The 57,671-nt window shown below is 54.1% G+C and carries 53 protein-coding genes (2 of these 53 cut by a window edge); 24 read left to right on the forward strand and 29 right to left on the reverse strand.

Annotation, left to right across the window (positions count from 1 at the left end; all coding sequences use genetic code 11):
* Positions 1-369, forward strand: partial view of an NAD(P)/FAD-dependent oxidoreductase gene (locus M1E16_RS13595; RefSeq protein WP_434568417.1) — the 3' end only. 933 nt of this gene lie to the left of the window's left edge; 369 of the gene's 1,302 nt are visible here — the last part of the coding sequence; the start codon falls outside the window, past its left edge; it ends in the stop codon at positions 367-369.
* Between the two features lie 77 nt (positions 370-446).
* Positions 447-1,763: a hypothetical protein gene (locus M1E16_RS13600; protein WP_458130240.1), complete on the forward strand. Its 1,317-nt coding sequence runs from the start codon at positions 447-449 to the stop codon at positions 1,761-1,763.
* 21 nt (positions 1,764-1,784) lie between these two features.
* Here M1E16_RS13600 and M1E16_RS13605 read toward each other — a convergent pair whose 3' ends face one another.
* Positions 1,785-2,957 carry a zinc-dependent alcohol dehydrogenase gene (locus M1E16_RS13605; protein WP_458130241.1) on the reverse strand — a complete coding sequence of 391 codons (1,173 nt, stop codon included), beginning with the start codon at positions 2,955-2,957 and terminating at the stop codon, positions 1,785-1,787.
* 310 nt (positions 2,958-3,267) lie between these two features.
* On the opposite strand from M1E16_RS13605, the gene M1E16_RS13610 reads away from it, so the two are divergent.
* The 3 genes from M1E16_RS13610 (at position 3,268) to M1E16_RS13620 (ending at position 7,783) form a co-directional block, all read left to right on the forward strand.
* On the forward strand, positions 3,268-5,274 hold the full coding sequence (locus tag M1E16_RS13610) for a M10 family metallopeptidase C-terminal domain-containing protein (RefSeq protein ID WP_458130242.1): 2,007 nt from the start codon (positions 3,268-3,270) through the stop codon (positions 5,272-5,274).
* A gap of 123 nt (positions 5,275-5,397) precedes the next feature.
* Entirely contained in the window at positions 5,398-5,853 is a 456-nt protein-coding gene (locus tag M1E16_RS13615) for a GNAT family N-acetyltransferase (protein ID WP_458130243.1), read from the forward strand.
* A 76-nt stretch (positions 5,854-5,929) separates the two neighbouring features.
* Positions 5,930-7,783, forward strand: coding sequence for an ABC transporter ATP-binding protein (locus M1E16_RS13620; protein WP_458130244.1), 1,854 nt, complete (start codon positions 5,930-5,932; stop codon positions 7,781-7,783).
* Between the two features lie 37 nt (positions 7,784-7,820).
* Here the strand turns inward: M1E16_RS13620 and M1E16_RS13625 are convergent, their stop codons facing one another.
* The 7 genes from M1E16_RS13625 to argH all read right to left on the reverse strand — a co-directional run bounded on the left by M1E16_RS13625 (position 7,821) and on the right by argH (position 14,990).
* Positions 7,821-8,993 (reverse strand): MFS transporter, encoded by a 1,173-nt coding sequence (locus tag M1E16_RS13625; RefSeq protein ID WP_434574170.1) that lies wholly within the window; start codon positions 8,991-8,993, stop codon positions 7,821-7,823.
* 25 nt (positions 8,994-9,018) lie between these two features.
* Entirely contained in the window at positions 9,019-9,903 is an 885-nt protein-coding gene (locus M1E16_RS13630; RefSeq protein WP_458130245.1) for a polysaccharide deacetylase family protein, read from the reverse strand.
* Entirely contained in the window at positions 9,896-10,744 is an 849-nt protein-coding gene (locus M1E16_RS13635; RefSeq protein WP_458130246.1) for a polysaccharide deacetylase family protein, read from the reverse strand. The genes M1E16_RS13630 and M1E16_RS13635 overlap by 8 nt, the downstream gene beginning before the upstream one ends.
* Positions 10,745-10,897: 153 nt before the next feature.
* Complete coding sequence (locus M1E16_RS13640) at positions 10,898-11,722, reverse strand: ABC transporter substrate-binding protein (RefSeq protein ID WP_434657910.1); 825 nt, start codon at positions 11,720-11,722, stop codon at positions 10,898-10,900.
* 39 nt (positions 11,723-11,761) lie between these two features.
* A complete protein-coding gene (locus M1E16_RS13645) occupies positions 11,762-12,526 on the reverse strand; it encodes an amino acid ABC transporter ATP-binding protein (protein WP_434568409.1) in 765 nt (254 codons plus the stop codon).
* Positions 12,527-12,536: 10 nt separating this feature from the next.
* Positions 12,537-13,415: an amino acid ABC transporter permease gene (locus M1E16_RS13650; RefSeq protein ID WP_434568408.1), complete on the reverse strand. Its 879-nt coding sequence runs from the start codon at positions 13,413-13,415 to the stop codon at positions 12,537-12,539.
* A 147-nt stretch (positions 13,416-13,562) separates the two neighbouring features.
* Positions 13,563-14,990: an argininosuccinate lyase gene (argH, locus tag M1E16_RS13655; RefSeq protein ID WP_458130247.1), complete on the reverse strand. Its 1,428-nt coding sequence runs from the start codon at positions 14,988-14,990 to the stop codon at positions 13,563-13,565.
* 293 nt (positions 14,991-15,283) lie between these two features.
* On the opposite strand from argH, the gene M1E16_RS13660 reads away from it, so the two are divergent.
* A complete protein-coding gene (locus M1E16_RS13660; protein WP_458130248.1) occupies positions 15,284-16,249 on the forward strand; it encodes a LysR family transcriptional regulator in 966 nt (321 codons plus the stop codon).
* A gap of 5 nt (positions 16,250-16,254) precedes the next feature.
* Here the strand turns inward: M1E16_RS13660 and M1E16_RS13665 are convergent, their stop codons facing one another.
* The gene (locus M1E16_RS13665) at positions 16,255-17,505 is read right to left on the reverse strand and encodes an MFS transporter (RefSeq protein WP_458130249.1); all 1,251 of its coding nucleotides are present in this window, start codon (positions 17,503-17,505) and stop codon (positions 16,255-16,257) included.
* A 475-nt stretch (positions 17,506-17,980) separates the two neighbouring features.
* Between M1E16_RS13665 and M1E16_RS13670 the strand changes: the two genes are divergently transcribed.
* From M1E16_RS13670 to M1E16_RS13695, 6 genes are all read left to right on the forward strand, one after another.
* Complete coding sequence (locus M1E16_RS13670; protein WP_458130250.1) at positions 17,981-18,607, forward strand: hypothetical protein; 627 nt, start codon at positions 17,981-17,983, stop codon at positions 18,605-18,607.
* A 173-nt stretch (positions 18,608-18,780) separates the two neighbouring features.
* Positions 18,781-20,607 carry a Mu transposase C-terminal domain-containing protein gene (locus tag M1E16_RS13675; RefSeq protein WP_458130251.1) on the forward strand — a complete coding sequence of 609 codons (1,827 nt, stop codon included), beginning with the start codon at positions 18,781-18,783 and terminating at the stop codon, positions 20,605-20,607.
* 2 nt (positions 20,608-20,609) lie between these two features.
* Positions 20,610-21,473, forward strand: coding sequence for a TniB family NTP-binding protein (locus tag M1E16_RS13680; RefSeq protein WP_458130252.1), 864 nt, complete (start codon positions 20,610-20,612; stop codon positions 21,471-21,473).
* A gap of 207 nt (positions 21,474-21,680) precedes the next feature.
* Positions 21,681-24,122 carry a TniQ family protein gene (locus M1E16_RS13685; protein ID WP_458130253.1) on the forward strand — a complete coding sequence of 814 codons (2,442 nt, stop codon included), beginning with the start codon at positions 21,681-21,683 and terminating at the stop codon, positions 24,120-24,122.
* 989 nt (positions 24,123-25,111) lie between these two features.
* Positions 25,112-25,489, forward strand: a complete 378-nt coding sequence (locus M1E16_RS13690; RefSeq protein WP_458130254.1) for a hypothetical protein — start codon at positions 25,112-25,114, stop codon at positions 25,487-25,489.
* A 105-nt stretch (positions 25,490-25,594) separates the two neighbouring features.
* The gene (locus tag M1E16_RS13695; protein ID WP_458130255.1) at positions 25,595-25,978 is read left to right on the forward strand and encodes a histone-like nucleoid-structuring protein, MvaT/MvaU family; all 384 of its coding nucleotides are present in this window, start codon (positions 25,595-25,597) and stop codon (positions 25,976-25,978) included.
* A 507-nt stretch (positions 25,979-26,485) separates the two neighbouring features.
* On the opposite strand, the gene M1E16_RS13700 is transcribed toward M1E16_RS13695, so the two are convergent.
* Positions 26,486-28,240 (reverse strand): hypothetical protein, encoded by a 1,755-nt coding sequence (locus M1E16_RS13700; protein WP_458130256.1) that lies wholly within the window; start codon positions 28,238-28,240, stop codon positions 26,486-26,488.
* A gap of 327 nt (positions 28,241-28,567) precedes the next feature.
* Here M1E16_RS13700 and M1E16_RS13705 point away from each other — a divergent pair, with 327 nt between their 5' ends.
* On the forward strand, positions 28,568-30,706 hold the full coding sequence (locus tag M1E16_RS13705; RefSeq protein ID WP_458130257.1) for a KAP family P-loop NTPase fold protein: 2,139 nt from the start codon (positions 28,568-28,570) through the stop codon (positions 30,704-30,706).
* A gap of 490 nt (positions 30,707-31,196) precedes the next feature.
* Here the strand turns inward: M1E16_RS13705 and M1E16_RS13710 are convergent, their stop codons facing one another.
* The 4 genes from M1E16_RS13710 to M1E16_RS13725 form a co-directional block, all read right to left on the reverse strand.
* On the reverse strand, positions 31,197-32,024 hold the full coding sequence (locus M1E16_RS13710; RefSeq protein ID WP_458130258.1) for a DUF6216 family protein: 828 nt from the start codon (positions 32,022-32,024) through the stop codon (positions 31,197-31,199).
* Between the two features lie 56 nt (positions 32,025-32,080).
* Positions 32,081-32,416 (reverse strand): hypothetical protein, encoded by a 336-nt coding sequence (locus tag M1E16_RS13715; RefSeq protein ID WP_458130259.1) that lies wholly within the window; start codon positions 32,414-32,416, stop codon positions 32,081-32,083.
* 426 nt (positions 32,417-32,842) lie between these two features.
* A complete protein-coding gene (locus M1E16_RS13720) occupies positions 32,843-33,139 on the reverse strand; it encodes a hypothetical protein (RefSeq protein ID WP_458130260.1) in 297 nt (98 codons plus the stop codon).
* A 117-nt stretch (positions 33,140-33,256) separates the two neighbouring features.
* Positions 33,257-33,712: a helix-turn-helix domain-containing protein gene (locus M1E16_RS13725; RefSeq protein WP_458130261.1), complete on the reverse strand. Its 456-nt coding sequence runs from the start codon at positions 33,710-33,712 to the stop codon at positions 33,257-33,259.
* 222 nt (positions 33,713-33,934) lie between these two features.
* On the opposite strand from M1E16_RS13725, the gene M1E16_RS13730 reads away from it, so the two are divergent.
* The 6 genes from M1E16_RS13730 (at position 33,935) to M1E16_RS13755 (ending at position 37,343) form a co-directional block, all read left to right on the forward strand.
* Positions 33,935-34,666: a metallophosphoesterase gene (locus M1E16_RS13730; RefSeq protein ID WP_458130262.1), complete on the forward strand. Its 732-nt coding sequence runs from the start codon at positions 33,935-33,937 to the stop codon at positions 34,664-34,666.
* A 259-nt stretch (positions 34,667-34,925) separates the two neighbouring features.
* Positions 34,926-35,423 (forward strand): hypothetical protein, encoded by a 498-nt coding sequence (locus tag M1E16_RS13735; RefSeq protein WP_458130263.1) that lies wholly within the window; start codon positions 34,926-34,928, stop codon positions 35,421-35,423.
* 71 nt (positions 35,424-35,494) lie between these two features.
* Positions 35,495-35,851 (forward strand): hypothetical protein, encoded by a 357-nt coding sequence (locus tag M1E16_RS13740; protein WP_458130264.1) that lies wholly within the window; start codon positions 35,495-35,497, stop codon positions 35,849-35,851.
* Positions 35,835-36,161 carry a hypothetical protein gene (locus M1E16_RS13745; protein ID WP_458130265.1) on the forward strand — a complete coding sequence of 109 codons (327 nt, stop codon included), beginning with the start codon at positions 35,835-35,837 and terminating at the stop codon, positions 36,159-36,161. The genes M1E16_RS13740 and M1E16_RS13745 overlap by 17 nt, the downstream gene beginning before the upstream one ends.
* 33 nt (positions 36,162-36,194) lie before the next feature.
* Positions 36,195-36,653: a DUF6957 family protein gene (locus tag M1E16_RS13750; protein ID WP_458130266.1), complete on the forward strand. Its 459-nt coding sequence runs from the start codon at positions 36,195-36,197 to the stop codon at positions 36,651-36,653.
* A gap of 42 nt (positions 36,654-36,695) precedes the next feature.
* Entirely contained in the window at positions 36,696-37,343 is a 648-nt protein-coding gene (locus M1E16_RS13755; protein ID WP_458130267.1) for an HAD family hydrolase, read from the forward strand.
* Between the two features lie 127 nt (positions 37,344-37,470).
* Here M1E16_RS13755 and M1E16_RS13760 read toward each other — a convergent pair whose 3' ends face one another.
* Complete coding sequence (locus M1E16_RS13760; RefSeq protein ID WP_458130268.1) at positions 37,471-38,403, reverse strand: hypothetical protein; 933 nt, start codon at positions 38,401-38,403, stop codon at positions 37,471-37,473.
* Positions 38,404-39,294: 891 nt separating this feature from the next.
* Here M1E16_RS13760 and M1E16_RS13765 point away from each other — a divergent pair.
* Positions 39,295-39,660 carry a histone-like nucleoid-structuring protein, MvaT/MvaU family gene (locus M1E16_RS13765; RefSeq protein WP_458130269.1) on the forward strand — a complete coding sequence of 122 codons (366 nt, stop codon included), beginning with the start codon at positions 39,295-39,297 and terminating at the stop codon, positions 39,658-39,660.
* Between the two features lie 227 nt (positions 39,661-39,887).
* Here M1E16_RS13765 and M1E16_RS13770 read toward each other — a convergent pair whose 3' ends face one another.
* The 8 genes from M1E16_RS13770 to M1E16_RS13805 form a co-directional block, all read right to left on the reverse strand.
* On the reverse strand, positions 39,888-40,691 hold the full coding sequence (locus tag M1E16_RS13770) for an aspartyl/asparaginyl beta-hydroxylase domain-containing protein (protein WP_458130270.1): 804 nt from the start codon (positions 40,689-40,691) through the stop codon (positions 39,888-39,890).
* A gap of 73 nt (positions 40,692-40,764) precedes the next feature.
* On the reverse strand, positions 40,765-42,945 hold the full coding sequence (scpA, locus tag M1E16_RS13775) for a methylmalonyl-CoA mutase (protein ID WP_458130271.1): 2,181 nt from the start codon (positions 42,943-42,945) through the stop codon (positions 40,765-40,767).
* 61 nt (positions 42,946-43,006) lie between these two features.
* Positions 43,007-43,960 carry a 3-oxoacyl-ACP synthase III family protein gene (locus tag M1E16_RS13780; protein ID WP_458127540.1) on the reverse strand — a complete coding sequence of 318 codons (954 nt, stop codon included), beginning with the start codon at positions 43,958-43,960 and terminating at the stop codon, positions 43,007-43,009.
* Positions 43,961-44,001: 41 nt separating this feature from the next.
* A complete protein-coding gene (locus tag M1E16_RS13785) occupies positions 44,002-45,360 on the reverse strand; it encodes a preATP grasp domain-containing protein (RefSeq protein WP_458127541.1) in 1,359 nt (452 codons plus the stop codon).
* Between the two features lie 35 nt (positions 45,361-45,395).
* Complete coding sequence (locus M1E16_RS13790) at positions 45,396-45,785, reverse strand: thioesterase family protein (RefSeq protein ID WP_458127542.1); 390 nt, start codon at positions 45,783-45,785, stop codon at positions 45,396-45,398.
* A 7-nt stretch (positions 45,786-45,792) separates the two neighbouring features.
* Positions 45,793-46,944 carry an acyl-CoA dehydrogenase family protein gene (locus tag M1E16_RS13795; protein ID WP_458127543.1) on the reverse strand — a complete coding sequence of 384 codons (1,152 nt, stop codon included), beginning with the start codon at positions 46,942-46,944 and terminating at the stop codon, positions 45,793-45,795.
* Between the two features lie 12 nt (positions 46,945-46,956).
* Positions 46,957-48,285, reverse strand: coding sequence for an aminotransferase class III-fold pyridoxal phosphate-dependent enzyme (locus tag M1E16_RS13800; RefSeq protein ID WP_458127544.1), 1,329 nt, complete (start codon positions 48,283-48,285; stop codon positions 46,957-46,959).
* A 62-nt stretch (positions 48,286-48,347) separates the two neighbouring features.
* Positions 48,348-49,499, reverse strand: a complete 1,152-nt coding sequence (locus tag M1E16_RS13805; RefSeq protein WP_458127545.1) for an MFS transporter — start codon at positions 49,497-49,499, stop codon at positions 48,348-48,350.
* A 187-nt stretch (positions 49,500-49,686) separates the two neighbouring features.
* Here M1E16_RS13805 and M1E16_RS13810 point away from each other — a divergent pair, with 187 nt between their 5' ends.
* Positions 49,687-50,241: a CGNR zinc finger domain-containing protein gene (locus M1E16_RS13810; RefSeq protein ID WP_458127546.1), complete on the forward strand. Its 555-nt coding sequence runs from the start codon at positions 49,687-49,689 to the stop codon at positions 50,239-50,241.
* Positions 50,242-50,563: 322 nt separating this feature from the next.
* Here M1E16_RS13810 and M1E16_RS13815 read toward each other — a convergent pair whose 3' ends face one another.
* The 5 genes from M1E16_RS13815 to gapS4a form a co-directional block, all read right to left on the reverse strand.
* Positions 50,564-50,773, reverse strand: coding sequence for a hypothetical protein (locus M1E16_RS13815; protein ID WP_458127547.1), 210 nt, complete (start codon positions 50,771-50,773; stop codon positions 50,564-50,566).
* Positions 50,774-50,794: 21 nt separating this feature from the next.
* The gene (locus tag M1E16_RS13820; RefSeq protein WP_458127548.1) at positions 50,795-50,986 is read right to left on the reverse strand and encodes an antitoxin Xre/MbcA/ParS toxin-binding domain-containing protein; all 192 of its coding nucleotides are present in this window, start codon (positions 50,984-50,986) and stop codon (positions 50,795-50,797) included.
* Positions 50,973-51,248: a hypothetical protein gene (locus M1E16_RS13825; protein WP_458127549.1), complete on the reverse strand. Its 276-nt coding sequence runs from the start codon at positions 51,246-51,248 to the stop codon at positions 50,973-50,975. Before M1E16_RS13825 ends, M1E16_RS13820 begins: the two co-directional genes overlap by 14 nt.
* Before the next feature lie 313 nt (positions 51,249-51,561).
* Positions 51,562-52,698 (reverse strand): GapS4b family protein, encoded by a 1,137-nt coding sequence (gene gapS4b / locus M1E16_RS13830; protein ID WP_458127550.1) that lies wholly within the window; start codon positions 52,696-52,698, stop codon positions 51,562-51,564.
* A gap of 4 nt (positions 52,699-52,702) precedes the next feature.
* Complete coding sequence (gapS4a, locus tag M1E16_RS13835) at positions 52,703-53,626, reverse strand: GapS4a family protein (protein WP_458127551.1); 924 nt, start codon at positions 53,624-53,626, stop codon at positions 52,703-52,705.
* A 191-nt stretch (positions 53,627-53,817) separates the two neighbouring features.
* On the opposite strand from gapS4a, the gene M1E16_RS13840 reads away from it, so the two are divergent.
* Genes M1E16_RS13840 through M1E16_RS13850 form a run of 3 tightly spaced genes read left to right on the forward strand, consistent with a single transcriptional unit; the run spans position 53,818 to position 57,116 of the window.
* The gene (locus M1E16_RS13840; protein WP_458127552.1) at positions 53,818-54,558 is read left to right on the forward strand and encodes a hypothetical protein; all 741 of its coding nucleotides are present in this window, start codon (positions 53,818-53,820) and stop codon (positions 54,556-54,558) included.
* Entirely contained in the window at positions 54,455-56,059 is a 1,605-nt protein-coding gene (locus M1E16_RS13845; protein ID WP_458127553.1) for an ATP-dependent nuclease, read from the forward strand. The genes M1E16_RS13840 and M1E16_RS13845 overlap by 104 nt, the downstream gene beginning before the upstream one ends.
* Positions 56,052-57,116, forward strand: a complete 1,065-nt coding sequence (locus tag M1E16_RS13850) for a UvrD-helicase domain-containing protein (RefSeq protein WP_458127554.1) — start codon at positions 56,052-56,054, stop codon at positions 57,114-57,116. The genes M1E16_RS13845 and M1E16_RS13850 overlap by 8 nt, the downstream gene beginning before the upstream one ends.
* Before the next feature lie 80 nt (positions 57,117-57,196).
* Here M1E16_RS13850 and M1E16_RS13855 read toward each other — a convergent pair whose 3' ends face one another.
* A protein-coding gene (locus tag M1E16_RS13855; protein WP_458127555.1) for a hypothetical protein crosses the window boundary here: on the reverse strand, positions 57,197-57,671 show its end. 476 nt of this gene lie beyond the right edge of the window; the window shows 475 of its 951 coding nt (coding positions 477-951); its start codon lies off the right edge, out of view — the gene reads right to left on this strand; the stop codon is at positions 57,197-57,199.

Genomic DNA, 57,671 nt, shown 5'->3' on the forward strand with positions numbered 1-57,671 from the left:
CCCAACGATCTGAAGGCGTGGAACCGAAATCTTATGCTCCAGGTTTTCCCCTACCTCGATCACGTGAAAATCGACCTGGCCTGGGGCGGGCCGATGGAGTGCAGCGCTAATCTGTTCCCACAGATCGGTACCTTGCCCGGGCGCGACAACGCCTATTTCGTCCAGGGTTACTCGGGCTTCGGCGTGACGCCGAGTCATGTGGTCAGCCGTGTCATTGCCGATGGCATGACCGGCGGTTCACGGCATTGGGATGTGATGAGTGCGATCCCGCGTACGCGTATTCCCGGCAAGGATCATTGGCGCAACCTGATCTGCACCCTTGGAAAGGCCAGCCACCAGCTGGCGGGCTACCGCAACGGTCGCCGCTGATATCGCCTTACCCATGACCTGACTGGCGCTGACTGACGGCGCCACTGCTTCTCCTTTCGCATATCGGAGTACGGCCCATGCTCGCCTGTAAAAAAACAATAATCGCGCTTTCGTTCGCCTGCGTCTGTGTTCCAGCAGCAGCGCAGCCGCTGTACAAGGATGAAGCCACGGAAGTCGATGCGCGCTTGCTCGCGTTGGCTGGCGCCTTCCATAGCCGGGAAAACTACTCGCAATCGGGAACACGTAGAGAGGGGGCCAGCCGGTGGCAAGAGGCGGTCCTGCAATACGGTTTCGACCTGCGCCATAGTCTCGACGCCGGGTCGCAACTGTACGGTTCATTGAATTGGGTAAGCTCCGCCACCTTTGGCGATGGCGACCCGGCCGGCTGGTCTTCAGGTGATGAGCGCACCACGAAAATCGAGGACGCTTTCGTGGGTTGGCGCTCCGGCACACGGTTCGATGTCATGGACGAGAACGGCGTGGACATATCGTTCGGGCGGCAAAACATCGTGATCGGCGACGGCTTTCTGGTCAGTGGCGATGCCTTGAATCTCGGCAAGGAGTTTGTCGACGGCAAAGCCAATCGGGGCGGGGGATACTACCTGACCGGTCGCAAGGCTTTTGATCGCACGGCCGTACTGCGCCTGGGTGGCCAGCAAGGCTGGCGGGGTGATCTTATGTGGCTCAAGTCCGACAACCCGGCCCAGGCCAGGCCGGAATTGGCACTGGGTACGCTGGAGCATGTCAGCGAGCAGGGCACCCTGGGCCTGACTTATCTGAAAGTCACCGATACCGACCAGGCCATGGCGGACCTGTTGTTTCCCGAGCGCAAGGGTATGCAGCTCTACAGCGTTCGCGGACAGGGTAATGCAGGGGTTTCCGGGCTGTTCCTGGCCGGTGAGTACGCTTGGGAGCAGAAAGATAACGCCAGGGAGAACGCCTGGTATCTTGAAGCCGGTTGGACGTTTGACGATGTTCCCGGCACGCCTTCGGTCAACTACCGATACAGTCGTTTCTCCGAAGGCTACGACCCGCTTTTCTATGGCAATGGCCGCGCGCTCGGTACCTGGTTCCAAGGTGAAGTCGCTGCCAACTATGCGGGCCCGTTCAACAGCAACGCCACTGTGCAGCATGTGGGATTGAAACTCGCTCCCGCCGAGGATCTCAAGCTAGGCATCTTGCTTTACACCTTCCGTACCCTCGACGCGAGCCGTAACCAACTGGATGCCGACGAGGCGGACCTCTACGCCGAATGGTCGATTGACCCGCATTGGACCCTCATGCCCTTGGTGGGCCTCTACAAGCCGAAGCAAAGTGCCGCAAATGGCGGGACGCAAGTCGGCAACAGCGCCACCAATCTCTACGGGCAGGTTTTGTTGGCGTGGTCGTTCTAGGTTGGAGGCGGTTCCCGAAGGTCAAGGCTTCAGCACCACCTTCACGCAGCCGTCTTTCTTGTCCCGGAAAGTCTTGTACATCTGCGGGCCGTCTTGAAGACTCACGGTGTGAGTGATGACGAAACTTGGGTCGATCTGCCCTTCCTGGATGCGCTGGAGCAGATCATCGGTCCAGCGGTTCACATGGGTCTGGCCCATCTTGAAGGTCAGACCCTTGTTCATGGCGGCGCCGAACGGAATCTTGTCGATCAAGCCGCCATAGACGCCGGGGATCGACAACGTGCCGGCGGGGCGGCAGACGTACATCATTTCCCGCAGTACGTGGGGGCGGTCCGACTCGAGCATTACCGCTTGCTTGACCCGATCATAGATGGAGTCGAACGAGCGGGTTGCGTGGGACTCCATGCCTACCGCGTCGATGCATTTCTCCGGCCCCTTGCCTCCCGTCAGCTCGGCCAGGCGGTCCAGCACGCTTTCTTCATCAAAATTGATGGTGATGGCGCCACCGGCCTTGGCCATGGCCAGGCGCTCGGGCACGTTGTCGATGCACACCACTTGTCTGGCCCCGAGGATCACCGCGCTGCGCACCGTGAACTGGCCTACCGGGCCAGCGCCCCAGATAGCCACGGTGTCGGTTGGCTGGATATCGCATTGCACGGCGGCTTGCCAGCCGGTGGGGAAGATGTCGCCAAGAAACAGCACTTGCTCATCGGTAAGGCCATCCGGGATGACCACCGGGGTGAAGTCCGCGTAAGGCACGCGCACGTATTCGGCCTGGCCGCCGGGGTAACCACCGGTAAGGTGGGTATAGCCAAACAAGCCCGCCGTGGTATGGCCGAAGGCCTTGTCGGCCAGGTCCTTGTTGCGGTTGCTGCGCTCGCACACAGAGAAATTACCCCGCTGGCATTGATCGCACTCACCGCAGCAAATGGTGAAGGGGACCACCACGCGATCGCCAATCTTCAACTTCTTGTTGGCCGAACCGACTTCCACCACTTCGCCCATGAACTCATGGCCCATGATGTCGCCATGCTTCATACCGGGCATGAAACCGTCATACAAGTGCAGGTCCGAGCCGCAAATGGCGCACGAAGTGACTCTGATAATCGCGTCTCGCGGATGTTCTATCGTCGGGTCGGGGAGATGGTCATCACAGCGGATATCCTTTTTTCCATGCCAGCGTAACGCTTTCATTTGATCTACCTCCGGGGTGGGGTCGGTACGCTAGCCACCAAGTCATCTCGTTGCGCACCTGTTGATGTTTTCGGTTGAAAGAAAACCCCACAAGTTCAAATCTTGTTTGCACGGATCAACAGGAACGCGATAAACGGCGAGGCATGTCAGGTAAGTGAGAGGCGTGAGAACCACAAGCGAGCCGAGGCGTCAGATACGCAGAGACGGCTGCCTTGGGGGGTTGAATCCAGGCTGGCGGATTTGAAGTAAACGGCTACGTTGTAGAAGACAAAATTCTCGGGGAATCCCATCGACACTGTGAGGCTCAAGCATGACCAGCTCAAACATCAGCGTTGGCGCGGCGCTACGTGCCGGTACCGGCAAAACCTTCGTCGACCTGGACGGTTATAACGACACCGCCAAGATAGCCGTGGGGCCGGACGGCAAGATCTGGCTCGCCGGGATGACCTGGGTAGAGACTGGCCAGTGGGAGTACGAAGGCTACAGGACTTCTTTGGTACGCCTTAACGCCGACGGCACGCTCGACAGCACTTTCAGCGACGATGGTAAAACCCTGCTGCCTCGCGACATCTACCCGGGCGAAGGTTATAGCGCAGCCGTACAGGCCGACGGAAAGTACCTGATCGTCTATCCACATTTTTCTGCGCCGAGCATCGTCATGGTCCGCCTGAACACTGACGGTTCGGTGGATCAAAGTTTCGGCGTCAATGGAACGGCCACCGCTCCGGCAGCTTGGGGTGATTCCGCCAGCGCGACCGTACAGCCTGACGGCAAGATCCTCGTGGCGAATCATGACTCTTATGACCAGATTTTTTCCGTCAATCGTTTCAACCCCGACGGTACGGTCGATTCCAGTTTCAACGACGGCAGTGCCGTGGAGTTCACTGTTCCGGGCCTCAGCACATTGGAAGGCTTTGGCCTGACGCTGCAGGCCGATGGAAAAATCCTCGTGCCCGGCTACAACGGCGCGTTTGTGGTCGCGCGGTTGAATCCTGACGGGTCCCTCGACACAAGTTTTGGCACCGACGGCACGGCCGACATTGAAGTAGCTGGCATGGCGAAATCGATTACCGTGCAGGCCGACGGCAAGATACTGGTAGCGGGATACAACGAGGAGGAAGGAACCGGATTCGACTTCAAGATCATCAGGCTGAACCAGGACGGAACCTTTGACGCAGGTTTTGGCAACAATGGCATCGCTGTACTCGATCTGACCGGTGGCAGGGATACGGCCCGGGACATCACCGTGCTTGCGGACGGTAAGATCCTGGTAGCCGGGCAGAGCAATTATTTTGGTAACGATGACTTCAGCATCATCAGGCTCAATCCTGACGGAACCTTGGACACCACCTTCGGCGCGCTGGCCGGTGTGTTGCCGCAAATTGATGGAAGCGCGGGCGACGATGTTCTTTATGGCTCCTACGTCCCGGAACTGCTCACCGGTCATGAGGGCAATGACGTGCTCGATGGAGGAGGGCAGCGCGATGTTCTCCATGGTGGCGGCGGCGCCGATGTGTTCCGAATCAACTCCATCGGTGACAGCTACCGCACCGACTCTCAGGCCGTCAGTGATCGCATCGTTGATTTCGACCCCGGCCAGGACCTTATCGACCTGTCCTCCTTGGGCTTCAGCGGACTGGGCAACGGGCTCGATGGGACCCTGGCGGTCTCTGTCAATGACAGCGGAACCCGCACCTATCTGAAAAGCTTTGAAGCGGACGGGCAGGGCCATCGTTTCGAACTGGCACTCAACGGCGATCTCTCTCAAGTTCTCAACGAAACCAACGTAGTGTTGAGTCGCACGCTGATTCAGGGAACGGAGTCGGCCGATCGCCTGAAGGGCTCGGCGGCGGGCGACGTGCTCATCGCCGGCGGCGGCGACGATGTCGTCTCGGGCGGCTTTGGGCACGATTTTATTGATGGAGGATCGGGGCGAGACGTGCTCACAGGGGGTGAGGGGGCCGATGTGTTCCGCTATGGATCCCTGGAGGACAGCTTCCGTACGGCGGATGGAAATTTCCAGGACCGGATTGTCGACTTCGACCCGGATACCGACAAGATAGACGTCTCTGCGTTAGGCTTCACCGAGCTAGGGAACGGCTACAACGCGACGCTGACGGCCGTGCTGAGTGAGGATGGCCAGCGAACCTTCCTGAAAAGCTACAGCGCCGACGAACAGGGGCGTCGGTTCGAAATCACGTTGCAAGGCGATGTGGTGGCGCAACTTGGAGACGATGATTTTATCTTCGCTTCGGGTGACGAGCCTTTTACCGAGCTGCAACTTCTTGGGGTCGCTGCGACTGAGCAGTTTGGGTGATCCTCCCCTCGACAGTCTGAACCACCTCTGTTGAACTTTCCCGAGAACAAAACCGGCCCCTGCCACGGGGCCGGAACCGCTCTCGCCGATATCCAGATGAACCAACGCAAGGAAAGGCGCTCAATGGATTGCATCATCCGAAAGGCAACGAGTACCGACGCCACGGCAATTAGCCTGGTCGTCGCAGCGGCACTGCGCGAATCCAACGTTCAAGATTATTCGCCAGAGATCATCGAGCAGGTGCAGCAGAACTTTTCACCCGCAGCGATCCTGAACTTTCTCGGCCAGCGAGAGGTATATGTCGCAAGCAGTGACGGTGAGGTTGTCGCAACAGCGAGTCTTGATGGAAACGTCATCCGAAGCGTGTTCGTTGCGCCTGCCTGTCAGGGCAGAGGCATAGGGCATCAGCTGATGGCAACGATTGAGTCGGGGGCCGTGCGCAGTGGTGTGGAGCGGCTACGAGTTCCTTCCTCGATCACCGCGCAAGGCTTTTATTCTTCTCTGGGTTTCGAAAAAGTCCGGGACGAGTTTCACGGCGCGGAGCGCACGATCATCATGGAAAAAATCCTGCGCAAATAATCCTGCTCCCATCCAAAAAACCCCTAAGCAACTTTAGCTGCCAGAATCTCCTGGTTAGATCGTTTTGGAGATCACCATGCTTCACGCATTCGAACAACGGCTCGACCCTTTTCCGCCTGACGAAGTCCCACCGCCACCAGACGGCCTTGCGCGTTTTTTGTGGGCCTGCACGCGGGGCGCCCGCGGCTACATCCTCGCTTTCGCGCTGCTCAGTGCCGCCGTGTCGATCTACGAAGCCTGGCTCTTTTCGTTTCTCGGACAGGTCGTCGACCTGCTCTCGACCTGGCAGGCCGGCGGCGATGCGGCGGGGCAGGAGAGTCGAGTGCTGTGGGGCATCGGCATCATGCTGGTGACCAGCATCGGCCTGGTCGCGTTGCGCACTATGGTGCAGCACCAGGTATTGGCGATCAACCTGCCGTTGCGGCTGCGCTGGGACTTTCATCGGCTGATGCTGCGGCAGAGCCTTTCATTTTTCTCGGATGAGTTCTCCGGCCGGGTCACCACCAAGGTGATGCAGACGGCGCTGTCGGTGCGCGAGGTGCTGTTCACCCTCATCGAGATCGTCCCCGGCATCGGCGTGTATTTCATCGCGATCATCGCCCTGGCCGGCGGCTTTGACCTGAAGCTGATGCTGCCTTTCATTGCCTGGGTAGTGTTGTTCGGCCTGGCCATGCGCTACTTCGTGCCGCGCCTGGAGAAAGTGGGGCAGGAGCAGGCCAACGCGCGTTCATCAATGACCGGGCGGGTCTCGGACGCCTATACCAACATCACCACCGTGAAGCTGTTCTCCCACTCCAAACGCGAAGCACACTTCGCCCGCGCGGCCATGGAAGATTTCAAGCAAACCGGCTTTCGCCAGATGCGCCTGGTCAGCCAGTTCGAAATCGTCAATCAGGCACTGGTGGTTGCCTTGATCATCGGGGCCGGCGGTTACGCCCTGTGGTTATGGCATCAAGGCGAAGTAGGCACCGGCGCCGTGGCGGCAATCACCGCCATGGCGTTGCGTATCAACGGGATGTCGCACTGGATCATGTGGCAAATGACCTCGCTGTTCGAAAACATCGGCACTCTGCAGGACGGCATGGAGACCTTGACGCGCGGGCCCAAGGTTCAGGATGCGCCGGACGCCGGCGTGCTGGTTACCACCGGTGGTGCGGTGACCTTCGACAATGTCAGCTTCAATTACAACGGCGAACGCCAGGTGCTCGATGGCCTGAGCCTGAACATCCGGCCGGGCGAAAAAATCGGCCTGGTAGGCCGCTCCGGTGCCGGCAAATCCACGCTGATCAATCTGCTGCTGCGCTTCTATGACGTGGACAGCGGTGAGATTCGAATCGATGGGCAGAACATCGCGCATGTCACGCAAGACAGCCTGCGCAGCGCCATCGGCATGGTTACCCAGGACACGTCCCTGTTGCACCGGTCCATCCGCGACAACATTGCCTACGGCCGCCCCGACGCCACCGATGAGGAAATACGCAGTGCCGCAGCCAGCGCCCAGGCCGATGGGTTCATCAATCAACTGAGCGACAAGCAAGGCCATAGCGGTTACGACACCCTGGTGGGAGAGCGCGGCATCAAGCTTTCGGGCGGCCAGCGTCAACGCATCGCCATTGCCCGGGTCATGCTCAAGAACGCCCCGATCCTATTACTGGACGAGGCCACCAGCGCACTCGATTCGGAAGTCGAAGTGGCCATCCAGGAAAGCCTCGATGAAATGATGCAGGGCAAGACCGTGATCGCCATCGCCCATCGGCTGTCCACGATCGCGGCGATGGACAGGCTCATCGTCATGGATGAAGGGCGGATCATCGAGCAAGGCACCCACGCCGAATTGCTCGGGAAGAACGGCACCTACGCGCGATTGTGGCATCACCAGAGCGGCGGCTTTCTGGGTGAGGATCAGGGGGTGGTTGAGGCGGTGGAGTAGGCGAGGGCGATGGCTGTTCACTGGAACAGCCGACACATCACTTCTGCACGCCAGCCACCCGACGACCGCTCATGAAACACAAGAAACCACCCATGGCGGTCAGTGCGCTCAAGGCATAGAACATCGTCGGCGCCGGAGTGTGCAGCAGCAGGTACCCGCAGATCACCGGGCTCAGGGCACCACCAAGGGCTGCCAGGTTTTGTGCGCCATAGTAGCTGCCGCGCAGTTCTTCCGGGGCCAGGGTATCGACGAAGAGGAATTCGGCCGGGTAGATGATCATTTCCCCAAGGGTGAATATGAACATCGCCACGCACCAGCTCAGCATGTCGTCCGCCAGGCTGAAGCCGATCAGGCCGACAATGAACAGGCTGGTGCCTGCGGCAATCCAGTAGCGCAGCTTTTCGCGATCCAGGAACCGGCCGATCTGGTACTGCAGCAGGATCACGGTGATCGCGTTGCAGGCGAGCAGGGCGGCCATGATTTCCAGCGCGCGTCTGGAGTCATGGGTCACCAGCAGGTATTGCGACAGGTAAAGAGTGAAACGTCCGTGCACCACCGTGCTCAAGAGGCAGCCGCACGTGAACATGATCAGGGTGCGGTCGTTTTTCAGGGTGATCAGGGTCTTGAGAAAGCTTGGCGCTGGGCCAATGGCCGGTGTCGCTGCCCTGGGGATGCCGGTCATCAGGAAGATGCTGAAAAACGCGATGCCGCCAGCAATGAGGAACGGCGCGATCGGGTAGACACCGGCAATCACCACGCCGAGCATCGGGCCGGTGGCATAGCCGATATTGGTCAGCGTGTAGCGCAGGGAAAAGGCCTTGGCGCGCTGGCCGATAGGCAGGTTCTCGCTGAGGATCGCCTTGGAACCGATCAGGAACAGCGCTGACGCGGTCTCGGTGATCACCACGGTCAGCGTGGTCAGGTAGAGGTTTTCGGCAAAGGTCAGCAGTACGAAACCGACGGCGCTGGAAAGCATCGCCAGGATCAGCAGTCGGCGCTTCTCCAGGCGGTCGATGACATAGCCGCCATAGAGGGCCAGCAAGGTGGCGATGAACACCGCGATGCCGAGCAGCAAACCGACGTCCTGTTGGTTGAGGCCCAGCTTGTTGCTCAAAAATAGCGTGAGCAACGGGCTGGTAATGGCGCGACTGACCACGATGGTCAGGGAAACCATCATCAGGCGCCGAATAACGAGTGAGTAAGTGGCCACGGTGGTGCAAACATCCTTATTCAGATCAAACGTGATCCCGATAATGCCGTTCATAAACCGCTGCGGGATGATCCTCGGCGACTGGCCCCGCGGTGTCTGACCACCATTGCGCGACGTCGGCGCCGGTGGCGATCCACACGTCATCGTGCCGCTGGATGCCCTCGATCAGTTCGCGCAACACGCCTATCCGTCCCGGCGTAGCGATGATTTCCGGGTGCAGGCGCAGCACGTAGCAGAGGCCGAACCGATGAAAGCCGGCGAAGTCCATCTGCAGGTTGCCCAAGGTGTGGCTATAGGACGCGATCCGCGATTGTGCGGGTGGCACTGCCGGGCTCAAGTTGAAGGCGAAGTAAGGCTCGTCCTCCAGCTCATAGTGCAGCGGTACTTCAATGACACTCGGTGCGGTCGGGTGAGCGAATGGCAGGTCATCGCCGCGCCACGACGACGACCAGCGAATGCCTTGGTCGCTCAAGGCTTCGATGAAGCCCGGTGCACCGTTGCCCGCCGGGATTCGAAAACCGGTCGGGCGCTGGCCGGTCAGCCGGGCCAGGGTCTCGCAGCCTTTGGCGATATCGTCGCTTTGGGCGGCCAGGTCCAGTCTGTCGTAGTCCTGATGGCGATAGCCGGCGCAGGCAATTTCATGGCCGTCGGCCTGGATCGCCTGGATGTGCGCGGGGTTTTCCTCGGCAACGATACCGGGGACAAACCAGCTGGCGGACACCCCGAGCTGCTTGAACAGGCCGAGCAATCGCTCGACGCCACGTTGGGTGCCGTAGCGCCACACCGACAGGGTCTTGTCGCGCCCGGCGACCTCCGGGGCCTGGGTGAGGATGCCGTGGATGTCGTTGTAGTCGACAGTCAGTACCACCGCGCAGCGATAGCCTTTCGGCCAAATAGGGGAGTCAGCCATGGTGATGCTCCTTCAGCCACCACTGGGCAACGTCGCGGCAGGTAGCGAACCACACGTCGTCGCGCGTGCGCATGTGCTCGAAGAGTTTTTCCAGTAGCAGGATGCGTCCCGGCTTACCGGTAATCTTGGGGTGGAAGAGGGTGGTCAAGCATAATCCCTCGTTCATTGCGCCGTCATATTCGCGGCACCAGTTATCCAGGGTCAGCGCGTAGCTGGCCGTGCGGTCCAGCCCGGAAGGGAAGTTCGGCGCACGGGTGTAGGCGAGAGAGGCGTAGTCGTCCATTTCCCAGCGACCGGGAATTTCCACCAGTGGCGTGTCGAACCCCAGCACGTTCACCAGGTATGGCCGGTCATCGCCGCGCATGCTGCTGGAATAGCGCACGCCGGCTTCCACCAGCATCGCCGGGGTTTCGGCGCGCCAGTCGCCGGACGGCGTACGAAAGCCTTCGGCGCGGATGTTCAGATGCTTCCAGAACACCTCGCGGCAGATATTCATCACGTCCTTTTGCTGATCCAGCGTCAGGGCATAAAAGGACTCGTGCCTGTAGCCGTGATAAGCCACCTCATGCCCGCGCTCGACGATCGCCTGGCACTGTCTCGGCCAGTTCTCCACGACCCAGGCCGGGACGAAGAATGTCGTCGGAATCTTGAACTCGTCGAGCAGGTCGAGCAGCCGCGGTAGCGCCCGATAAGGGCCATAGCCGCCGAAACCGAAGTACTCGGGCTTGCGCCAGATCGAGCCGTTGAGCATGGCATCACCGGTCGGACCATCGAGGTCGAAGGCCAGGGCCAGACAAGCCTTGTGCGGGCCGGGCCAGGTGGGTTGGGGCGAGGAGGACATCTGTAGTGCTCCGATAATCTTCAAGTAAACCGACAGCCTTTGTGGGAGCGAGCCTGCTCGCGAATGCGGTGGTTCAGCCAACACTGATGTCGAATGAGATACTGCTTTCGCGAGCAGGCTCGCTCCCACAGGGGATTGAGGTTGCCTGTGCGATTACTTCCCGGCGTTGATAGTCACGGTCTTGATCGCACCCAGTTCCAGGTCCCATTTCTTGAGGATCGCCTGGTAACTGCCGTCATCGATCATGCTCTGCAGCGCAACCTTCACCGCTTCACTGAGCTCAGGTTTTTTCTTGCTTACGCCCATACCGGTGAACTGCTCGGAGATCGGCAGGCCCACGGTCTTGTACATGTCCTTTTCCTGGGTCTTGAGGTAGGGCAGGGTTTCGCTGCCCTGCATGGCCGCATCGATGCGGCTCTGGCGCAGTTGCGCCCGGGCATCGGCCGAACCCTCGGTGCCGACCACGTTGATCGCAGGCTTGCCGGCGGCTTCACAGTTGGCTTTGCTCCACTCGGCGATCTCCGCCGGGAACGTGGTGCGGCGGCTGGTGCCGACCTTCTTGCCACACAGGTCGATGATCGCGTTGGTGTCCTTGTTTTTCTGCAAGGTGTAGAACTGCGGCCCGCTGGTGAAATAGTCGACGAAGGTCACGCTGGCCTGACGTTCGGCGGTGTCGGTCATGCCCGACAGCACCATGTCCACGCGGTCGGTGGTCAACGCATTGATCATTTGCTCGAAGCCGGTCTCCTGCCATTTGATCTTCACGCCCAAGCGTTCGGCCAGGGCATTGCCCAGGTCGTAGTCAAAGCCGGTGAGGGTGTTGGTGGCCGGGTCCTTGAAATCCATCGGCGGGTAGTTCGGCATGATCGCTACGACGATTTCGCCCTTGGCCTTGATGCTGGCCGGCAATTCGGCGGCGAAGGAAAAACCGGATGCCATAACGCCTGCGAGTACTGCTGGAATAACGAAGTTCTTCATGGTCGTTCTCTTATGAGTGTTGTGAGCGCCAGCGGGCGCCTAGGTTCGAACGGCAGAAATGAAGCTCTGGGTGCGAGGGTTTTGCGGACTTATTAGTATTTCTTCGGGGCTTCCAGCCTCCACGATCTGCCCGCCGTCCATGAACACCATGCGGTTGGAAACCTCGCGGGCGAAGCCCAGTTCATGGGTGACGACGATCATGGTCATGCCGGTCTGCGCGAGATCGCGCATCACCGACAGCACCTCACCGACCAGTTCCGGGTCGAGTGCCGAAGTGGGTTCATCGAACAGCATCAGCTTGGGGCGCATGGCCAACGCACGCGCAATAGCGACACGTTGCTGCTGACCACCCGACAGCTCGATCGGGTAGCTGTGGTGCTTGTCGGCCAGGCCGACGCGGGCCAGCAGCTCCAGGGCTTCTTCATGCGCTTCTTTGGGCGAACGCTTGAGCACCTGGCACGGGCCTTCGATGATGTTTTGCAACACGGTCATGTGCGGGAACAGGTTGAACCGCTGGAACACCATGCCGGTGGCCAGGCGCTGGCGGGCTATCTGCGTTTCGTTGAGTTCGTGCAGCTTGTTGCCGACGATTCGGTAACCCACCAGCTCGCCATCGACCCACAGGCCGCCCTTGTCGATTTTTTCCAGCTGGTTAACGCAACGCAGCAAGGTGCTCTTGCCCGAGCCGGATGGGCCGATGATGCACAGCACTTCGCCTTGCTCGACCTCGATGTTGATGTCCTTCAGGGCGTGGAATTGGTCGTAGTATTTGTTCAGGCTCACGGCCTTGACGATGCTTCTCATGTGCGGCTCCTCAAGAACGCTTGCCGGCGCCGCGAGCGAAACGACGCTCCAGCCGGCTTTGGCCAAAGGACAGGACGGTGACCGTGGCCAGGTACCAGATCCCGGCGACGATCAGCAGCTCCATCACGCGGGCGTTGGCGTAGTAGATGTTCTGGGCGTTGTAGAGCAGTTCCGAGTACTGGATCACGCTCGCCAGCGAGGTCATTTTCACCATGCCGATGAACTCGTTGCCCACTGGAGGGATGATGATCCGCATGGCCTGGGGCAGGATGATTCGGCGCAACGCTTGCAGGCGCGGCATGCCGATCGACTTGGCGGCTTCGTACTGCCCGGTGTCCACCGAGAGCAGGCCGGCGCGGACCACTTCGGCGGTGTAGGCACCCTGGTTGATGCTCAGGCCAAACAGGGCGGCCACGAACGGAGTCATCAGGCTCACGGTGTCCATTTCAAACACGCCGGGAATTCCGATGGTGGGGAAGATCAGCGCGAGGTTGAACCACAACAGCAACTGCAGAATCAGCGGCGTACCGCGAAACAGCCAGGTGTAGGTCAGCGCCACGTAGCGCAGGATCGGGTTGGCCGACATGCGCATGATCGCGGTGATCACGCCGAACACGATACCCAGCGCCATCGCCAGCACCGCCATGACGATGGTGTTGAGCAGCCCCCACATGATCGCCTCTGAGGTCAGGAACTGGCCGATGTACGACCATTCGATCTTGCCTTCGGCGAAGGCGCGCACTAGGCCGATGAGCGCAATAACGATCACCGTGGCGAAGAAGATCCGCCCGTAATAACGCCGGGGCACATGGTCATACTGGGTAATGTCGAACTGGTTTTCCGCCAGCTTGCGCTCCGCCTGGAGTCGTTCTGCCTGTGTCTGGCTCATGTTGGTTCTCCGTACGCTTTTTCAGATCCACCACATTTCCCCTGTGGGAGCGAGCCTGCTCGCGAATGCGGTGGGTCAGTCAACATTGATTTAATCGGGATACCGCGTTCGCGAGCAGGCTCGCTCCCACACGTTTTGCGTCATGACCTAAAGGCGGAACCCTTGGTATTCCTCGGTCCACGTTTGCTGAGCGGCGAGCGCGCTTTTCAAACGGCCAAGCTGTTCACGCACTTGTTCTGGCGCGGTGCCGCCCCAGCCATTGCGGGCGGCGATCGCAGCTTCCAGGGTCAGGCTTTCGCGTACTTCGGGGGTAAGGCGCGGGTCGATTTCCGCCAGCAGTGCCGGGGAGGCTTCCCACAGTTCGATAGCGTGTTTCTCGCAAGCCTGGACCAACGCACCGGTGATCTCGTGAGCCTCCTTGAACGGCACGCCGCGCACCGCCAGCCAGTCGGCGACTTCGGTAGCGAGGGTAAAACCCAGCGGTGCCTGGCGACGCAACTCTTCGATGTCGACCTTCATCGTCGCCACCATTCCGGCCATGGCCGGCAGCACCAGCAGCAAGGTGTCGACGCTGTCGAGCACGCCGTGCTTGTCTTCGCTCAGGTCGCGGTTGTAGGACAGTGGCAAGGATTTGAGCGTGGACAGCAGCCCGGTCAGGTTGCCGATCAGGCGACCGGCCTTGCCCCGTGCCAGTTCGGCGATGTCAGGATTCTTTTTCTGCGGCATGATCGAACTGCCGGTGGCGTAGGCATCGTCCAGCGCGATCCAGCGAAACTGCCGCGACGACCACAGGCAGAATTCTTCGGCGAGGCGAGAAATGTTGATGCCGAGCATGCTGGCGATGAACAGGAACTCGGCGACGTGATCGCGGCTGGCCACGGCATCGATGGAGTTCTCGCATACGCCGCTGTAGCCCATCTCCTTCGCCGACTGCTGAGGTAAACGAGCGATCGCCGAACCGGCCATGGCCGCCGCACCGAGTGGCGACAGCGAAGTGCGCGCGTCCCAGTCCACCAGGCGCTGCACGTCGCGCAGCATCGATTGGGCATGGGCCAGCAGATGATGGGCAAACACGATCGGCTGTGCCTGCTGCAGGTGAGTAAATCCGGGGCAGATGCTCTCGATGTGCTGCTCGGCCTGGTTCACCAGCGCTTGCTGCAAGCCCAGCACTTCAACGGCCAGGGTACGTACGTGGTCCCGCAGGAACAGCCGCAGGTCGTTGGCCGTCTGGTCGTTGCGCGAACGCCCGGCCCGCAGCTTGCCACCGAGTGTACCGAGGCGTTCGGTCAGCAGCCGCTCGATGAACGTGTGGACGTCTTCATCATCCAGGGTCGGGGCAATGATGCCAGCGCGGTAATCCGTGCCGATGCGCTCCAACGCGTCGAGCATGGTCAGGGTTTCTTGCTCGTTCAGCAGTCCGGCACGCTGTAATTCCCGAGCATGGGCCTTGGAGCCGGCGAGGTCGTACGGGGTGAGCCGAAAGTAGCGTTCAGGACAACGGGAGAGGGCCGCCAAGGCTTCGGAAGGGCCGCTTTTGAAACGCGCCCCCCAGAGACGGTCGGTGGGTTGGGACATTGTTGTTTTCCTCGTCGGTAACGCGAACTGAAACGGGTACTCCAGGCCGCAACATCGCCACAAAACAAGCGAACGAAGTCAGGCCAGAGCAGTTTTCAAGAGGGCAGTTGCATCGGTGCGAGTGCTGATCGAAGTGTCAGCTTTTAATGTTTTGCGATCAGCGCCTTGGCACTGATGTCTTGGATTTATTGGCGGTTGCCAAGCCTGGTTTTCTGTGTTCATTATTATTAGGCCAGCGTGTTTTTGTTGTGGGCACAGGTTGTTGAATTGGGCGTCAGAGGTAAATAAGCATTATGGAAACCCCACTTTCCAATTCCGGAAACCCGCCGCCGAAAACGCCGCAACGGGCACCACTAGCCCTCAGCGGGCTGGACTTCAAACTGCTCAAAGTGTTCAAGGCCGTGGTCGAGGCAGGGGGCTTCAGTGCAGCGCAAAATGAGCTGAATGTGGGATTGGCTGCCATCAGCAAGCAGATTTCCGACCTGGAAATCCGCATCGGCATGCGCCTCTGCACACGCGGGCGCGAGGGCTTTCACCTGACGGAAGAGGGGCGCCTGGTGTATCAGGCGTCAATCGATTTATTTGCCTCGGTCGACAACTTTCGCGATCGCCTTAGTTCAGCGCAAAACGAACTTGTCGGTGACCTGGGCGTGGGCGTTATTGACAATACGATCTCTGACGAAAATTCCCCGTTAGTTGCCGCGCTCAGGCGCATGAACGAACAATCGCCGAAGGTCAGGTTTCAACTTCAGGCCAGCCAACTCGACGAGGTTGAAAGAGGGGTCGTCGAGGGGCGACTGGTGGCGGGAATCGTGCCGATCTATCAAAAACGCGAGGAGTTCGACTACTACGAGCTGTACGAAGAACGCTCGGAAGTCTATTGCGCCCTCGGCCATCCGCTGTTCGCCATGCCGGAGGCAGACATGGGCGAGGATGTACTCAAGGATCATGAGTGCATCAACCATCGCTACGCGATTCATCGCGACAAACTGAAGTTTGCCCACTACGACAGCTTTTCCGCCTCGGCCACCCAGGTGGAGGCCGTTGCGCTACTGATCAAAACGGGGCGTTTCCTGGGATTCCTGCCCCGGCATTACGCCGCGCCGATGGTGGCGCGGGGCGAGTTTCGCGCGGTACGGCCGGACCTGATCAACATCGTCACGCCGTTCAGCCTGATCCTGCGCCACAACACGGTGCGCAGCCCGTTGGTCAAGGCCTTTGCCCAAGCACTGGGCGTGGATTTGAAGGCTTCGGTTTGATTGCTCTAAGCGCCTGGGCTGATCTCGATTCGATCAGTTTTAATGCCTTCAGAACGCTGCATGGTCTCCGGAACCCCGACCCACAGCAGTAAAAACGCCGCCCCGGCGACGCTAGCGAGTGTCAGGAAAGCCGCATCGTATCCGGCCGCCTCAACCACGAATCCCGCCAGACCATTACTCAACGCCGCACCGAGGCCAAACACTGTAGTGAGTGCGCCCAAGCTGATGTTGAAGTGGCCGGAACCGAGCGTGAGATCTTTGACCATGACCGGGAACAACGCGCCGAAAAGCCCGGCGCCGACACCGTCGAGCAGCTGTACCGTGACCAGCCAGTACGGATCATCCGACAAGGTATAAAGCACACCGCGCAACGGCAGGATCAGAAAACCCGCCAACAGCAGCGGCTTGCGGCCCCATTGATCGGCTCTGGCGCCAGCCAGCAGCGCCATCGGCACCATGACCAGCTGCGCCGCGACGATGCAGGCGGAAGTGAGCGGGGTGGCTATGTGCAGATTGGCTTGCGCAAGTTTTTGGCTCACCAGCGGCAGCATGGCGGCATTCGCCAGGTGGAACAGCGCGCAGCAAACCGCAAACATCAACAACGGTCGGTGGCTGAGCAACACGGCAAACCCGGAGGGTTGAGGGTGGCCAACGCCGCGAGGTTCGAGACCGCGAGCCAGATCAACGTCGATGGCTTCAGCCGAGACGAACGCCACGGCGCACACGCTTGCCAGCGCCATGATCGCCATCAGGTAAAACACCGCCACCGGGCCGAACAGGTAAGCAGACAAACCGGCCAGCAACGCCGCGCAGACGTTGCCGGCATGGTTGAAAGTTTCGTTGCGCCCGGTTCGCCGCGTGAAAGCGCGAGGACCGGTGATGCCCAGGGTAATCGCCGAAATGGCCGGAGCAAAGATCGAGGCCGCCGCCGCACTCAACGCCTGCGTAAGCGCTACCAGGCTGAATGACGAGACGAAGGGCAACACCAGGCAAGTGGCGGTCACGACCAGCGCGGCCATCACAATCAACGCGCGCTTGGCACGGCTGCTGTCGACCAGCGCTCCAGCGGGAGTTTGCGTGATCAGGGCCGCGACGCCAGCGATCGTCATCACCACGCCGATGCTCGCCGGGTCCCATTGATGCACCGCCAGCAAGTAAATCGCCAGATACGGCCCGAGACCGTCGCGCACGTCGGCGAGAAAGAAGTTGAGGCTGTCCAGCGACAGGTTGTTGCGGCGATCCAGATGAGCAGTCACGGGGGGAGTCTTTACGAAGTGAGGTTCGGCGAAATTGACTCAACCTCGGCGAGGTTAGAGACCGGTGCGGTGGGGATTAGTTGCAGGGGGGCGGATCCGGATTTGTGACCAGCCCTTAAAAACCGATACCCCCTGAACGCCCCCCATTCTCCGCCTCCATCCCCCTCCGAACAAAAAAAAACGAAAAAAAATCGCGTGCTTTCGTAATTTCATTTCCATAGCAAGCAAAAATTTTCAGACCTAACCCACTGAAATTCTTGAGTTACTTAAATTTAAGAATTTATTGTGGTTTGACGCCAGTATTTTAGATGCTAGACCTCAAACACGGCTATGTAATTTGAAGTAATTATGGCGTGACGCCATCAGTGGTTGGATGTACATAGCCTTGATCAGGAAGTTTGCTTAAACCGGATAGTGATGAATGCCGTAGCTAGGCAACTTCTTCTACCTAACAGCGAAACTGATGAGGCTTATCATGGCTAATGAACATCAACCAAAGCTGAGAATCGTGAAAACCGGAGGCACTAAAGTTCTGAGCGTCAGCATGAGGACTGCGGGTAACCAGTATTTTCCAGGCCTGCCAGCTTCATGCCAACTGCTTCCCAAACTCAGATTCCTAAGAGTCGCCGATCAGCTCCTGCTCTGCGTTAAAACCCCAGGTGAGTCAGAGTTCAAGCCGGTCACGATGACTGCGTACTCAGCCAAGCCGGTACTCACGCCTGTGTCGGTGGAGACACTCGCGCAAACAGACGACGTGGAGCTTGGTAAGCCGTGGCCGCACAAAGTCCAGATAGACATGCAGTCCTTGGACGCTAGGTCGCTGCGCGGAATCATGGAACTTGCCCAAGATCCTCTGGAGTTCTCTCCCGACACGGAGGAGGTAGTGGAACGCGCATTCCAGGCCTCACTTAATCAAAGCATAGGCAAGCGGGCCTTTTGGGAGCTTGTCAGGTCAGAGTGCCAGGCAGTCGGCATCAAAGCGCCGTCATATCAGTTGGTGGCCCGGCGGTTAGATTGCCTGTTCTCGCGTGAGGTGCTGCGGCATCACCCATTGACCCGCCAAGGTCATATGAGTCACTCGGAGGGCTTTCCATCGGAATAGCCCACTACCACAAATCCCTGGCAGCGCAACATACGTTTGCATCGTCAGGGAATTATCGACCAGCACGCCGCTCCACTCGCAGCACGGTATCAGCACGACACACCGCGACAAAACGCGCCGATATCGCAACTCTTGCGCACTGAGAGCGTCGACGGGTCAATTGGAGGTGTGCCATGGGCACATATACCAACCCAGATGGCAGTAAACAGCTTGTAAGCTTCGAAGGGCAACTTTGGGTCGTTGAAGATATCGACACGCCCACTCGCAAGTTGCACCTTAAAAATCTTCGCAATGACACATTGAGGCTAGTGAATCCGGCGCTAGTGGAATCGGTCGAGCATGACACGATAGTCAAGGCCGCTGAGGCCACGATTGCAGAGAAATCTGCGAAGCGTGCATTGATACTCGGAGAGGACTTCACCCCAGAACAGAAGGAGAAGGCGCGCCATCGCTTTGAGATTATCGAAAAGCAGTTTGCCGGTACGCTGTCGGCCGAGGCGGCTGCGAAGGAGTGCGGTCTGAGTTTGCAGCGTTACTACGAAATACGTCTGTTGTTCAATGCTGAGATTGGCCCAATCAGTCTTTTAGGCAAAAAGCGGGGCCGCAAAAAAGGTACCAAGACGATAGCTCCCGAAGTTGAGCAAATCATAGCGGATCAGGTATGGCTCTACCGGGGGCATGGCGCTTCATACCGTACGGTATGGAAGGGAGTGCAGGCGGTTTGCGCTGAACTGAAGATCAAGGACGTGCCGTCGTATGAGACGGTATGTGATCGGATGAATAACCTTCCGGAGCATGGCAAGGACGTCCAGGTGCATGGCAAAAACCACGCCGATGACGTCTTTAAACTCCGGGACGGGTTTCGGGAACTCAGCCGGCCACTTGAGCAGGTGCAGATCGATCACACCGTGGCCGACGTATTCCTTGCCAGCCGTTATGATCGCGAACACCCGGTGGGGCGGCCATGGATCACGATTGCAATTTGTGCCAAGACGAAGGTAATCCTCGGCTTCTATGTCAGCTTGCGTTACCCCAGCCTGTGCAGCGTTGCTCACACATTGAAGCATGCCGTATTGAGCAAAGACGCCTTCATGAAGAGCTTGGGGTTGGAGGATCACGATTACGAGTTCCACGGTGTCTTCAACGAGCTGCTGACTGATAATGCTAGGGAGTTTCGGTCAGCAAATCTCGTGGCTGCCTGCGCCCTAGAAGGCATCAAGCTGCGTCACCGCTCCCAAAAACAAGACGGCGGTATCTGTGAGCGTGCGCTCGGCACGCTAAACATCGGGTACGTTCAGATGTTACCTGGAGGAACGGCGTCCAGGACTCGCAAGGATCGAGACTACAACCCGGAGAAGCACAAAGTCCTGACGTTGGAGGAGTTCATCCAATACTTCACGCTGGCGGTGTGTGAATACCACGACACCGCAGGCGAGGACGGTAAGACGCCTCGGGATCGTTGGCTTGAAGCACTGCGCGATGAAAACGGCCGGCCTGTTGTTCCTCGCAACGTCCACGATGTGAAAAACTTCATCATCGAGGTCATGCCTGAAAAGCGCCCCGTGATGAGCAAGACCGGACTCAAGGTCAACGGCTTCCGCTACTCCAATAATCTGCTGCGCCACATGATCGGTAAACCTATTCGGGTCAAATACGACCCGGCGAACTTGTCGAGTATCCTGGCAAGGTTTGAAGGCCAATGGATCGAAGTTCCTTGCTGCGAGAAGACCACTGGTACGCTGACGGCCAAGGCGATCCTACAGAAGTATCTGAAGCGGGCAGGCAAGCTGGGCGAGCGTGCGGTGAAAGCATTCTTGGCACGCTCTGAACAGCTGAGGCAAGCAATTCTGGCTGACATTCCTGCACTGCGAAAGCAGCGCGAAATCAACGAGGCTGACAAGAACGGTGCGCTCCTGATTCATCACGAGCGGTCAAAGAAAAAGCGTAAGGATGCCACCCGCAACTTCTCGGTTCCCGTTGAACCATTTGAGGGGGAGTAGCCATGGACCTATCGCACCTCGCTCCTAAGGTTCAACAGGTGGCAATGCTTGATGCATCGGAGCGCATCCAGCTATGCGATAGCCCGGTGTGGATCAAAACCAATACCAGCCAGACTTTTATCTCCGACATCGAGCGGATGGTCAAGGCGACCCGCATGGGCAGCCGAACCTGCATGGCACTGATTGGAATCAGCGGGATCGGTAAAACGAAGATGATTGAACAGGTTGAGGCACGGCTCAACGCGCCTGACTCCACCCAAATTCTCAATATCGATCTGTCTGAGTATGGTCGCCATATTGACCTTCAGCAGATCTTCTTGAGTCGTTTGGGGTTTACGGAATCAGTCAAATCGCTTTGCACTGCAAGCGGTATCAATCGCATCGCAGAAAGGATCAAGCAAATGCACCTTGCGGTTTGCATTCTTGATGAAGGTAATGCGTTGGCTGGCGTAAAAAACATGCTCCTGCAACCCAATTACACGTACCTGCGCGCGATGGCCAATCGTGACTTTGGCATTAGCTTGGTCGTGGCTGGGACTGACGAACTCAAGACCTACTTGGGGATGGATCCCCAGTTGCGCTCCCGGTTCGGGGTGTGGGAGGTTCCCGAATGGAGCGCCGAAGGAGAAGACTTTTCTCGGTTTCTCAAGGCATTTGTTCGATTCATTCCACTGCGCAAGCCGTCCAAGCTAGACACCCCGGAAATCCAGGAAATGCTTATCGTCAATTGCCAAGCGAGTACCCGGGATATCGTCCGGGCACTGATCAGTGCCGCCAAGCTGGCAATCGAACTGGAGCACGAATGCATCGACGAAGAGCTGCTGGACAGCTGTTTGGAAGCTCGGCTGCCCGGTTTCCTTGAGTAAATCAACATGGGGCGACGCTGGGTTGGCAGCTCTGCAAACCAAGCGCCGCTCGACCGCGTTCTCGCGCTAATCAATCAGAACGGAGATAGGGCACAGAGCAGGTTGTTCATTGTTCGAGGCGAGGCGGGGGCGGGTTCCAGTGCCTTCGCCTCACGTCTCCGAGCGCTGCTCGACAGCAGGCAGGCGCGCACGCTTTACGTCCCGAGAATGCCATTCAATTCCGATTTTGTTTTTTCTTCCCATGTCCTGAAATCCTTGGGCTTGCCTCCTTCAGTCGCCCTCACGTCGGGCCGACGTGTTGAGCGCCACTACAAAGCGGCCATGCAGCTTAGGCGTTACGAGGCTGTCGTTTGCGAGGATGCTCATGACTTTTTTCATAAACACCAGCCCAAAGTTCAAGGGATTTGCGATTCGATCCAGGCTCTGACGCAACCGCCTTACAGTCATTGTGTAGTGCTTTGCGGCCTGCATGATCCGCTGACGGCCGTGGGCCATAAAGCCACGGCTATGGGTATAGAAGTGACGTTTTTCGACCTTGAGGCAATGAGCTGCGATCTCTCATATCTTACCTTCGTCCGAGACGTGATCGCCGCAAATCAAGGACACCGCTTTCCTCCATATTTTCCAGAGGCTAATGCTACGGTATCCGCACGCACGTCTCCCAAAAACGTCAACAACCCTGAAACCCCCGAAATCCCCGAAACGCCGGAAACCCCGGAAACCCACGAGAGACTCGATGCTCCTAAAAGCGCACCTCTAGCCGCCGACACCAAGCTGACCGAACTCCCGATCCTTTCTTCCAAGTCGGCGCTTGCTGCGGAGCAGGCTGTGCTCGGTGCGGCGTCCTTTATGGCACTCAAACAATCACCTCTGACGGCGCAGGGCATCGATGTTCAGATGTTGCACGAACATACCAAGGGGCTGATCGGGAATACCGTGTCAGTGCTCAAAGGGCTTCTGGTGGATGCTGAAATAGCAGAGCAAGCCACTGCTGGAGATAAGGTTCGTCGGGACGTTGGAATGGAAACCGCGTTAACTGAGGCGGTGATCGGGGGGAATGGTTCAGCGTTGAAAATCGATATTCCGGCCCTCCCATCGATGGATGACCATGCCGGCGACGGCACGCTCTATCCGGCCGAAACTCCTGGCGGGCTGCAACTGCTGCTGCCCATTGGCCCTCCAGTGGTGCACCAGATGGAGATTCAGCTAGAGCTTGCGCTTGATATAAACGTGCACATGGGGCCCAAGGCATCGATTATCGCGCAGGGCGAGATGAACTCAGCCATGCAGCAGAGCTTCACGAGGTCAATCAGGCAGCTGGAGCCCGCGAAGTCGATCGTCACGCCATCGGTGGGCGATACCTCGGGATCACCCGAGACACACGCTTGGGAAGCCGCCGCGATTCGGACTACCAGGATGTCGGCCGCATGCAACAAGACGACCCAGGGCTCTATCCACAAAAAGCGGAAGCTTTTTCAGAATCTTTTGGCACCTATTTACGACGAGACATTAGGGTCGTGGCTCGATCGAAACGCGAATGCCGGTCAAGCTTCCATGATCCACCAAGGGTTTCTAGATTGGTGCATGGGACTGCTGCGGTTGGAAAATGAATCCTCAAAGCTGTCAGCTGGGGAGGACTCCTACGAGGCTCCTTGGGCGAGGCCAACAGCACTCGATGAACAAGATGGCCAGACACGACCTTGGGATCCTAACGCGCTTCTGGGGACTTCACGATCACGAGCAATAGGCATGACCATCAAAGAGTTGGAGTACGACGACCTGTATCGATCAGAGTCGTTCCTGAACGTCTTCCCCAGACCTTTGGCTGTTCACCTGGCTGAGCGCTTTACGCTGCCGGTCAATGCAACGGCGCAGTACGATAATCGCCGCTATTGTGCTCAGTGCCTGGCAGACGACGTCATGGGGATGAAAGCCCCAGCGCTAAGGCGGGCATGGCGTGACCGTGGCGCGGCGGTCTGCACGGAACATCGGCAACCTGTTCTTCTTCAACAGCTGGAAAAAGGGCATTTGAGCAAGCCAGCGGGTGCTTGGCAGGCCTATATACAGCAGACGTTAAACGGGCATTTTGATCATGGGGTTGGGTTAGTGTCTCGGCACAGCTCCGGTTACCAATCGGCTTCGAGTGAGACCAGGGTATGCCGGGCAGTGCGACGTATCCAGGACTGGGTAGCGAATTCGCCCGCCATACCTTCTGTGCAGCATCCGTCGAAATATTGCTTGTACTTCATACTTGGTTTTTTCCTGTATCAGCCAAACCTCGTCAGTGATGGCGGAGCCGCCCGCTGGTTTTTCAAAGGAGTGAGGGGAGATAGGCTAGACACTCCTAGGTACTGCAAGCCTACCGTGAGTCAGATGGTCAAAAATATCGAGACGGCGGCACCGCGCTCACTCGCAGTCGGGTATTTATTGCTCGGAACCGCCTTCAATCTTTTGGCAGAGAGCGAGATGGACTTGCTTCGTCGAGAGTTACATTTTACGGAAGCCCTGTTTCCAGAGAATCGCGACGAGCTCAAACTGATGGCTCTATGTTTCCAGCGCTATCATCTAACTGCTGTCTGGGAAAGCGCTGTAGCAAGTTTGCCTGCGGGAGATCTATTACATCTGGAATGGCTGTTTAGTAGGAGTTGATGGACGCCGTTATCCGAAATCGAAAGTAATGTATGAATCTCGCTCCACTCCAACTCACCATCCCACTCACAGTCAAACGCAAATCCGAGATTCAAACTCCAACTCAACGTGCTACAGATGAATTGGAGGTGCGGTGGAGAGGCTTATAGGTAACTTAATGAGGATGCATCTTACGCATTCGCAGGCAGGTTTATGGATTCAGTATTTTTCAGATTGTCAGGTATTGAAAAAGCACGCAATCTGGGCACATCACCCAGTGGGGAATCGCAATTGGATAGGTTACCTATAAAACACTAATAATGAATTCATGGTGGGACGCCATCCTATCCATTGGTGTTTTGAGGCGTGGAGTTATGGTCTCCGTAGGTCGCCGTGAGGATGCCCTCGTTCATCGGATCGGGTAGGGCTTGTGGGATGATCGTGACACCCAGTGGTCGGACGACAACATCAGCCCAAGCGTCTGCTTTGAGGTGGCGAGCTTTGGATCGCTGACAATATACGCCATAATCGAAATTCTCTACCGCCCCAAGACGCCCAGTTTAGAGCGGTTGCACACCCCTCGTTCACTTTCCTTACGAGGGCCAAAACGATGGGCGCGAGGTGGCTAAATCCTAAACCAGCATTTGAACGATTTTGCCATAAATTGACAACATGCGAGCTTGGCATAGGCTCAAGCTAATAGTGGCACCATTTTCCGTGTCCGTATGCAACTTGTGAGATTGTTGCACGAGACGATTTAATGTCCCTAACTCTATGATTTTATGTGGGATTTTCGTGCTTCATCAGATTGCTGGGCGCCAAGGGGCTCATTATCAGGACAGAATTCGCCACGTAGTGGGGGCAGTACCTCGACAGAGTGGCAGGTTCGAGATACAACCGACTGATTTTATAGACATTAACGCTTCCAAGTGGACAAAAGCTGCGAACGTCTTTAAGCAAGCTGGGCATTGCGCTACACTCAAATCAGGCCAAAAGCATGGTGAGCAATCATGAGTCGACCACATCCGTTCGTGAAATACTTGCAGCTGCAGAGTCTGCTGGCCCGTGTCGCGGATGAGATGCGCGAGCTCGAGACTAGCGATGTCAACTACCGCCTTGATCGGGAGTTTAGCGGCAAGCTCGACGACTTGATCCAGCGCTATGGATATACCGATGATGAAGTGGTACGGATTCTAAAGCTTATTCACGAACATGAAGCCCATGGTCACAAAGGTATCTTGCGACTCTTTGATCGTAAACCACCCGAGGACAAACTTGATCTGAGGTCGTCAGATGTCGGTGTTGAGCGCAGTTCGCCAAAGATTCCACACGATCGTAGGCCGTCGGAGGTTCCTCAAGCCGATAGAGTCAAAGATGAGGTGGCCTAAGCGATATCACGCATAACGGTTAACCGGACTTGAGCGCTGGCTGGGTAAGTAAATTGTCAACACAGCGCGCATCTCAATGATGACTACAGCAAGGGGGGGGAACCAATGACAGCTCTACTGGATTACATTTCCCACATTGAGCAGATCGAAAAACTCGAAAATAGCTCAGCCCTTGAGAAAGACATGCGATTTTATCAAGAGCTCGTGGCTCTTAAAGCGCAATACAACTACACTGCCGCCGATGTTCTACGGTTGTTAAAACCGGCTACATCAGTTGCCGCACCGTCTCTTGTAGATGAGTTGTTTGAAGTTCTGTTATCAGAAGATAAGTTGGCTTCAGTTGCGAATTCCAGCGCTAAGACGCTAAGGCGCTACCGCAACCCCCATACAGGCGAGGTTGTAGAAACCCGGGGATCGAATCATAGTCGGTTGAAGGAATGGAAAAAAGAGTACGGGGCCGACGCTTTGGCTGCTTGGAGGGAGCTTTGAGGTAGCCGGGCTAATATTGCAGGCTTGCTGAATATTCACCGGCGATGTCGAGTCGAGACATCATGTGAAGGTAGGGACATATCATCACCAACGCTCGTTTCCTCCAGACGGCGCGTTCATGCCAACCTTGGACGCCGAGCATGCCCACCAGTGACGCTATGTCACGCCGATATGCCTAGTAAAGTGATCTACCGCCTACAGTAAAGTTGGCCATGAATGCTGAGTGCAAGCAAGCTGATTCCAATGTTCAGCCTCAGACTCGATCCAACAACCCCTTTACACCTAAGTCGCGCCTGCGGGCACATACCCTATATCGAACGCCGAATACGAGCCGTTGGTGCAGCCTGCTTTACGGTATGGCGCCTCAATCAACATCAGGTGAATGAGTTGATCGATGGCGGCCATGCGACGAGCGCTATGCGGGACGCCGGCTTTTCCGATGCTCCGGGATTGTGAGACTAAGACCGTCGTACCAAGCATCACTGAGTCATGACGACGCATCTAAAATCACTGTTGAGAAATCCCGTTCTCCGTTGGGGCCTCTTGAGCATCTTCCCTTGGGACATCGACCGCATTCGGAAGCAGGATCTTGCGCCAACTCAAAGCTTCGTCCCCCGTAAACGAATGCTCGGCGGCCAGTAGTCCTGCATGACCAGGATAGTTGTTGACGGCGAAAGCGAGTAAAGCCCGGCTTCGCTCGATATCGCCCACGCTGCGGTAGCGCTCGGCGAGGGTGAGACTGATAGCCGCTTCGAAAAGCCTAGGTAATTGTAAGCCGCTGGGCTTTGATCGCTTTTTGAAAAAGTCGTCGTGGCCTTCGCGGTGCACTTGCAGATCCCACAGTTCTGCAGGATCGATGGCATAGCACAGCAGCACAAGGGCTTCGGCTGACAACGTGTCTAAATACTGTTGAAGCGCTTCATGCACTGTGTCGCAGTTGGGCGATCGACACTCTTCAGCAACGCTGATATTGAACAAAATGTGAAGGACTGCCATCGCATGGCGATCACGCTTGGGTGCCCGCGCAACGGTGCGTTCGATATCGGCCAGCACTGGCCGCAAATCAGTAATTTGAGCATCTGCACTATGAGTTTCCACAGCTGCCAATTGCTGAAGAAAGCCTTCCAAACGTCTACGCGCCTCTTTGGAAGAGCTTAAAGGATGTCCTACCCAATACTGCGGTGCCAACTGCATCACCACGACGCCCGATTGTTCCAAGCTGTAGTCATAGGTCTCCTTTTCCAGCTTAGGGCCGCGATGGACGAAGGATCTGATTACATGACGAGTCAGGCGGGCGAGCCCTTGGAAGGTGAGTGTCGGCTGCCGGTTGACATAGCTAACTTCGGAGTGGCCATGAGGAAGAGTCAGCTCGTGTGGAAGCGCCTGGATCTGATGGACGTACTTTGAACGCAAGGCGTAAGCCTGCCGCAAGGCTTCCACCAGCTCGCATTGAGCAATGGGATGACCAACCAGAGCGTCGCCCGTTCGGTAGTAGCTCTCGTCAACATGACTCAGCACGAACTCTCGATATCGGCGCCCGAGCGAAAGGTGCTCCGAGGCCAAAATTGCGCCCCTGACGGCTTGTGCGGCGACGGGATCTGCCGATTCAAGTGCCGCATCAATGGCGTCCCGTTTTCGCTCGTCAACATCGTTCCATGCCGAACTGTACCCATCGAATTCTTGTGCTAGCGATTCTATAGCGGAGACCATCAAGGTGTAGGCAAGCCCCAGATCGTCTCGAATGCGATGGACGCCTGACACGTACGTTTTGATTGCCCGCATCGCGCCGAGATACAGACGACGCTTAAGGCCAACCAATTGTTCACAAAAATCGACTAGCTCCTGCGCATCTGATTGGTGGACGTAGAGCTCAGAGTCGAAGCAACGTCGAAGGAACTGCGAAGGAGGGTGATAGGAGCTCAACCCCGGCGATCCGTTGGTCATTTGAGCCGTCAGTTCATGATCGGGCGTTACGATCGCATCGAGCGCAAAAGAGGCCACGGCTGAAAAATCCTGCATGTAGGACTGGACGGTGTGGGACACCAAGACTCCCGGAGCATCCTCGCCCTGTTCAATATGCTCTTCCAGTTCATAGACCAAAGCCTGGCTGCCTTTCCTGCCATCGGTACTGCGCAGCGTGCCGACCTTCGTGACTATGTCATCGCGCCAAGGCAGCTTCAAATTTGTGTAGAGGACGCCCCTAAGCTGGTTGGTTCTTCCAATCCCTGTTGCATACAGCTTACCGGTATTGATCTGCAGCATGGACAGCTCCTGATAACCATAGGGGGTCGCCGGCCCCAACAGCCCATCATGATACCTGACGGCAAGCCGTGAGCATCAAAGGTCACAATGTGCCGCGTCGTATTCGTTGCTTGAAGGCTCGAATGACGCTATTTGATTCGAGGCCCACCGATGGCGCTTCGTTCAGCCGCTCGCGCCACGTGCTTCAGTTATTTCCAAGTGCATCATCAGGTAGGGCCTCATAATTCGAACCGGCCATGAAAATCACTTGGCATAGCGGGGTGAATCAGAGAACGTAGGTTCTTTTTTGCTGCGGCATCGTGTATGCGAGGGCTGGGAGAGAGACACATGGCAGGGGTTGATGAGGCAGGTTGTCCAAACGAGTCCGCGCAGCGCAGTCTTGACGCTGATCGCGCTGTCATTGCTCCTGATGACGATGCCTTTGGGTACTATCCATTCGCTAAAGCTCTCACCGATGCAATTCGCAAGACACCGAGCCCCGCCGGCGTAGTAATGGCTCTAAACGGCCCTTGGGGCAGCGGAAAGTCCAGTCTCATGAATCTCATCAAGTTCAACTTGGCCGAGCAGAATGATCATAAGACCCTGGTCGTGGAGTTCAACCCGTGGTGGTTCAACGGGCGGGATCAATTGGCTGGCCAGCTTCTTACTCAGTTTCACAAAGCGCTCAGCGGAGAAAGCGGAGCATTGCGTGATGCCGGAGACGCGTTGGCGAAATACGCGGGAATGCTCTCCAAGGCAGTTGCCTACTCGACGAGCATTCCTTGGCTAGACAAGGTACTCACGCCGCTTCTGAAACTCCTCGGGCGCAAGCCGGTAGATGTCCCTAAAACTAAAGCAAAGATCAGCGGGGCATTGGCGAAGGCGAATCGTCGCGTTCTCATCCTGATTGACGATATCGACCGACTGACACCGTCCGAGATGATGGAGGTCTTTAAAGTGGTTAAGGCGTTGGGTGACTTCCCCAATGTCATCTATCTGCTTTCCTTCGACCGGGAAGTTGTCGCTGCGGCCATCGGCAAGGCAGTGAGTGCGGACGGGCAGGCGTATCTGGAAAAAATCGTCCAGGCATCTTTCGATCTGCCCACCATCTCCCAGGCGCAGCTCAATGCACACTTTTCCCAAGAGCTCGATAAGCTACTTAGCGCTATGGAGGTTCCCGCTGCTGCCCCTCTCTACTTCGAGAACGTTTTCTTTGACGGCCTCGAGCAGTATCTACAAAAGCCTCGTGACATCGTGCGAATCCTCAACATCCTGCGCGTTACGTTTCCTGCAGTGGTCGGCGAAGTGAACTGGGTTGATTTCGTCGCTCTAGAATTCCTGCGTCTGTTCGAGCCGATCGCTTATCAGAAGATTCGGCAACACTCCGGAATGTTCACTGGCTCACCTGGGATGAGTGAGGATCTGAGATCGGTATCCGCCTTTCATGAGGCATGGTTGGGAGAGGTCGGTGAGTTCAGGCGATCCGGTGTGCGTGCCTTAATGTGCCGCATGTTTCCCAAAATTGACGCTGCATTCAACCGCCAGTACTACGGGGGTTACGATGGCTTTCGTTACATGAACCTGAGCTGCGCAGAGTTTCATCCGGTGTACTTCAGCTTTGGCGTCCCCGACACCATCCTCAGCCGAGCGCAAGCTGATCAATTGATTGCGCTTGCCCCTGACGTTGGGCGATTCGCTGATGCATGGCTGGATCTGAAAAAAATCCGACGCCAAGACGGGCATTCCAAAGCAAGGGAGCTTCTGGATTTCATCGCCAGACTGCCCAGCGACACTGCCCATGAGCGTGCCAGTGAGCTGCTGTCCGCAATCCTCAGTGTCCCTGAAAGCTTGCTAACCGAAGCAGATGTACCTGGCTCATTTTCGATGCCGAACAGTTGGCGGATCACAGGCACGCTTCAGCACCTACTAGGTATCATCCCGCCAGCCTTTCGAGCAGAGGCTTTGCAGTCAGCGGTAATTCAGGCAAGAGAAATCCCGGCTGCAAGCCATTTACTTAGAAGGCTTCGAACTGATTTGCCTCACGCAGTGGAGATGGAGGGGCTAGACGTCGCTGCGGTACAGCATTTGCAACGGCGCTTGGCGACGCAGGTGATGCAAATGAACCTGCAGGATTTGCTCGATTTTGATGATCAGCAATTGCTGATCCACATATTGGTGGAGGTGATAGGTGAGCAGCAGGTACGAGATCGATACCAGCCGATTCTCAGCGATCCATCTCTGCTTCTGCGCTTTCTGGAGGGATCTGTTTCAACTGGTTCCTTGGAAGTGCAGGGTGACAGGGTATCTAGACGGATGCTGAATGTTCCCTCGGCAGCGCTAGACCGTATCACTGGTCGTGATCAGGCACGAACACTCGTCGAAGCGCTACGCACTCACCCGGGGGTGTCTCTACGTCAAACTCAAGTGATCGAGGCGTATCTTCGGCCCGATTTATGGGGTGATGACGATACTACCGCTAGCGACTAATGTCGTCGCTGGCCCTGGTATGCGGAGGATTGAGCTTGAAAGGTTTTTCCGGATGATTAACGACGGGCCCTCCTGGCGACCTTCAGTCCTTGATTCTGTGAAGCAGTCGCGCCAGCGCTGTGTGCAAGACCCTCAACCTTTCCTTTTTCAGGTGGTGGAGACTAGGACGCCGTTACCTGATGAGGGATTGTCATGAAGCCTCTCGAATCTCCGCTTCACCAGCACATTCGATATATTGCCAGGCAGCGCTCCTCTCAACCAATCAGGCCCGTGAGCTCTGCTGCGCGTTCGTTGTTCACTGAGCTTTGCATTGAAAATTCAGTGGTTCTGTTGACCGGTTTCTTGGACGGTTTCGTGACCGTACCCAGCCTGGAATGCACACATCACCGAACCGTACTTACCTTCGGCTCGCCCCGCTTGTGAGGCAATGCAACTAGCTCGCTTGCCAAAGAGCTGACGGTGAAGGCGAGCTGATCGGGCGGACGCAGATCTACCGAACGCCCCCCGCCGACTCGGCAACCCTTTTCTCCAGAGCCGTGGCGTTGGTCTCACGAACCATGATGAACACGAGAAAGAAGATACAGAGGGTTGCGGCACCACCCGCCAACATCCCAATCGCCCACTGCTCCCCGATGATGTCTTCAATTTTTTGGTTGTAGGTGCCCAGCACCAAGCTGCAGACAACCTCTTTGTCCCACTCATCTTTGAACGGATCCAGGCCATCTGAGAAGAGGCAGTAATGATTGTCTACCGTCCATTGAGCATCACTGTCCCACGGCAACCAAGTGCCAGCGCCATTGAAGGCCTCGTTTGGCTGAACCCAGAAGGTGGTATGTGTCTTTTTGACCGTGAGCAGCGCGTACGGAGTTTGCGTGAACACGTAAGCCCAAAAGAACAGAAATCCTGCTGTGCACTGCATCATGGTTCGCACAGCTCTGCGCCGGAGTTTTGAGGGAATTCTGAAGGCAAGCTCGTTTGCATCGAAGTAGCGACGTGCCCGGCACAGCTCTTCGATAGTTAACTCATGTTGCTGCAGCCACGAAAGCAGCTTGGCCATGTGCTTGGATGTCTTGAGTTGCAGTCCGAACCACAGGTTGAAGCGCTGTAGGTCTTCATGATCTGCCCACACACGCTGCGCAAATTTGCTGTTGAAGTCCTTCGTCGCCCCGAGCAGCTGATGCCATCGGTAGACCACATAGAACATCGCATTGGTTCTCAGCATCACATAGGCCATCAGCGCTAATGCGCCGATGTAGGGAAGTAGCTTGATGGTTACGTCGATCCACTCAAGCGGAGATTTGACGAGCTGTTCAGACAATGGAGCGCTTCCAACAAAAACAACGGACGGTAGGGTGGAGTCTCAGTGGGATGCTGCTACCTCATGTACATCTGTTTGGTACGATTCATTTTGATGACAAAGCTGTCCGCGAGAAGACCACCTGTTTCCAGCACCACTTCGTCTTTTTCCGCGCTGCGAATGTCATAGCGCTGAGACTTGGCTAGCAGCAGACCACGCTCAATCTCGGATTCTTCAGCGCTGGGTGAGGGGCCACGGACAACGCTCATGTTGGTGAATGATTTGTTGGCCACTCGCACCTGTACATCCAGCAGTTGGATTTCCAATTCGTCATCAGTAGCTTGCCATTCTCCATTCTCCATTGCCATCGAATCTATAGCTTGTGGTTTTTGAGGTAGATGATGAAGGAGCAAAGACAGTGCTCTTCAGTAGACCATTGATTCGGTATGTTTTGTTGCGAAAGTACTCGATAGTACCTTCGAAGCTGGCGACTCCATTGGGTTCGGGGTATTGGAATTTCTCATGCCACATGCCCAGCAGTTTTGGGTTCAGACCATCGGATGACTTAGGGGCGAAGAAGTATGCTGCCCAAGGCCCAACGATCGTCGAAAAACCCTGGAGAAACGCGAATAGAAAGACTACCGCTGTGATAATTGCCTGCCAGCCAATCCGATACCTGCTCCATCTCATACTCTGCTATCCATACTCTAGAAAATTCCCTCTTGGTTTGTATGACCAAGCGCCCTATGCATCAGATTTTCGATGCCACAAGTCGTGCACTGTCTGCTTGGGCAGCCCCAATTTTTCGGCGATCTGCTTCTGTGTCAAAGCCTCGACCTTCAGCAGGCGCACCTGATCCAGCCTGGTTTCGTCGACTGGCTTGCCGGGCTTACGCCATCCTTGAGTTCCGCTTTGAGCACTTCCAACAAACCGGTTTGCTGATGCTCTGAAAGCTCGGCGGTGAGCCGGCTCAGGATGGATTCAAGAGGCTCGTTTTCACGGATGGCCAGCGTGAGCGCAAGCAGAGTCAGAGGGCTCGTGCCGAGTGCCTTGCTCAGCAGGTCGAGCTTGTCCAGCGTGATACCAGACTCCCCCTTTTCGAGTTTTGCGAGGAGTCGCCGCTCTTGGTGAGTCACTACTGGACTCCAATAGCACGAGCAAATATCAGGATCAATGCCTGGAAGCCCTCCAGGATCGTTACCCAGATGCTGCGATCCACCAGGTGCAGGCCAGGGTCGGCTTTCTGAATCAAATTACACCATCTTCTTCACATGCTTGCTAATGGCCTGCCTGCTCACACCGAGCAGTCGTGCAATCTCAGCCTGGCTCAGCCCCTGATCGATGAGCTCCTTGATCTCTACATTTAGCTCTCTAGCCGCAGCAGCCACCGGGTGGGGAGCATCGGCCGGTTGCGAAGGGATTTCACTGGTCAACAACCCATTCGCGCTGAGGTCACTCGCCAAGTGTTCAAGCACCTGTTGTGGCGTTTGACCTCGCTCAGCAGCGTAAGCCAGTAGCAAGAGAGTTAAAGGATCTACTTCCAGGGCTTCGGCAAGGGAATGACTGACGTCGAGCGTCACCGAGCGTGTACCCGCTTCTAGCCGGCTGACGTAAGAGCGATCGGCAGCGTGGCCCAAGGCCTGCTGAGAAGTCTCTCGTCGTGTGCGTAGGAATTTCAGGGCAGAGGCGTAAGCGGTTCGGATCGACATAAACGTTTCCGTAGAAACGGAACGATATGCTGAATTTGCTTTGTCATACGCAAATGCCTATAGTCACGATAGTTGACATGGTGTGCGCTGCTCGCCGGCGCGCGCTCATCCAAGCAGGGACTCCCAATATACGCATAAGCCGAATTTCAGCTCGGATGTGCGGTAAATCGGATTTCTACTCTGTAAGCCACACCCCAGCAGCAAGGCCAAAACTCGAGACTAATGAACGTACTCATCTACTCCGACCTGCATAACGAATTCAGCCGGTTCATCCCACCAGCGGTGCCAGCTGATTTGGTCGTGCTAGCAGGCGACATCGATATCCAGGCGCGCGGCGTTTTGTGGGCAAACGAGACGTTCAGAACACCAGTGATCTACTGTGCCGGCAACCATGAGCATTACAAGGGCAACATCGATAGAACTATCGAGAAGATGAAGGCGGCCGCAGCTCCCCACGTCCATGTGGTTGAAAACGAGTCGAGGACGTTCGGCAACGTCAGATTTTTAGCTGCAACCGGCTGGACAGACTTTGCGAGTACAGGCGACGTGACCGCAGCCTCAATGACGTGCGCTCGGGAGATGAACGACTTCCGTATGATTCGCGCCGACTCAAATTACCGGCGCTTGCGGCCGGCCGATCTCATTGCCAGGAACCAGGCCACTCTGGAGTTTCTTAGCCAGGAGCTTAGCAGGCCGTTTGCGGGGAAGACTTTCGTCGTCACCCACCATGCCCCGTTGGTTGAAGTGGCGGGGGATGAGCACGATGGGCATGCCAGCGCAGCGTATTACAACAGATGGCACTCCTTGGTGGAGCGGGCTGACTATTGGGCGTTCGGCCACACACATCACTCCATCGACACCGTACTGGGCGGGTGTCGTCTGCTGTCGAATCAGCGCGGTTATCCAAGTGAAGATTGCGGATTTGATTCGGGCAAATTAATTGAAATCATGTGAGGAATGGTGAGTAGCTTGAGTGCTTGTGAATTAATCGGACTTCCAAAGTAGGTCATGCAAACTGCGGGATATCCTTATGGCATATGGCATATGGCATATGGCATATGGCATATGGCAAGCAAAAAGCTCTAATAGATTACCCAACCCTGCTGTGCCCGCAGATTGAACCAATAACTCCAACTTGGTGGGGCTCGTGCAATATCACCAGGCCCTTGAGCCTCTGTCGAACAGGGCGCGTTTCTTGTACTTAAGGAAAGGCATGACCGACCTCAAGAAAATGACACTTACTGTCAAGAACTATAATCTCAAAGGGAGCGGCGACCTTGATGCCCTTTATACCGATGTACGGTGTGAAGACGGCGAGGGCAATACGTTCCACTTTAAAGAAGTTGTCATGCTTGACTATTTGAAAAGGCACGGTGCTATCGCGACTGATAGTCAAAAAGTCTGGTACTACAAGCATCTGGCAAAAAAATCAATCGTTCTTGTGGCCTTCGAGAAAAATAATGGGAAGGTTGAGTATGACCTTGATCATATGAAACTTGTTGTCAGATCCAGTATTCTAAAAGGAATTGTGTTCAATTTGGCAGCTATACCTGCCGGGCTAATTATCGCAACAGCGACATCCGGTGTCGGTCTTCTATTTATTCCGGTAGGTCTGTTTTATGGATATAGAAGTATGTTCAAGATACCGGGGATGCTTCGACGCAAGACCTTGGTAAATGATCTTTCAGGCCATGGTATCGTGGTTCGATAGCACGGACATGCCAGTGGTGACTGGAGCCCTAACTAGTACAAAGAATTCAACGCGTCTTTGGAAATTGAAATATGAAAAGCGTATGCGCATTGAAATCAAACGCTGCCCCTGTCAGGCCATATGGCTCTGGGTCGACGGTTACCGGCCGCTTACCGGCAGAGGTCATCCAGGCGATGGCTATGGATTGGGGCGTCTATATCGATGCATATCTGCTAGATGCGGCGCGCGTCGGCAATCGTTATGCTGCGATCGCCTTTTGTGATCAGTCCGGTGCTTCATCCAACGGGATGACCGTAGCTACTCCGCCGGTAAGACACGTTGCGACTCGTGGAGCGTTCAAGTTGCTTCAAACCTTGGATGGTGCGGATAACTATGTGCTTGTCACCGAGCACCATGCTGGAGTGGTTTTCGATGGCAACGGTAATTAATTGGCCACTCCAGGTGTTGGCAGCCGCTGCGTTGAAATTCAGAACTCCTGTCGGTGCTTTCTTGTGGATGCCAGAGGTTGAGTTTCCATGCTTGATAGGACGCGTCTACATGGATCTTAGCGGTCGATTTCAAGACGGCCGTCTGATTCGCACGTCTCAAATCGTGTCGCTTACTGAAGAGTATGGCCATTCCATTGCACGTACTTTTTCAGGTAGCCAGTACCTGCTAGTACATCTCGACGGTAACCCGCTGTCCGGCCAGAGTAAGCTGGTGCTCGCGACCCCAGGAAATACCAGCAATGTGCATTGATGACGCAATCATCCGAGTGCGTGAGACCCGTTGATGGACGTGCCGATCGCGGGATCTTGCGATGGCGTGGATGAAGCTTGGATTGAACCGAAGGAACAATGCATGCAGGACTTCGACATACAGCAAATGATTGGCCCAAGCGTGCTAATGCCTGGGATTGAAATAGGGCCTGAGGAGGCGATTCGAGTCACTAGGGAGCGTTTCCGAGGTCAGAGTTTTTGTGTCGTAAGAGACTGGGTCTGGCTCGACCTGGAGGCGCCCGATCTCATAAATGAAGAGCTCGCCAGTGACGGGAAGCAGCCAGTGATGCTGCTGGTCTTTCAAGTGCTGTTCGACAGCGCGACATCGTCCAAGGGCCACTGGTTTCGCACCACTCCGCTGATTGAGTTCACCGGAGGTATGTTTTTCCAAACGGAAAATAAGCTTTACGTGTTGGTTGGTCACGGTCGCCGAAAGTCTATGTCGCTGTCAGCCGTGATCCGGCTGTTTTGACGCTCTACGAGGTCGCCAATCAAGATGAGGGTAGGTCGCAAAATGATCACCGGAGTGGTGTTTGACGCGTTCGGCAGCATTGTCCGAATAAATGACCGGACGAGCCCGTATGTCGTCCTTTTTCGCGAGGGCAGAAGACAAGGCGTCCCCATTAGTCCTGGCTTGCCTGGTTTGGCAATGACGACGAATCTATCGTTCGTTGAATTAGCCTCACGGCTCGGCATCGTACTTTCTTCCTCGAAGCGGAAGGAACTGAACAGGGCACTGGAGCAGGAACTCTCGTCAATAAAGGCTTATCCCGATGCCATTGAGGCGGTATCACGCTTGCAAAACGCCGGGATTAAGCTCGGTATTTGCTCAAATTTAGCCGCTCCGTACGGGCCTATCGTCAGACGCCTGTTCCCAGAAATGGACGGGTACGCGTTTAGTTTCGAACTTGGAATCATGAAGCCCGAACCTGCAATTTACCGGTCGATTTGCAACCAAATGGGCGTAGTGCCTGGATACTTCTTTGACTTAAAAACGGAGCGCGTTGTGATGATAGGGGATTCACAGAGGTGCGATAGGGATGGCCCACGGAAAGTGGGTATCTCCGGCCTTCATCTAGATCGCACGGGCCGTGGTCAGATTCAGGATCTCACGCAATTCGCGCAGTTTGTGATCGAGCACGGAATAATCGAGCGGACATGACCTTACACGAGGACTTGAAGCTGATGCTTGCGTGAGCTGAACGTCTTCGTGAACGTCCGGCTCAAAGGCTGACACTAGATAGATGCGCATCTTGCCTGGGGCAGCGCGGTGCGTGCAGTGAAAACGCTCATTGGTCGATTTTGGAAACCTGAGCCTTCAGAACTAATGTCATCGTCAATCTGCGTTTGGTGAGGGTTTTGAAGCGTCCCTCCCTGGGGGCTTTCTCGGGTGCCGTAGTGGAGTGCTTCCACATGCCCAGGACTACGATCTCATCGTCCTTCTCAATGCTTTTAAACCACGTCGGATCCCGGGCCCAAATGCTCACCTCTAGGCCAATGCCATTTTCCGAGTCATCCGGATCTACGCGGAACTTGTTCATCTGCAGATTGATGACGTTCTTGGTCTTGTCGCCTTTGATTTCAGTCCTGACGCTGCTGACCGCACCCTGGATCGCGACGGGATGTTGAACGGCGTTGTGCGACACCGCGTAAAACGCCTCAGCGTGGCGCTCCGGCTCGAAGTAGAATTGATTCCAGGCGACGGTCACATTGCCCTCAAAAACCAGTTCTAAATGCTGTTCGATGTCCTGGTCGTTGTCACAGAGCGCGCGAAGCTTCAGGGCGCGCTTGGCGGAGTTGATGTAGGCAGGTAGCAGGCCGGGGTTGTGCGTGTAAGTCCGACCGGCTTTTGCACGGGTTCCCTCGTCATCTCCGGAAGGACGCCCGGCTTTCTCCAATGCTTCCTTGATCATGACCAGCCGCATGCGGTATCGATTGTGCTGGATGCTCTCGATCAGTTCTTCAGAGGTGCTCGCAATTTCCTCGATCTCCTCGTCCACTCCAAAACGACAATTCGCGGCATGGGCACCGTTGGGATAGAGACGAAAATAGCCCTGAACGAAAACAGGCTTGTCATACATCTCCCGGGTATACGGGGGGTTGTGAGCGACTGGCGTACCGCATTTGCATTGCAAAGGTTCGGCCCCCGTGCCCTTCGTGTATGTATCTGCGTCCCATCGATCGCCGTTCTGGTCGAAGGCGTGATCCATTTTGATGCCCATACAACTCCCTCATGTCAAAGTTGGATCAAATCCAGTTCCCTTATCGAGCATCAAGCCACGTGGTCGTCTTGCCGCCGATTTCGTGGCAGTCGATACCGTTGCGCTCCTGATGTCATGGGCAGCTCCAGCGTCCGAGAATCCGGCGATAGGCCATCATTGTACTCATCGAGAAAGGGCCTGCAAGCAGGGAGGTGCTGGGCTCAACCGGAAGCACTATCCATCCTCAAGGCGCTTTCGATGGGATCTGGTTGGAGCCAGGAGGGCTGCGGTCAGTGATGGATTCCTGCTGACCGGTTACATGGCGCTTCGGTTCCGTCAGGGTCGACTCAGTGGCTGAACGGCATCACTCCGCTTGGAGCGAAAGGCAGCAATCGGGCCCAAAGCGGCTGCTTGCAGCGGTTTCTTCTGAGGTCGACCGGGGCGACAGGAGTCGTTGTAGATAATTAGATCGCGCGCGACCTGGGATTGTAAACACCACCTTAGCGCGAAAGCGTCCAGAGCCTGGCTTCTCGTTGGGCATCTGCCCCGCCACATGTTAACTAACTTTCTGACGTGTTAACTGCGCAGGTTTACACATCAGTAAACTGGTTAACAACGATGGGGCACACACAGGCCCGACAGACGATGTTCAAAATATCCTGATGACTGCTTCGGAGCGACACGTCGTCAGCAAGACGGGGCCGGACAATCCAATTACCGAGCCGGTAAGGTTGACGTTGACCTCCATTCGCCGCTCTCGGCTAAGGACGAAGGAAATAAGCAGTGAACCTAGGCACGCTTGCTTTCAAAGAGCGAACTACAGCGACGTTTCATTTCACCGGTATCGCTGACCCCTAACCCAATTGTGGGCTTTGGTGTATCTTTAGGCGACTAACCACCTAGAGAATCAACATGTCCAAGCTCGCAGAATTTCGCCAACTCGAAAAACACCTCGCCGAGCAACTCCAGGCCCTTGAGGCGCTCAAGGGTGATGCAGGCCTAAAGAAAGAAATCGAATTCGAAACGAAGCTGCGTGATTTGCTCGGGAAATACGGCTACAGCCTGAAGGATGTGATCAACCTGCTTGATCCACATGCAGGTCGTCGCGCTCAAGGTGCTGCGCTGAACACTCGCGCCCGGAAAGCTCGTCAGGTGAAGGTCTATAAAAACCCGCACACGGGCGAAATCATCGAAACTAAAGGTGGCAATCACAAAGGCTTGAAGGATTGGAAGGCTGAGCACGGTGCTGACACCGTTGAGTCCTGGCTGACCAAGTGATTTTGTTTGGCGTACAAGAGGGCCCGAAAGGGCCTTTTTATTTCATGATTGAGAAATAGTAAACGCCCGATTCTGGAGGATCGCGTACGCTTTGTTCGCGAGCTTGTTCAGTGATGGGCGCCGACAACGAGCCCGTGTAAGCCAAAGTGGTCGTAGTACATCTGCGCATGTCGCCGTGCCAGCCGAATAAAGGTTCTGATGCATGATGTGTTGGCATTTGGCTTGCACTAACGCAACGCTAGGTACTTATTAACATAGCTTATAGCATGCTCTAATGTATAGTAGCCATTGTGATCTTCATCTAATAGCTTAAGCATGGGTTCAAGAATCATCCGCTCTTCGCCATTTAATTGGGGGTGCCATACATCGACCAATAATATAACCCTCGATTGATCGCTATTGTTCCATACCTCATGCTCAAAGCTATCATCGAATACTAACGTTGAGCCAGGTGTCCAGGTTCTTATTTCATCACCCACGCGAATCTGACACTCTGTTGGAATGGATAAACCCAAATGAACAGTTAGCCTCGTATTCCAAGGGCCGCAGTGGGGAAGAATCTTGCCGCCTGCTTTAACAACTGAGAACATCGCCGTTTCTGCAGAATCCGAATCACTTAAAAGATCAGCCGTTTTAGGGTAGATTTGACATTGATCAGACTTAAAATCCCAGCTCTTTAGCAATGCTGCGCGCCATTCGGTACCGGTGATGAAGTCAACTCCATTTTGAACGTATGGAGATTCAGGGTCTGAGTTGGTTATCCCAAAGTATTCAGCCGCGATTTTCTGTGCGTTTTCTTCGAGCTTCGCGCAAAAGGGAACAGTCGTAGGATCGTGCCACGCGTTGTCAGACAGTCCAGGGAAATAATGCCGAGGACGCTGATAGGAATGCACTGATTGTAGTTGATTTCCAGAGATCAGCATGCCCAGCCATTCAAGTGGGCGATCGATATTAAGCTCGTTTGCAGATTGCTTAAGATGATTTTTGAATGCGATCAGGTTCTGAATTACGCACGGTTTAACTGTAGTCATATTGAATCTCCTTAAAGAAGGATGTTCATAGGTGGAATGGAATGGAATGGAATGGAATGGAATGGAAGGGAATTTAATTGAATTGAGACTTTAGTTTAACTTTCGTGAAACGGTGCAGGATTTTTTGAATTATATCCGAAGCGCACGCAGCCACCGTTGATCCTGGGGTATAAATACCGCTAACTCCCGCGCTGAGCAATTCATCGTGGTCTGCGTGAGGAATGATGCCCCCTAAAAATACTATAGGGTGCATTTCTATAAGCTTAAGGTTTGTGAAAAGATCTTGAATCAAACGTTTATGACCGCCTGCGAGCGAAGAAACGCCAATTGCATCTACATTCTCAAGTTTTGAAAAATGGGCAACCTCTTCAGGTGTTTTGAATAACGGCATTACAGTTATATGGAAGCCTAGATCGCTAAAAGCGGCCGAAAGCATTCTCATCCCACGGTCGTGGCCATCCTGACCCAGTTTAGTCATTAGAACATGGGGGGGGCGATTATGCCGTGATTGGAAAGAACTAACTTGCTGTTTGATATTCTGCCAGTCCGCATTTTGAGGGTGAGATGAGGCGTAAACTCCTTCTGCTAAGTTGGGGATGGCTTCATGACGCCCAAATATAGATGCAAGAGTTTCCGATACCTCCCCAACAGTGGCACGGGCACGCATGGCATCGATAGTCAGCGAAAGAAGGTTAGCGTCTGGCTCCTTAGCAGCTTCTCTCAAATTTAGTAAGGCTTGGTTGACAGCAGTCGTATTGCGACGTAGTTTTATCTGCGCAAGAGAGTCAATTTGAGCTGCTAGCACATATCTAGAGCATACTTCACGATAAGGTGTCGAACTGTCAGAGTTTGTTTGATATTTATTGACGCCTACAAGGGTTTTTCTACCCGTATCGATATCGGCCTGCCTATGAGCCGCACATTTATCGATCTCTGTTCTTGCCCAGCCGCTGGCCACTGCTGCGGTCATGCCTCCATGATTTCTAACCTCGGAAATTATTTCTTTTGCTTTTTCTATTAACTCTTGTGTGAGACTTTCCATTAAGTAAGAGCCAGCCCAAGGATCTATCACATCGGGTATGCCTGTTTCTTCTTGGAGGATAAGTTGTGTGTTGCGCGCAATTCGCGAAGATTCGTCCGTTGGCAGTCCTATAGCTTCATCAAATGAGTTGGTGTGCAGAGACTGGGTGCCACCAAATACGGCGGACATCGCTTCGATTGTAGTACGAATTATATTGTTTAAAGGATCTTGGACGGTGAGCGAGACGCCTGATGTTTGCGTATGGACTCGCATTGCTCGAGATTTGTCCGTGCGCGCACCGAATTCCCCCATGATTTCGTACCACAAAACGCGAGCTGCTCTTAATTTCGCCACCTCCAGATAGAAGTCCATACCTGCTGCGAAGAAGAAAGAAATACGAGTTCCAAGAAGGTCGATATCGATGTTCTGGGTCTTGCATAACTCTAGATATTCGATGCCATCCGCAATGGTAAACGCTAACTCCATTGCTACCGATGCACCTGCCTCGTGCATATGGTAACCAGAAATGGAAATAGAATTAAACTTTGGCATATTTGCCGAGGTGTAGGACAAAATGTCGCGTACAACTCTCATAGAGGGTTCTGGCGGGTAAATATACGTATTTCTTACCAAGAACTCTTTTAGAATGTCGTTTTGAATAGTTCCGCGGATATCATATAAGGATAAGCCTTGTTCTTGAGCGGCTACGATAAACGACGCGAGTATTGGTAGCACTGCTCCATTCATAGTCATCGACACAGAGATATTTTTGAGATCTATTCCGTTAAAAAGTAATTTCATGTCCTCAACAGTATCAATCGCTACTCCAGCTTTGCCCACATCGCCAGCAACTCGTGGATTGTCTGAGTCATATCCACGATGAGTAGCCAGGTCAAATGCTACGGAGATCCCTTGTTGGCCACCTTTTAATGCAGCCTTAAAAAAATTATTAGATTCGATCGCTGTTGAGAAGCCAGCATACTGACGGATCGTCCAAGGCTTCGATGCATACATAGTTGGGATAACGCCCCGCAAAAAGGGAGCAAATCCGGGAAGAGTTTTTAAATAGGGTATTCCCTTTAGATCCAGTGGGGTATATAGCGGCTTGACTTTAATTCCATCATACCTTTCCTTTTCCCCGCCGGATAAAGCGTGCTCTGAAATGTATTTTCTGGCAGCGGCTGACCATTCGTTAACCAAATTTTCATTGCAAGTCTTTAAGTCAGTGCTCATAAAGTTTACCTTCGGCTATCGATGAGTAAATTTATTTATCCTGTCTCAGGCCATTTCAAATCTACGCCCAAGTCATTACCGCCGCTGCCGCAATCATCCCGGCTCCAGCTGACAAAAAAAGCACAGTATCTCCACTATTTATTTTTTCTTTTTCTGTGGCGTCACACAGAGCAATCGGAACTGTTCCAGAGACTGTGTTTGCGACGGAGTCCATATTTGTATGGAATTTACTAAAAGGTATCCCCGCACTTATTGCGATCGATTGCAGCAGCTTTATTGATGGTTGGTGAGGGATCACAATATCTATATCTGATGGGTGCAGGCCGGCATTTTTTAGTACCCGTTCAATTGCAGAGGGTACTAAAGAGGACGCTGACTTGAATACTTGTTTCCCGTCCATTTCAAAAAAACTTGAGTTCTTAGGTATTTCGAAATGCGCTACACCAGTGACGTCTGATAACATACTTGACTCGAACACAGATGCCTCATCCCAGCTCGCTTCCAGAAGAACTGCTCCGGCTCCATCACCAAAGAACACACTGTCTTTTCGGTTCCAATCTGTAGACTTGCTGAAGCAATCTGCACCGACAACCAGTACACAATCATACATTCCAGATTTAATATATTGAGCTCCGGTTATCAGGCCGACCACAAAGCCTGAGCATACTGCAGCGATATCAAAAGATGGTATTCCGTTAGCCTCAAGCTTGCTAAGTGTTATCGTAGCAGTTGACGGTGCTTGCTGGTCTGGTGAGGAAGTTGCTAGAATTAAGAGATCCACGCTTGATAGCAATGTGTCGCTCTTATTTTGGAACATGTTCTTTATACACGCCGCCGCCATATCGGACGCTAACTCATTAGGCGCGCTAACGTGGCGAGACTTTATTCCGAGATTATCGAACGCCCATTCTGGATGTTGTTTGTTTTTTTTAGATAACTCCATATTTGATACTGTGCGTGAAGGCAAATATGAGCTGAATTTTGTGATTTTTACGCCTCGACCCTTATATTTCATGATTGCTTCGCCTCGAATGCTCATAGGACTTTACAGCTGAATTAGTGTGTTAGGGCGGAAGTTGTGCTTTGTGCTACGTCACTTACAAGATGGTCTTCAAACTCTGATTCAAGTTGTTCTGCAGAAATGCGGTCTTTCGAAATGCACAAAAACTCAATGACACCCGACCGCTCGGTGTCATCAACTGTAATGATAATGCCGGATTTGCTGTCCGCGCTAAATGCAAGTCCATACTTCTTTAGCAGTTGTAACGCGCGCTCTAGGCTGGTTGCTGGGATTTTGTTATGCGCCATAATCACATGACGGTCGCCGTAACGGTGTCCAAGTAAATGCTCGCAAATTACATGTAAATGCGAACATCCCCCTGCCCGAGCATTAATTTCATTGAAGATAATTTCCCCGTCTGTTGTGACGATACCGTCGACATCTAGCAGTCCTTGGAAACCCATATCTAAGCACATTCTTGCTAGCTCAGTTGCTCCGCTTGAGAACGTGGCAGCTTGGTACCCAGGTAACTCAGGTGGTATGACGAAACCTCTAAACAGCGGTTCCATCCGTTGTTCGCCCCAATTTAGAAATACTGGCTTTCTAAGTCTTTGATCAGCGTAGAACTCCATGTAAAGAATTTTTTCTACTTCGTAATAAGCCTCGACAATCAACGTAGCCGCCTCGGCGTATGACAGTCGGCACCAAGTTCTATTCGCGGCCTCTTTAATGTCGGAGTGGTCAATTATTTCACAGACTGATGAACCTTGTGTCGATTGCAGCGGCTTTATGCTCACGATCACATTTCCATCTGCGCTGGAGTTCTTATCCTGCTTTATAATCAGCGCTCCGGTCACTTCAATCAGCTGGCTAAATGCTGCCGTTAGCTGAGCTAGGCTGCCACATCGCCGGCCAAGGGCTAGATTTGTTCCTCTATTTGCTGCCATTGCGCGAAATAGCGCCTTATTGTTTAGGATTTCACCTCCACCCTCGGCCAGATAACCTATGCTAGAGTCTCCTTCTGATATGGACAACTCTCGCGCAAGTGCTGTAATAGTTCTATCAAACATGTAAGGTAGTAATGTCCAATCTGCATTTTTGACCATCGCTTTTTTAATTTCGGTGATCATTGCTTTAGACAGTAATATTTCCTCAGTTAACGGCGCGAATTCCTGATCGCCCCATTGAGGCTGTATGAAGGTTATCGAGTTCGCACGCCGTCCTTTGATAAGATCCATGTATTCCTGCATTTCTGTATTCGGGATGAGGGGAAGAATAATAATATCGCCTTCCTCCGCAATCCACGCCAGACGCGACGCAGCCATTGCGGTACCGCATTTAAAGTCGTATGAAAGAAATGATCGGTCGCCGAGCATGCTTTCGTTATCAACGTTTCCAATGATAATTTTTGGCATTGTAAGAACTCGTGTAATGGTTTAAGTTTAAAAGCTCATGTGTTGAGAATTTTTTGAATGAATAATTCTCGCTGGACTACAGCTCTTTTGTGAAAACCCTTAAACACTACGGTGTTGTTTTTGGTATCCTTAACTTCAGCTGAAAAGGTCAGCATTTTTTCGTCTGCCTCTACAAGCTTTACTATTATTTCTATCGCTCGACCGGTTGGTGTAGGCGCGAGGTGCAGAAAATCGAATTTTACGCCTACTGTGGTTTCTTTTGCTTCAAGTTGATCGCAGATTAATTCTGCGCATAACATCTCAACGTTGCCAATTAACGCGGGGCTAGATAGAACGTGAAAGCTCCCGCCCCATGCTTCGTCTGTTTGCTCGTTTGTCACAATGATTGTTTTTTTTTGCTCGGCGCCGATCAATAGATGCATCATGTTGCCCTCAAGCGGTTTTATGAAGGGAAATCAGTTGGTTGAATATATTAACTTTCTGAATTTCGCTCGTGCCGCCTGCGATACGTGTTGCAATTGTATCTTTTATGACGTTGGTGATTTCCTCGGTTACGTAGCCGTAATGCCCATGGAGCTGAAGGAATTCATATGCCGACGTCCATAGACTCTCGCAGCCTACGTATTTGGCTGCGGAGGCCATGAGATTTGCTTCGGGATGGTTTTTGAGCATTCTGTCGAGCGCAGCATAGGCAAGAAGGCGAGAGTTCTCCATTGCAAGTTTTATATGAACAATTTTTTCTTGGACGTACTGATGCTCTTGCATTGGCCGCTTGAAGGATTGTCGTCCAGTTATTCGAGTAATGGCCGATGAGAGGATAGGTTCGAGGTAGCCCGCGCTGACCAATGAATAGAGAAGACGGTCTAACGTGAGCATACTGTATAGTTGTTGAAGGCCCTTCCCTGGAGGAGTGATGATATTTTTGGAACCGATTACGACATTGTGGATTAAAATATCCCCGGTGGGGCTAGTCTCATTTCCGAACATTACTTCTGCTGGTGCGGTAGTGAGGCCTGAACTACTTCTATCCAGAATAAACAAAGTCATATCCCGTTTTTCGGGCAGCGAGGCAAGTCGACCTACGATGACAAAGATGTCCGCTATTGGAGCATTGGTGATATGCTTCTTAATGCCTTCGAGTGTGAGTTCATTTCCTTTTTCTGTTGCTTTGGTTTGAATGCGAGAAACGTCTGATCCTCCGCTTTCCTCTGTCGCTGCTGTAGCCGCAATCTTGCCCGCTGCGAGACGCGGCAAGTATGTCTGTTTTTGCTCCTCAGAGCCTTTTTCGGCTATGATCCTTATTGCTCCCATATGAGCAATAATGCTTAGCAAAAAACCAAGGTCGCCAGCCGTTGTAGATAGTCCCTCGAAGGCAGCTGCAAAGTCCCACCATCCGTTACCAGTGCCTCCATATTCTTTTGGCACTGCTAGCTTAAAGAAGCTTGTCGAGGCTAGTTCATCCCACGAGATACGATCGAATTGTCGCTCTCTTCTTGAGTTCGAAGCGCGGTCTGCTATGCGGTACCCAAAAGTTGCAAAATCAGCACGAATAGAAGCTTGATTTTCATTCCACGTAGTATCCATTTCGATTTCCTTTCAGTTGGATTTAGCTTCATGTATCTGCGATATTGTTTCATATAGTCTTGATGCTAAGTTGGCAAGTTCAGCGTCAGTAGTATTGAGAGGTGGGGCCACTATAATGGCATCGCCAAAAGTGGCATTTACTAGGCCGCGGCATGGATAAACAATAAGTCCATTCCTCTGTGCGGTTTTTATAATGAGATCGGTCAAGCCAGCGTCTTTGGGATAGGGTGTTCGATGGGGGGTTGGTTGGTTAAATTCAATTCCCCACAACATTCCTATTCCACGAATGTCACCCACCATGTCGAACTGGCTTCCTATTTCCTTCAAGGCTTTGCCGAGCTCCGCCCCCTTGATTCTTGATCGCTCTACAAGGTTATTTTTCTCGATTTCCTCTACCACTGCCAAAGCAATTGCCGTCGATAATGGATTCCCACTGTGTGTATGTCCGAATGAAACCTGTCTCGAGCCTGCTCTAATAGCTTCATGTACTCGTTCATTCAGCAGAATAGCTGAAAGGGGAGTAAAGCCAGCATTTAAACCCTTTCCCAGAATCGTGATGTCAGAACTTTGCTGCCAGTGATGCATTGCGAACCATTCGCCCGTTCGCCCTAGACCTGTAATGACTTCATCAACGATAAGTAATATATTGTATTTATCACAGATCTCCCTGATTCTTGCCATATATAGTTGATGAGGCACGATCGCACCGCCGCTCGCACCTATGATGGGTTCAGTGATGAAGGCCGCCACATTATCGGGCCCTGTTTGTAATATCGATTCTTCCAGAAGGTCGGCGCAGTCTACGTTGCAAGTGTTAGGGTTCAAGCCTTTCGGGCATCGATAGCAATAGCATGGCGGTACCGTAGGCTCAAATGCGGTTATGTCCAAAATAGCGTGCCTACGCGCATCGGCCGAAAGTGATAGTGCGCCCAACGTGTTGCCGTGATAGCTAATCTTTCTGGATAATATTTTCCGTTTTGTTGGAAGACCAACTTCCCGCCAATATTGGAGAGTTAATCTTACGGCTGCCTCTGTGGCTTCTGACCCTGAGCTGAGAAAAAATACCTTGGATTTATCTTTCGCAAGTGTAATCAATTTATCCGCTAAAGCTTCTGCTGGTGCGTTGGTAAACTGAGTTCGGTACGTATAGGCGATTTTCCTAATTTGGTTGCTGGCGGCTTCGGCGATCGTGTTATTGCCATGGCCTAAATTGGCAACCATGGCTCCGGAACTGCCATCGATATAGTTTTTTCCTTCTTCATCGAACAACGTGGCACCGTTGCCATGTGAAATTTCAGGTGGTATGACGTTATAATTTGAGCGCAGCAGTGATCCGTCCATGATAAGCCTCAATATTGGAATTAAGCTGGGTTTTTAGCCTTGCCAGATGCGGGCTCAGGCTTTTATTTAGGCTGCGCGAACTCGTTGCTTGATAGCAGTGCACGCTTAAAATGATTTGACAATGCGAATCCGATGCCGGATATCACGCTTAATGTTAACCACGTGAAGAGGGCGGAGCTATTCATCACTAACCAGCTACCTACATAATACCCCACAGCGCCAACTATGGCGGATGCAGCGCTAACTATTCCGAAATAGGTGCTCTGGCTTTGGATCGGAGCTATTTCAGCGACAAGAGTTTCATTCATGGGTAGCATTAGCGTCTCAATCGCAGTGTAGAGGACTACAAAAACTAGAAACCATATAGGCAGTTGAGACGCGGGAACCAAAGCATAGAAAACTGCAGCGACTGCGTACAAAATAGGTAGTGAGGTTGCTGGGCGAAGCTTATGGATGAACGCCATTGAAGCAAACATAAAAGCTATTCCTGCAATACCATTGACCAGAAAAATTGTTGGGGCTGAATTTTGGCCAGCGATTTCAGCGTAATAAAGCGGGAACGATACATAGAGTTGCGCGAAGAGGAAGTACCAAGGCGAACAAGTTATTATCAACCTTATCATTCGCGGGTCGCAAGCCGCCTTTTTCAAGTCCCGTACAATATTGCCGGCGGTGGATAGCGCTTTGCTCTCGACTTTTATTGCGCAGCTCGCCAAGGCTAGAGCCAGGAATAAAGCTGCACTGCAGATGAATGACAATCTGATGTCAATGTGGGCCGCAATAGCTGCTATAAGCGGCCCTACTATCACCCCGGCGTTCAGCATCTGATTATTTACGAGAAAAATTTGAGTACGCGATTCTTTGTTCTGTCGACCAAAGATAGCGTAAAGCCCCGAATCGTATAAAGCGACCCCCGTTCCCATGATGGTCGCTGCTAGCATTAGCATTCGCCAATCGCTTACGTATGCGAACACGATCAGACCAAAGCTCCGCATAGCTAATCCGCCGATGAGAAAACGTTTAGCATTGAAACGATCGGCGAGTGTGCCAGTAATGATTGGTAACACTTGGGCAGACAGTAGATTCGCCGCCATGACGGAGCCGACCTGAAAGGATGTCAGCGCCATGGTACTTGCCAAATAGACAGCCAGGAGCGGAACGACCATGAAATGCGACGCATTCATGACGAACTGAATTCCAAGGATGGGCCACATGTCTCTTGGCACCTTCCGGTAGTTCGAGGAGAGGCTTGCTATCATGTCGGTGGAACACTCCGCTTCGGCGCCAAATTTGGCGGGTGGGGCGCCTGTCATCGTTGCGTAACCGGCTAAGCCGACTAGGAGGTTAGCTTGGTCTCATTTTTTTGCAAAAATATTTCATTCGCAAGCTATCGGAAAAAAAATGACCACTGAGCTCGAAATTCTCAGGGCTGTAGCCAATACGTTCTCGATCTCTCATGAAACCCGTGAGTTTTATGACGAGCTTCCGGAGCTTTTGCTGTCTGACGACGCTTGGTCTAAGCGATTCGGGCGGTTTTCCAAGCTAAAGCGCAACGCTTTTATAGGAAATGAACTGACCCAAGTGCGAGATTCGTTGCGTTGTTTTATTTTGCGAGAGGAGGGGGCCGACGTCCGGCTAACCGAGCTACTCGTAGAGAAAGGGCTTCACATCGGCGTGATGTTCCATGGCTCTTCGGTAACGGCGGAGGCCATGGTGTCAAATGAGGGTGACGTTGCCGGTTATCTACTATGTGTAGCAGCGAACCTCATCATCAAAGGTGAGATTGTTAAGCTAAAAATTTGTCCGGATTGTCGTTGCGCATTTATTGATAAAACTCGTAACTCAAGCAAGCGCTGGTGTGGGATGACCAAAGGGGGCCCGCATGGTCGAGCTTGCGGAACGATCGCGAAAGTTAAGGCTTTCCGCAGCAGAAAAGCAGCGGCTAAACAGGCTTAGAGGCGGGTTATTACAGAATTGAGATGACAACCAACCGGAAATAGCTCACATCCGGTTTCGTCGTTCACGACTTGGACACGCATCATCAGTCATGGGCATCGGGTCTTTTCCAATTGGAAAGCCATTCGTCGCGCTGCGATGCAGGTTCGCATTAACGCTGAATCTCTGACATCGATTTTTGCCAGGCGTAACCCCACGCTGCTTTGCGGCTGGCGTCTTGGAGTCCTCCTGGACTGCTGGACTCGAACAGGTGACTTGCCCTAAATGGGCCACTGGGGCTCTGGAAAACTGGGCGAGAGCACTAATTTCAGATCGAATCTGGTCACTCCGGAGTCATGAGCACTGCAAGGGTCATGTTGATGAATTCTTCATTCTTGCTGATGGTATCCAAAGCGCCCCGAACGTTGACAGCAACCTCCGCTGAACCGTGTCGTTCGACCCACAGCGTAAGCTCCATGATTGCCGCTTCGAGCGCTAGCTGGTTCTGATTGATCTTGTACAGAAGGGAAGGAAGTAGGTCTGAGTTGGACATCGTGATGCCTCCGTGGGACAGTCAACAGGCGAATCCGTGACCGAGTTTTTCAAGCTCAGCCTGTACGAGTTCGTATCCCTCTTCAGTGTGAGCGAGCTCCAATGGTGCGCTGCCACTGAAGGTGTTTTTCGGTTGGGTCAGCCAATTGTCGGCTTTTGCTTTGTTGCCAAAGACGGCCTCGGCCTGGAGCTGTATCAACTCAACGTAGTTCATTTCTGGCTCTCATATTTGCAGGTGCGGGCATTGTGGCTATTGCTTGCATGGTTGCTTTTTCCCGCATGAGATTAGTGGCATAAAAATACCAGCAAAACCAGGCGACTTCAGGAATTTGGCCTGCTTCAGCCGATACGATGGTTGTTGCAATAGGTTTCGAGCCCGCTGTAGCGAGAAAAGCCTCGCTTTCATCAATAGTGAGTTTGTAATCGTGGGCTGACGGGTTACGCCATTCCGTACGGTACGTTGTCAGCTGCGACATACCCTCGACCTGAAGATATTTTCCTTTTCCAAATAGCGTTCTATCTCGTAAGGCTTTTTGTGATCAGGATGCTTTCCGGCAAGCACCCGATACGCCTCTTTTATGCTGCCTTCGAATGCTTGGTTAGTCCGATAGATTGAGGCAGTGAACGCAGGGCCCTCACCTTCCTGTTGACCTCGTGACAGGTGTTTGAACGCTGTTCTATGTGGAGTAGGACATGTCGACGAGATCTATCTTGCTGTGAATCCTTGATAGCTTGAGGACATCAGATATTGGTGCTTACAGCTGATTGATCTCGTCGCCTGCTGTTGCGTTAAGGCGCAAGCGCACCGCCGGCAGGGATCGATAGGGTCTTGAAGGTCTCAATTTTCTCGGACTCCAACTCTTTCAGAATCGTTTCCTTGGCGTCATTCTTGTCGATAGATCGGCCCGTGTTGTCAAAGCTGATTTGCTTGATCCTCAGTTCAATCTCACTGTCTTTTTTCTGGGCCGCAGAAAATTCTGGGAAGCCAAGAGAGATCACGCAATCACCATCGAGGCCCGAGGTGCTGAATCGGAACTTGGCATCGATTCTGTGCAGGAACAGGCTAGGGCGGTAAGACACATCCGAAAGAAAGTCAGAATGCTCGAGGCTGAAGCCTTTCAAGTCGAGGTTACGAATCTTTTCCTTCATCCAGTCCAATGCTGTGGGGAGGAGGATGTCTGGATCGGGCGAGATCCCGATATCGACCACCTCTACAAAGGACAAGGCGGTCAACTTGCTGTGTTGCGTGAGCCCTAAAAGGTAGTTGAACCTGTTTTGGTTGGTAAAGTCGCAAAAACGAATTGAGGTAGCCTGCTCACTCTCACTGATCTGCTTGACCGATTTGAAATGTGAAATCAGATGCCTCGCCATCGCCTTGTTGGTCGTCTTCGTTTCCGGGGCAGTGTGTGTGAAGATCAGGATGAGCTCGTCCTGAGCCTTGTTTTTCTTGATCTCGATGGAGCCCTTGAAGTTTTTGCGAGAGTCAGCCCAGCTCTTGGAGCGGTCTATGCGCTCCAGCAGATAGTCCATCCGGATCGTGTCGAGGTCTTTGTTGACGGGATAGAACTCGGGCGTTCCCAAGACCTTGAAGTTTACGAAGTCAAGATCCAGCAGCTTGTTGACGTCCATGACGTCAGGTATCGCGTCCAGCAGGGTATCCTGACCTTGCCACTTGATCGTCTGGGTGGTGATCTTGGGGTTATCTTCTTTGGTTGTGTAGGCAAGCTGGAGCTGAGAAAACTCGCTGGGGCGAATCAGGGACAGGGTAAGAGCAGGGATGGAATGCTCTTTCTCTGAGCTGTTGATAAAGACGCCTCGGCTTTTCAGAACCGTTTTGATATCGCCCGCGCTGATGTAGGGCTGAGCAAGGTAGGTACGCAGCGCCTCGCCCTGGGGAAGGATAGAGTCAATATTTTGATTACTCACTACATCATCCCCTGAAATCAGCTAGGTAGGATTCGAATTCGACGATTGAAGCGAACTCCTTGTTCGCGATTGACAGCTTTGCGATGTCTGCAATTTCCTCATGATCTACGTAGTTGTAGTCAGGGAAAGCGAGGGCCACCTTGTTAGGAAACTCCATGGCGATTTCCATCGAAAAGCCAATCATGCGTTTCACGGCTTCGATGCTGAAAGGATCCTGGCAGCAGATAAGCAACGATTTCCTTTCATGCTCTTGGATGAAAAAGGGGATCAAGCCACTATTGAGATATTCGGGAGGCAGTATTGTCCCGTTTGTGACCCTCTGTATGGGGCTTACGTTTTTCCCAGTGGAGGGGTAGAGGAAGCGAACGTTTTCTGCACCGAAACGATTTCTCGCGTACGTAATGGTATCGAACAGAAAGCTAGCTCGGTAATTATCAATGACGTAGATCGTGCCGTAGTTGGCACTGTCTAGGTTCCTCGAGCCCGCTACTTGGCTGACTACATCCGCCTCTGCGTCCGATGCGGCACTGAACCAGCAAAGGATGCCTGCGAGCGACTGACCACTCGCGCCTGGATAGCCCGAGTTGATCGACTTTTTCAACGGCGAGCGATTGAAGCATTCGACTGTCGTTGCGAGGTCGGCGAAATGCTCTTTGAACGTTGTGCCAGGTGAAGTCGGGTAAGGGTTGGATGTGAATTTCGAAGAAATGACGAGGTGCTTGAGGACGCCATCTTCCAGAGGGGAGGGGCAGCTGAAGACAAAATCGGCGCCATGGGTTTTTCTGGGGTTACCGGTCGTACTGTGGAGGACTGGTTTCACACAGTCGAACTCGTGCCCCTTACGTGCTGCCTTCCAACCTATGAGGTTGAGCAGCGCTTCCGTGATGTGTTCACCGCGCTCGCCCAGTTTCTTTGACCATTCGCCCATTACACGTCCCTTGAATAATGAATGTCTTGCAACCCTGTACCGCCAGAACGCTACGGAGGTTGAGGCATCATGTCTAGTGGCAATTTGTTCACCTAATCGACGATGGATTGTCTGGGTGGAGCAATGATGGCTAGTCACAGCCACCTTCGAGGTCATTCGGCCGCTGCGACTGTTGAACCTTGGTGACTTAGGTGGAGTTCGCCCAGACACGAACCTCAGCTATTTTGACCCAGTGCGCCGGGAGCAAGCCGAACGGTGCGCTTTTCTTCGTGAGCTACAGCAGCAAATGGTCATGCCGGTCATGCCGGTCATGCCTGAGAGCGCTGATCAGGGCTGATCAGGGCTATTTGATAACCCAGGTGATCGCGGACTACCTGGCCACCAACGAAACGCTCAACTTGAACGGCATCCTCTTTCCGTCTGTTCAGGTGCCCAAAGATGCATCGCCAGGTCTGAACGCCATCCTTTTTCACAAGGCCAGTGGGGTCGATAAAACTGAGGATCAAGATGCGCTTGAGCACGTGAGCCTTTGGGAGTCGGACGAAGATCACTGGATCTTCTATCCTCAGATCTGGGAGGGCAGCCCGCATACCCAAGAATCATCGACTAGCTTCATGGAGCACGTACATGCGCCCGAGCCCAGTCTTCGGCTCGCTAGAGATGGCATCACGATCGACAAGATCCAGGGCGTGAGCTTCACTCATAAATCTGATGCGGTTCGCCACGAACCCTGGTCAGATGGGGCACGTCCTTACGACCTCATTGACTCGCAAGCTCCTCAATTGAAACCACCAATAAGCTGTATTTTTCGCCAAAGGAATGACGGTTATGATCACCAGAATTCACATTCGTGGGTACCGCATCTACAAGGATTTCAACCTTCTGCCCAACCCCAAAATGAACATTTTGGTCGGCGGCAACGACGCGGGTAAATCCACCTTAATGGAAGCGGTCTCGCTGGCCCTGAACGGTCGAATCGGGGGCCGGAGTGTCCTTGAAGAACTAAACCCGCACTGGTTTAACACCGAGCTGGTTCAAGAATTTCTAGCGCATCGAGCCGCGGGCATGAAGCCCGCATTGCCCGAAATTCTGATAGAGCTATACCTGCGCGATGACGATGAATTGCAGGTGCTTTGTGGTGCCGTGAACACCGCCGTCCCAACTAATGCCTGTCCGGGTGTCTTCTTAAGGATATATCCCAACGAAGAGTATCAGGACATGCTGGATGACTGGCTCAAGGCTCCCAATGCGTTACTGCCCGTTGAGTACTACACATGCGAATGGCGGTCGTTCGCCGATCGTGAGCTCACCAAGCGTCCGCGAGTGCTGTCGGTGGCCACCATCGATTCCAGGACAGTCAAATCCTCAGCGGGTGTGGACTACCATCTGCGTCAGATTCTGAGTGATCACCTAGAGACCACCGAGAAGGCTGAGATTTCCTTAGGCTTTCGTACGGTGAAAGCGTCGATGACGGATGGTGCGCTGGCGACAGTCAATACACGATTCTCGGCATTGGGTGCATCGTTGCTGGCGGAGCCCATGGCATTGGCTATGGATCAGACGTCGCGCACGTCCTGGGAAAGCGTAATTACTCCTCACGTAGACAATGTTCCCTTCTCGATGGCGGGCCAGGGTCAGCAAGCTGCGATCAAGATATCGCTCGCGATGAAGCGTCACTCGGCCAAAGTGAAGATCGTCATGATCGAAGAGCCCGAGAATCACCTGTCACACACCAGTCTTACCACTCTGCTAGACCGCGTTGAAAAGCTCGCTTCTGACGACCAACAATTGTTTGTGTCCACGCACAGCACGTATGTGCTCAATCGCCTAGGCCTGAACGCGCTGCACCTGTTGAATAGAAATCACGCGTCGAAGATTACGGCTCTCGATCCCGGAACTGTCCGGTACTTTCAGCGCCTTCCTGGATACGACACGCTCCGTCTCGTGCTGGCTAAAAAGGTTATCCTGGTGGAAGGGCCGTCTGACGAAATTATTTTCGAAAGGGTGTTTCACGACGTGCATGGGTTAACGCCTATGGCTGCCGGCGTCGATGTCATCAGCATGCGGGGGCTTGCGCTGGCCCGCTGCCTTGAACTGTGTGCTGCCGTCGATAAGCCGGTCGCGGTGATGCGAGACAACGACGGAATTGAGCCTGCCGATCTTCGGGTGTCGGTTGAGAAATGGCTGGACGGCGCGAAGCGCGAACTCTTCATCGGCCAAGTGATTGATGGCCGTACCCTCGAACCGCAGCTGATTAAAGCGAATGGCGAAAGTCATCTCAGAGAGGTGCTCGGAATCACACCGAAGGCCGACTTGGTGACATGGATGACTCGCGAAAAGACTGAGGGTGCTTTGCTTATCGCCGAGTCCTCGAAAGCCTTGTCCGCCCCGAATTACATGAAGGAAGCGGCGGAGTTCATCCAGAATGCCTAACCATTTGACGCTTGCAGTCGCTGGCGGCAGGAAAACTCAAGGGCTCGTTGATTACTGCCGGGCAGCGACTGATCGAAAGATTGCAGTGTTGACCTTCACGCAAACGAACCAGCAAGAGATTCGATCGCGTGTGGCAAGTCAGGCAGGCGACAGCAACACCCTGGAAGTCATGGGTTGGTACACCTTTCTGCTTCGTCATTTCGCACAACCATTCCTACGGTTCAAATTCCCTAAGGATCGGGTCAAGGGCTTTGACTTCGAAGGCAGGCCGTTCGAGCGTGCTGTCGGCAGAAGCAGGTTCATGGACTCGGGAAATCGGGTCTACGCATGCGAACTGGGCAAGCTTGCCTTTGAGCTCATGGAGGCGACACCGGCGCTTCTGCGCAGGCTCGAGTGCATCTACGATGAGATATTGATCGATGAAGTCCAGGATCTTGCCAGCTTCGACTGGGAAATCCTGGAAGTGCTGCTCGGCTCTAAAATCGATGTGCGGATGGTGGGAGATGTCAGGCAGGCGGTTTTGTCTACAAACCCCCGAGGCCAGAAGAACAAGAAATTTGGCTACGCCGCGTCGCTTGAATGGTTTAGAGATAGAGAGGCTCAGGGGTTACTCACCATTGCCTACGCGACCATAACCTACCGATGCAGAGCCGAGATTGCGACGTTTTCCGATACCATCTTCGACGCCACTTGGGGCTTTCCTGGCACTACCTCGGAGAACCTCGATGAGACTGAGCATGATGGCGTGTTCCTTCTCCATACGCAGCATGTCGATGAGTACGTCGGCCGATATAGACCGCAGTGCCTAAGGCATTCGGTCAGCTCGGCGAAGCATCTCAATCTGGATTTTCAGAACTTCAAAGGGGTGAAGGGTGCGACGTTTGACCGAGTATTGCTCGCGCCCACTGCCAACATCGAAAGCTTCATCAAGAAGGGCACAGCTTTGGAGGCCACAGCTGCAGCGGCGTTCTACGTCGCGGTAACTCGCGCCCGACAAAGCCTGGCCATCGTTATCGACAAGGTCGGAACGTCCACGCTGCCGGTATGGGCTCCATAGCCTCGAAAATTGACGAGCTGGAGGTTCGCCAGGCTCTGCAGAACGTTGCAGAGCCGTCATGGGTCGCGGTGTGGGACTGTCTACTTATCGTATCTGGATGGTAGGGGGCAGTCGTAGTTGACATCGATCATGTCGAGGTTCTTCAGATCGAAGTTTGCGTAGTCACGGTCATTCGACGTCCGTATTGCGGGTTGGCCATAGAGAAACACGAACGCTGTCGGCTTGTCCTTCTCGGCGATTTTGGACAGCCGCACCGCCATAAGGTTTTTGAGCTTGTAGTTTTCTATGAACGTGTCCGAGACGAAGCATGAGGTAATCAGGCTGTCGTTTCCTCGCTTGAAATTCTTCTTGAATTTGATTCGGTAGCCATTATTGCCTTTCGTGCGGTCAACATACGCCCACCCGTAGTAAATGATGGGGTGGTCAGGCAGGTCGTCCAGATCCTGCTCCCAGATGCATTTGAAGATGCTGGCATAGGGCACGTCCTGCCCGGCGATGTTCAACCGACGAAACTCAAGGGTCTCATCGGAACGGTATCGGATGTATCTGCTGACT

This window comes from Pseudomonas sp. Z2-11, from assembly GCF_054161305.1.

Coding starts and splice junctions, on each gene's coding strand:
- M1E16_RS13600 (WP_458130240.1), top strand. CDS start 447: ATGCTCGCCTGTAAAAAAACAATAATCGCGCTTTCGTTCGCCTGCGTC.
- M1E16_RS13605 (WP_458130241.1), bottom strand. CDS start 2,957: ATGAAAGCGTTACGCTGGCATGGAAAAAAGGATATCCGCTGTGATGAC.
- M1E16_RS13610 (WP_458130242.1), top strand. CDS start 3,268: ATGACCAGCTCAAACATCAGCGTTGGCGCGGCGCTACGTGCCGGTACC.
- M1E16_RS13615 (WP_458130243.1), top strand. CDS start 5,398: ATGGATTGCATCATCCGAAAGGCAACGAGTACCGACGCCACGGCAATT.
- M1E16_RS13620 (WP_458130244.1), top strand. CDS start 5,930: ATGCTTCACGCATTCGAACAACGGCTCGACCCTTTTCCGCCTGACGAA.
- M1E16_RS13630 (WP_458130245.1), bottom strand. CDS start 9,903: ATGGCTGACTCCCCTATTTGGCCGAAAGGCTATCGCTGCGCGGTGGTA.
- M1E16_RS13635 (WP_458130246.1), bottom strand. CDS start 10,744: ATGTCCTCCTCGCCCCAACCCACCTGGCCCGGCCCGCACAAGGCTTGT.
- M1E16_RS13640 (WP_434657910.1), bottom strand. CDS start 11,722: ATGAAGAACTTCGTTATTCCAGCAGTACTCGCAGGCGTTATGGCATCC.
- M1E16_RS13645 (WP_434568409.1), bottom strand. CDS start 12,526: ATGAGAAGCATCGTCAAGGCCGTGAGCCTGAACAAATACTACGACCAA.
- M1E16_RS13650 (WP_434568408.1), bottom strand. CDS start 13,415: ATGAGCCAGACACAGGCAGAACGACTCCAGGCGGAGCGCAAGCTGGCG.
- argH (WP_458130247.1), bottom strand. CDS start 14,990: ATGTCCCAACCCACCGACCGTCTCTGGGGGGCGCGTTTCAAAAGCGGC.
- M1E16_RS13660 (WP_458130248.1), top strand. CDS start 15,284: ATGGAAACCCCACTTTCCAATTCCGGAAACCCGCCGCCGAAAACGCCG.
- M1E16_RS13670 (WP_458130250.1), top strand. CDS start 17,981: ATGGCTAATGAACATCAACCAAAGCTGAGAATCGTGAAAACCGGAGGC.
- M1E16_RS13675 (WP_458130251.1), top strand. CDS start 18,781: ATGGGCACATATACCAACCCAGATGGCAGTAAACAGCTTGTAAGCTTC.
- M1E16_RS13680 (WP_458130252.1), top strand. CDS start 20,610: ATGGACCTATCGCACCTCGCTCCTAAGGTTCAACAGGTGGCAATGCTT.
- M1E16_RS13685 (WP_458130253.1), top strand. CDS start 21,681: ATGCCATTCAATTCCGATTTTGTTTTTTCTTCCCATGTCCTGAAATCC.
- M1E16_RS13690 (WP_458130254.1), top strand. CDS start 25,112: ATGAGTCGACCACATCCGTTCGTGAAATACTTGCAGCTGCAGAGTCTG.
- M1E16_RS13695 (WP_458130255.1), top strand. CDS start 25,595: ATGACAGCTCTACTGGATTACATTTCCCACATTGAGCAGATCGAAAAA.
- M1E16_RS13700 (WP_458130256.1), bottom strand. CDS start 28,240: ATGCTGCAGATCAATACCGGTAAGCTGTATGCAACAGGGATTGGAAGA.
- M1E16_RS13705 (WP_458130257.1), top strand. CDS start 28,568: ATGGCAGGGGTTGATGAGGCAGGTTGTCCAAACGAGTCCGCGCAGCGC.
- M1E16_RS13725 (WP_458130261.1), bottom strand. CDS start 33,712: ATGTCGATCCGAACCGCTTACGCCTCTGCCCTGAAATTCCTACGCACA.
- M1E16_RS13730 (WP_458130262.1), top strand. CDS start 33,935: ATGAACGTACTCATCTACTCCGACCTGCATAACGAATTCAGCCGGTTC.
- M1E16_RS13735 (WP_458130263.1), top strand. CDS start 34,926: ATGACCGACCTCAAGAAAATGACACTTACTGTCAAGAACTATAATCTC.
- M1E16_RS13740 (WP_458130264.1), top strand. CDS start 35,495: ATGAAAAGCGTATGCGCATTGAAATCAAACGCTGCCCCTGTCAGGCCA.
- M1E16_RS13745 (WP_458130265.1), top strand. CDS start 35,835: ATGGCAACGGTAATTAATTGGCCACTCCAGGTGTTGGCAGCCGCTGCG.
- M1E16_RS13750 (WP_458130266.1), top strand. CDS start 36,195: ATGGACGTGCCGATCGCGGGATCTTGCGATGGCGTGGATGAAGCTTGG.
- M1E16_RS13755 (WP_458130267.1), top strand. CDS start 36,696: ATGATCACCGGAGTGGTGTTTGACGCGTTCGGCAGCATTGTCCGAATA.
- M1E16_RS13760 (WP_458130268.1), bottom strand. CDS start 38,403: ATGGGCATCAAAATGGATCACGCCTTCGACCAGAACGGCGATCGATGG.
- M1E16_RS13765 (WP_458130269.1), top strand. CDS start 39,295: ATGTCCAAGCTCGCAGAATTTCGCCAACTCGAAAAACACCTCGCCGAG.
- M1E16_RS13770 (WP_458130270.1), bottom strand. CDS start 40,691: ATGACTACAGTTAAACCGTGCGTAATTCAGAACCTGATCGCATTCAAA.
- scpA (WP_458130271.1), bottom strand. CDS start 42,945: ATGAGCACTGACTTAAAGACTTGCAATGAAAATTTGGTTAACGAATGG.
- M1E16_RS13780 (WP_458127540.1), bottom strand. CDS start 43,960: ATGAAATATAAGGGTCGAGGCGTAAAAATCACAAAATTCAGCTCATAT.
- M1E16_RS13785 (WP_458127541.1), bottom strand. CDS start 45,360: ATGCCAAAAATTATCATTGGAAACGTTGATAACGAAAGCATGCTCGGC.
- M1E16_RS13790 (WP_458127542.1), bottom strand. CDS start 45,785: ATGATGCATCTATTGATCGGCGCCGAGCAAAAAAAAACAATCATTGTG.
- M1E16_RS13795 (WP_458127543.1), bottom strand. CDS start 46,944: ATGGATACTACGTGGAATGAAAATCAAGCTTCTATTCGTGCTGATTTT.
- M1E16_RS13800 (WP_458127544.1), bottom strand. CDS start 48,285: ATGGACGGATCACTGCTGCGCTCAAATTATAACGTCATACCACCTGAA.
- M1E16_RS13805 (WP_458127545.1), bottom strand. CDS start 49,499: ATGTGGCCCATCCTTGGAATTCAGTTCGTCATGAATGCGTCGCATTTC.
- M1E16_RS13810 (WP_458127546.1), top strand. CDS start 49,687: ATGACCACTGAGCTCGAAATTCTCAGGGCTGTAGCCAATACGTTCTCG.
- M1E16_RS13815 (WP_458127547.1), bottom strand. CDS start 50,773: ATGTCCAACTCAGACCTACTTCCTTCCCTTCTGTACAAGATCAATCAG.
- M1E16_RS13820 (WP_458127548.1), bottom strand. CDS start 50,986: ATGAACTACGTTGAGTTGATACAGCTCCAGGCCGAGGCCGTCTTTGGC.
- M1E16_RS13825 (WP_458127549.1), bottom strand. CDS start 51,248: ATGTCGCAGCTGACAACGTACCGTACGGAATGGCGTAACCCGTCAGCC.
- gapS4a (WP_458127551.1), bottom strand. CDS start 53,626: ATGGGCGAATGGTCAAAGAAACTGGGCGAGCGCGGTGAACACATCACG.
- M1E16_RS13845 (WP_458127553.1), top strand. CDS start 54,455: ATGATCACCAGAATTCACATTCGTGGGTACCGCATCTACAAGGATTTC.
- M1E16_RS13850 (WP_458127554.1), top strand. CDS start 56,052: ATGCCTAACCATTTGACGCTTGCAGTCGCTGGCGGCAGGAAAACTCAA.